49 protein-coding genes and 5 tRNA genes (1 of these 54 running past the window's edge) are annotated in these 49,536 nt (G+C 34.7%); 14 read left to right on the top strand and 40 right to left on the bottom strand.

Annotation, left to right across the window (positions count from 1 at the left end):
• Positions 1-181 precede the first annotated feature (181 nt).
• From FVB9532_RS12585 to FVB9532_RS12570, 4 genes are all read left to right on the top strand, one after another.
• The gene (locus FVB9532_RS12585; protein WP_150545526.1) at positions 182-541 is read left to right on the top strand and encodes a DoxX family protein; all 360 of its coding nucleotides are present in this window, start codon (positions 182-184) and stop codon (positions 539-541) included.
• A gap of 1 nt (position 542) precedes the next feature.
• Positions 543-1,124 (top strand): alpha-ketoglutarate-dependent dioxygenase AlkB family protein, encoded by a 582-nt coding sequence (locus FVB9532_RS12580; RefSeq protein WP_150545525.1) that lies wholly within the window; start codon positions 543-545, stop codon positions 1,122-1,124.
• Positions 1,125-1,235: 111 nt separating this feature from the next.
• The gene (locus FVB9532_RS12575; protein WP_150545524.1) at positions 1,236-1,586 is read left to right on the top strand and encodes a SpoIIAA family protein; all 351 of its coding nucleotides are present in this window, start codon (positions 1,236-1,238) and stop codon (positions 1,584-1,586) included.
• Complete coding sequence (locus FVB9532_RS12570; RefSeq protein ID WP_150545523.1) at positions 1,571-1,861, top strand: TIGR03643 family protein; 291 nt, start codon at positions 1,571-1,573, stop codon at positions 1,859-1,861. Before FVB9532_RS12575 ends, FVB9532_RS12570 begins: the two co-directional genes overlap by 16 nt.
• Here FVB9532_RS12570 and FVB9532_RS12565 read toward each other — a convergent pair.
• A complete protein-coding gene (locus FVB9532_RS12565; RefSeq protein WP_150545522.1) occupies positions 1,858-2,646 on the bottom strand; it encodes a S1/P1 nuclease in 789 nt (262 codons plus the stop codon). The two genes, FVB9532_RS12570 and FVB9532_RS12565, sit on opposite strands and share 4 nt — an antisense overlap.
• 153 nt (positions 2,647-2,799) lie before the next feature.
• Between FVB9532_RS12565 and FVB9532_RS12560 the strand changes: the two genes are divergently transcribed.
• The 4 genes from FVB9532_RS12560 to FVB9532_RS12545 all read left to right on the top strand — a co-directional run bounded on the left by FVB9532_RS12560 (position 2,800) and on the right by FVB9532_RS12545 (position 6,636).
• Positions 2,800-3,735, top strand: coding sequence for an alpha/beta hydrolase (locus FVB9532_RS12560; RefSeq protein ID WP_150545521.1), 936 nt, complete (start codon positions 2,800-2,802; stop codon positions 3,733-3,735).
• A gap of 8 nt (positions 3,736-3,743) precedes the next feature.
• A complete protein-coding gene (locus FVB9532_RS12555; protein WP_150545520.1) occupies positions 3,744-4,556 on the top strand; it encodes a Cof-type HAD-IIB family hydrolase in 813 nt (270 codons plus the stop codon).
• Between the two features lie 4 nt (positions 4,557-4,560).
• The gene (locus FVB9532_RS12550) at positions 4,561-5,826 is read left to right on the top strand and encodes a DUF819 family protein (RefSeq protein ID WP_150545519.1); all 1,266 of its coding nucleotides are present in this window, start codon (positions 4,561-4,563) and stop codon (positions 5,824-5,826) included.
• Between the two features lie 75 nt (positions 5,827-5,901).
• On the top strand, positions 5,902-6,636 hold the full coding sequence (locus FVB9532_RS12545; RefSeq protein WP_150545518.1) for a DUF4369 domain-containing protein: 735 nt from the start codon (positions 5,902-5,904) through the stop codon (positions 6,634-6,636).
• A 70-nt stretch (positions 6,637-6,706) separates the two neighbouring features.
• Here the strand turns inward: FVB9532_RS12545 and FVB9532_RS12540 are convergent, their stop codons facing one another.
• From FVB9532_RS12540 to idi, 5 genes are read right to left on the bottom strand one after another with little or no spacing between them, the layout of a single operon-like run.
• Complete coding sequence (locus FVB9532_RS12540) at positions 6,707-6,973, bottom strand: hypothetical protein (RefSeq protein WP_150545517.1); 267 nt, start codon at positions 6,971-6,973, stop codon at positions 6,707-6,709.
• Between the two features lie 37 nt (positions 6,974-7,010).
• The gene (locus FVB9532_RS12535; RefSeq protein ID WP_150545516.1) at positions 7,011-7,985 is read right to left on the bottom strand and encodes a type I phosphomannose isomerase catalytic subunit; all 975 of its coding nucleotides are present in this window, start codon (positions 7,983-7,985) and stop codon (positions 7,011-7,013) included.
• Entirely contained in the window at positions 7,978-8,439 is a 462-nt protein-coding gene (locus FVB9532_RS12530) for a peroxiredoxin (RefSeq protein WP_150545515.1), read from the bottom strand. Before FVB9532_RS12530 ends, FVB9532_RS12535 begins: the two co-directional genes overlap by 8 nt.
• 3 nt (positions 8,440-8,442) lie before the next feature.
• On the bottom strand, positions 8,443-8,853 hold the full coding sequence (locus tag FVB9532_RS12525; RefSeq protein ID WP_150545514.1) for a 6-pyruvoyl trahydropterin synthase family protein: 411 nt from the start codon (positions 8,851-8,853) through the stop codon (positions 8,443-8,445).
• Positions 8,846-9,364, bottom strand: a complete 519-nt coding sequence (idi, locus tag FVB9532_RS12520; protein WP_150545513.1) for an isopentenyl-diphosphate Delta-isomerase — start codon at positions 9,362-9,364, stop codon at positions 8,846-8,848. Before idi ends, FVB9532_RS12525 begins: the two co-directional genes overlap by 8 nt.
• Before the next feature lie 298 nt (positions 9,365-9,662).
• Between idi and FVB9532_RS12515 the strand changes: the two genes are divergently transcribed.
• Complete coding sequence (locus tag FVB9532_RS12515) at positions 9,663-11,255, top strand: peptide chain release factor 3 (protein WP_150545512.1); 1,593 nt, start codon at positions 9,663-9,665, stop codon at positions 11,253-11,255.
• Positions 11,256-11,310: 55 nt separating this feature from the next.
• Here FVB9532_RS12515 and FVB9532_RS12510 read toward each other — a convergent pair whose 3' ends face one another.
• The 30 genes from FVB9532_RS12510 to FVB9532_RS12365 all read right to left on the bottom strand — a co-directional run bounded on the left by FVB9532_RS12510 (position 11,311) and on the right by FVB9532_RS12365 (position 39,214).
• On the bottom strand, positions 11,311-11,631 hold the full coding sequence (locus tag FVB9532_RS12510) for a DUF3467 domain-containing protein (RefSeq protein ID WP_150545511.1): 321 nt from the start codon (positions 11,629-11,631) through the stop codon (positions 11,311-11,313).
• Between the two features lie 49 nt (positions 11,632-11,680).
• The gene (gene rpoC, locus FVB9532_RS12505; RefSeq protein WP_150545510.1) at positions 11,681-15,982 is read right to left on the bottom strand and encodes a DNA-directed RNA polymerase subunit beta'; all 4,302 of its coding nucleotides are present in this window, start codon (positions 15,980-15,982) and stop codon (positions 11,681-11,683) included.
• Positions 15,983-16,058: 76 nt separating this feature from the next.
• Positions 16,059-19,871, bottom strand: a complete 3,813-nt coding sequence (rpoB, locus tag FVB9532_RS12500; protein ID WP_150545509.1) for a DNA-directed RNA polymerase subunit beta — start codon at positions 19,869-19,871, stop codon at positions 16,059-16,061.
• A gap of 181 nt (positions 19,872-20,052) precedes the next feature.
• Positions 20,053-20,430, bottom strand: a complete 378-nt coding sequence (gene rplL / locus FVB9532_RS12495) for a 50S ribosomal protein L7/L12 (RefSeq protein ID WP_150545508.1) — start codon at positions 20,428-20,430, stop codon at positions 20,053-20,055.
• 60 nt (positions 20,431-20,490) lie between these two features.
• Positions 20,491-21,009 carry a 50S ribosomal protein L10 gene (rplJ, locus tag FVB9532_RS12490; RefSeq protein ID WP_150545507.1) on the bottom strand — a complete coding sequence of 173 codons (519 nt, stop codon included), beginning with the start codon at positions 21,007-21,009 and terminating at the stop codon, positions 20,491-20,493.
• An 11-nt stretch (positions 21,010-21,020) separates the two neighbouring features.
• Entirely contained in the window at positions 21,021-21,719 is a 699-nt protein-coding gene (gene rplA / locus FVB9532_RS12485) for a 50S ribosomal protein L1 (RefSeq protein WP_150545506.1), read from the bottom strand.
• Positions 21,720-21,740: 21 nt separating this feature from the next.
• Positions 21,741-22,178, bottom strand: a complete 438-nt coding sequence (rplK, locus tag FVB9532_RS12480) for a 50S ribosomal protein L11 (protein ID WP_150545505.1) — start codon at positions 22,176-22,178, stop codon at positions 21,741-21,743.
• Between the two features lie 79 nt (positions 22,179-22,257).
• Positions 22,258-22,809, bottom strand: a complete 552-nt coding sequence (gene nusG, locus FVB9532_RS12475; protein ID WP_150545504.1) for a transcription termination/antitermination protein NusG — start codon at positions 22,807-22,809, stop codon at positions 22,258-22,260.
• A gap of 11 nt (positions 22,810-22,820) precedes the next feature.
• Entirely contained in the window at positions 22,821-23,018 is a 198-nt protein-coding gene (gene secE, locus FVB9532_RS12470; RefSeq protein ID WP_150314192.1) for a preprotein translocase subunit SecE, read from the bottom strand.
• 72 nt (positions 23,019-23,090) lie between these two features.
• Positions 23,091-23,163, bottom strand: a tRNA-Trp gene (locus FVB9532_RS12465).
• A 68-nt stretch (positions 23,164-23,231) separates the two neighbouring features.
• Positions 23,232-24,419 carry an elongation factor Tu gene (gene tuf / locus FVB9532_RS12460; protein WP_150545503.1) on the bottom strand — a complete coding sequence of 396 codons (1,188 nt, stop codon included), beginning with the start codon at positions 24,417-24,419 and terminating at the stop codon, positions 23,232-23,234.
• Between the two features lie 108 nt (positions 24,420-24,527).
• A tRNA-Thr gene (locus FVB9532_RS12455) sits at positions 24,528-24,599 on the bottom strand.
• A 63-nt stretch (positions 24,600-24,662) separates the two neighbouring features.
• A tRNA-Gly gene (locus FVB9532_RS12450) sits at positions 24,663-24,735 on the bottom strand.
• A 39-nt stretch (positions 24,736-24,774) separates the two neighbouring features.
• Positions 24,775-24,857 (bottom strand) — tRNA-Tyr (locus tag FVB9532_RS12445).
• 36 nt (positions 24,858-24,893) lie between these two features.
• Positions 24,894-24,967, bottom strand: a tRNA-Thr gene (locus tag FVB9532_RS12440).
• Between the two features lie 112 nt (positions 24,968-25,079).
• Positions 25,080-25,382 (bottom strand): ribosome hibernation-promoting factor, HPF/YfiA family, encoded by a 303-nt coding sequence (hpf, locus tag FVB9532_RS12435; protein WP_150545502.1) that lies wholly within the window; start codon positions 25,380-25,382, stop codon positions 25,080-25,082.
• Between the two features lie 27 nt (positions 25,383-25,409).
• Positions 25,410-26,303 (bottom strand): tyrosine-type recombinase/integrase, encoded by an 894-nt coding sequence (locus FVB9532_RS12430; protein ID WP_150545501.1) that lies wholly within the window; start codon positions 26,301-26,303, stop codon positions 25,410-25,412.
• A 73-nt stretch (positions 26,304-26,376) separates the two neighbouring features.
• Entirely contained in the window at positions 26,377-26,574 is a 198-nt protein-coding gene (rpsU, locus tag FVB9532_RS12425) for a 30S ribosomal protein S21 (RefSeq protein WP_150545500.1), read from the bottom strand.
• Positions 26,575-26,668: 94 nt separating this feature from the next.
• A complete protein-coding gene (locus FVB9532_RS12420; protein WP_150545499.1) occupies positions 26,669-27,835 on the bottom strand; it encodes an acyl-CoA dehydrogenase family protein in 1,167 nt (388 codons plus the stop codon).
• Positions 27,836-27,919: 84 nt separating this feature from the next.
• Positions 27,920-28,804, bottom strand: coding sequence for a ComEA family DNA-binding protein (locus FVB9532_RS12415; protein ID WP_150545498.1), 885 nt, complete (start codon positions 28,802-28,804; stop codon positions 27,920-27,922).
• Positions 28,805-28,814: 10 nt separating this feature from the next.
• Positions 28,815-30,899, bottom strand: coding sequence for an amino acid carrier protein (locus FVB9532_RS12410; RefSeq protein WP_150545497.1), 2,085 nt, complete (start codon positions 30,897-30,899; stop codon positions 28,815-28,817).
• A gap of 133 nt (positions 30,900-31,032) precedes the next feature.
• Positions 31,033-32,076, bottom strand: coding sequence for a potassium channel family protein (locus FVB9532_RS12405; RefSeq protein ID WP_228482336.1), 1,044 nt, complete (start codon positions 32,074-32,076; stop codon positions 31,033-31,035).
• On the bottom strand, positions 32,066-32,296 hold the full coding sequence (locus FVB9532_RS12400; protein ID WP_150545496.1) for a PspC domain-containing protein: 231 nt from the start codon (positions 32,294-32,296) through the stop codon (positions 32,066-32,068). Before FVB9532_RS12400 ends, FVB9532_RS12405 begins: the two co-directional genes overlap by 11 nt.
• A gap of 15 nt (positions 32,297-32,311) precedes the next feature.
• On the bottom strand, positions 32,312-33,592 hold the full coding sequence (locus FVB9532_RS12395) for a DUF2851 family protein (RefSeq protein ID WP_150545495.1): 1,281 nt from the start codon (positions 33,590-33,592) through the stop codon (positions 32,312-32,314).
• The gene (locus FVB9532_RS12390) at positions 33,593-34,303 is read right to left on the bottom strand and encodes an SGNH/GDSL hydrolase family protein (RefSeq protein WP_150545494.1); all 711 of its coding nucleotides are present in this window, start codon (positions 34,301-34,303) and stop codon (positions 33,593-33,595) included.
• Positions 34,304-34,416: 113 nt separating this feature from the next.
• Positions 34,417-34,740 carry a type II toxin-antitoxin system PemK/MazF family toxin gene (locus tag FVB9532_RS12385; RefSeq protein WP_150545493.1) on the bottom strand — a complete coding sequence of 108 codons (324 nt, stop codon included), beginning with the start codon at positions 34,738-34,740 and terminating at the stop codon, positions 34,417-34,419.
• Positions 34,731-34,976: an AbrB/MazE/SpoVT family DNA-binding domain-containing protein gene (locus tag FVB9532_RS12380; RefSeq protein ID WP_150545492.1), complete on the bottom strand. Its 246-nt coding sequence runs from the start codon at positions 34,974-34,976 to the stop codon at positions 34,731-34,733. Before FVB9532_RS12380 ends, FVB9532_RS12385 begins: the two co-directional genes overlap by 10 nt.
• Before the next feature lie 892 nt (positions 34,977-35,868).
• Positions 35,869-36,639, bottom strand: coding sequence for a hypothetical protein (locus FVB9532_RS12375; protein WP_150545491.1), 771 nt, complete (start codon positions 36,637-36,639; stop codon positions 35,869-35,871).
• 223 nt (positions 36,640-36,862) lie between these two features.
• Positions 36,863-37,843: a PLP-dependent cysteine synthase family protein gene (locus tag FVB9532_RS12370; RefSeq protein WP_150545490.1), complete on the bottom strand. Its 981-nt coding sequence runs from the start codon at positions 37,841-37,843 to the stop codon at positions 36,863-36,865.
• Positions 37,844-37,975: 132 nt separating this feature from the next.
• Positions 37,976-39,214 (bottom strand): ABC transporter permease, encoded by a 1,239-nt coding sequence (locus tag FVB9532_RS12365; RefSeq protein ID WP_150545489.1) that lies wholly within the window; start codon positions 39,212-39,214, stop codon positions 37,976-37,978.
• A gap of 5 nt (positions 39,215-39,219) precedes the next feature.
• Here FVB9532_RS12365 and FVB9532_RS12360 point away from each other — a divergent pair, with 5 nt between their 5' ends.
• The 3 genes from FVB9532_RS12360 to FVB9532_RS12350 are packed head-to-tail and all read left to right on the top strand — an operon-like array spanning position 39,220 to position 41,777.
• The gene (locus FVB9532_RS12360) at positions 39,220-40,440 is read left to right on the top strand and encodes an exo-beta-N-acetylmuramidase NamZ family protein (protein ID WP_150545488.1); all 1,221 of its coding nucleotides are present in this window, start codon (positions 39,220-39,222) and stop codon (positions 40,438-40,440) included.
• Positions 40,441-40,498: 58 nt separating this feature from the next.
• On the top strand, positions 40,499-41,161 hold the full coding sequence (locus FVB9532_RS12355; RefSeq protein WP_150545487.1) for a hypothetical protein: 663 nt from the start codon (positions 40,499-40,501) through the stop codon (positions 41,159-41,161).
• Positions 41,145-41,777 carry a putative outer membrane beta-barrel protein gene (locus tag FVB9532_RS12350; RefSeq protein ID WP_150545486.1) on the top strand — a complete coding sequence of 211 codons (633 nt, stop codon included), beginning with the start codon at positions 41,145-41,147 and terminating at the stop codon, positions 41,775-41,777. The genes FVB9532_RS12355 and FVB9532_RS12350 overlap by 17 nt, the downstream gene beginning before the upstream one ends.
• 2 nt (positions 41,778-41,779) lie before the next feature.
• Here the strand turns inward: FVB9532_RS12350 and FVB9532_RS12345 are convergent, their stop codons facing one another.
• Complete coding sequence (locus tag FVB9532_RS12345; RefSeq protein WP_150545485.1) at positions 41,780-42,271, bottom strand: YkgJ family cysteine cluster protein; 492 nt, start codon at positions 42,269-42,271, stop codon at positions 41,780-41,782.
• Positions 42,272-42,299: 28 nt separating this feature from the next.
• Here FVB9532_RS12345 and FVB9532_RS12340 point away from each other — a divergent pair, with 28 nt between their 5' ends.
• On the top strand, positions 42,300-43,013 hold the full coding sequence (locus FVB9532_RS12340) for a class I SAM-dependent methyltransferase (RefSeq protein ID WP_150545484.1): 714 nt from the start codon (positions 42,300-42,302) through the stop codon (positions 43,011-43,013).
• Positions 43,014-43,064: 51 nt separating this feature from the next.
• A complete protein-coding gene (locus FVB9532_RS12335) occupies positions 43,065-43,823 on the top strand; it encodes a hypothetical protein (protein WP_150545483.1) in 759 nt (252 codons plus the stop codon).
• Positions 43,824-43,859: 36 nt separating this feature from the next.
• Here the strand turns inward: FVB9532_RS12335 and FVB9532_RS12330 are convergent, their stop codons facing one another.
• The 3 genes from FVB9532_RS12330 to FVB9532_RS12320 form a co-directional block, all read right to left on the bottom strand.
• Entirely contained in the window at positions 43,860-45,527 is a 1,668-nt protein-coding gene (locus FVB9532_RS12330; protein WP_150545482.1) for an amidohydrolase, read from the bottom strand.
• 95 nt (positions 45,528-45,622) lie between these two features.
• Positions 45,623-47,383 (bottom strand): TonB-dependent receptor, encoded by a 1,761-nt coding sequence (locus FVB9532_RS12325; protein ID WP_150545481.1) that lies wholly within the window; start codon positions 47,381-47,383, stop codon positions 45,623-45,625.
• Positions 47,384-47,393: 10 nt separating this feature from the next.
• Positions 47,394-49,536, bottom strand: the 3' portion of a protein-coding gene (locus FVB9532_RS12320) for a tetratricopeptide repeat protein (protein WP_150545480.1). The gene runs 893 nt beyond the window's last position; only the last 2,143 of its 3,036 coding nucleotides appear in the window; its start codon lies off the right edge, out of view — the gene reads right to left on this strand; the stop codon is at positions 47,394-47,396.

Raw genomic sequence — 49,536 nt, 5'->3', positions numbered from 1 at the left:
CCCTATCCCTAAAGCGGGTGCAAATATACAACCCTTTTTCCTCTAAAAACAAACTTTTCTTTAAGTTTATTTTAAGCTTTTTTAACCTTAGCGGGTAATACTCTTAAAATGAAATAAGTATAAAGAAATAAAATTTAAAAAAAAATCATCTACAGGAAATTTAATACCTTTAAAATAAAAAATGAATTATCCTTGGCATCTATATTTAATGGCTTTGCTATATATTTTAGCAGGATTCAACCATTTCCGAAAACCTAAAATTTATCTCCGGATTATGCCCCGCTATTTGCCTGCTCCTAAAACTCTCGTTTATTTGAGTGGTATTGCTGAAGTTATTTTAGGCATTGGTATATGTTTTCCTTCAACAAAGAATATTTCAATATATGGTATCATCGCAATGCTCATCATATTTTTACTAGTTCATTTTTATATGCTAAGTTCAAAAAAAGCTGGTGCAGGAATCCCTCTATGGTTATTGATTTTAAGATTACCCCTCCAATTTGTTCTTATGTATTGGGCATACTATTATTTATCTTACTAATATGAGAGAAATAGATTTAGGCTTGCCAAATTCTACGATATGCTATTATCCTACATTTTATTCCGAAGAAAGATCACTTCAACTTTTTCGCATTCTTCGTGAAAAAATAGTTTGGCGTCACGACCAAATTAAGGTTTTCGGTAAATTATATTGGCAACCAAGGCTTACTGCTTTTTACGCAAGTAATAAGAAAAGTTATTCTTATTCTTCTTTAAAAATGGAACCACTCCCCTTTTTTAATGAATTAAAAAGCATTAAAAATGATATTGAAAAATTTACCGAAACTAACTTCACCTCTTGCTTAGCAAATCTTTATAGAGATGGGAATGATAGTAATGGGTGGCATGCTGATGACGAAAAAGAATTAGGCAAAAATCCGATTATAGCTTCTTTGAGTTTTGGACAACCGAGATTTTTTAACTTCAGAAATAAAAAGAATCACCAGTTTAAAAAGAAAATATTACTGGAGCCCGGCAGCTTATTGTTAATGCAAGGAGAAACTCAGCATTACTGGCAACACGAAATTCCGAAAACAAAAAAAGTTTTAGATGAACGGATTAATCTCACTTTTAGGATATTGTAAATTCTATAATTTAAGACTTCTTAACGGAGAGTAACTTTAGTTTTAGTGATTGTTTAAGATAGAAATCAAGCTTTTACCGATAATTTTGTAGAAAGCAATAAAAAATAGCAAATGATTTCACTAGAGTCTAAAGGAAAAACAATTTACACAATTGCAGAGGGTAAATTAGATGAAGAGGATTATAAAGAACTTATTCCTTTTCTTGAACGTAAGGTTGATTTTAACAATAATATCAACTGGTACTTTGAAATGAAAAATTTTAAAGGTTGGTCCCCTAAAGCTATTTGGGAAGATTTACGATTAGATGTAGAATGTGATGGCCAACTTAATAAAATTGCAATGGTTGGTAATAAAAAATGGGAAAATTGGGTAAGTAAACTAATGAAACCTTTTAGTGATGCTAAAATTAAGTATTTTGATATAGAAGAAAAAAGGAAAGCACAACAATGGATAGAAAGCTAGCGCAAGAATTTACTACTAGAGAAATTGACCGAGTTATAGAAATGGCTTGGGAAGACCGTACTCCTTTTGAAGCTATTGAATTTCAGTTTGGGCTTAATGAAAAAGAAGTTATTACTATCATGCAACGGGAATTAAAACCTTCCAGTTTTAGGATGTGGCGAAAGCGGGTCCAAGGCAGGAAAACTAAACATCTTAAATTACGTACAAATGGAGTACATACTTTTAAATCTTCACGCCAAAAACATATTTCAGGAAATAAAATCGCAAAACGTTAAGCATAAATTTCATTTAATAGTTTCGCTAAACGGATTCCGCCTTTTTGTAATTGACTTCTAACCACACCAAACCAATCGTACATATATCTATAGTATAGCTTCTCGTCTTCTTCAGCAGAAGCATAAACTTTTGCAACTAAATTTTTAGAATCCATTGCCCAATCCAGTACATTTCCTTTCTGGATATTTTTTACTTCCTGCCTAGATAATTCTGCTTCATTTCTTGCTAAGTCCGAATAGCTCATATCAAAAAACTCAATCATTTCACTATCCCACACCCGATGTAAATTTGTGCTTTTATTAAACCATTTTACATCAATGTCATTTCCTCCTTTATCTTCAGCGTGACCAACATGTAAAGGTTGATGTAAATCTCCCACCAGATGCACTAACATTTTCAAGAAAAATTGCTGCTCTTTTTCAGGAGTATTTTCATCCTTTAATTTCGACACACATTCTTGAATAGCCCAAATTAAATTTTCACCTAATTCATCTTTTACTTCTTCATAGGTTTTTCCTGATGGTATATTCACATAATGCCAACGACTATACTTCCTATATTCCGGATCGCTTTTAATATCGTCACCGAAGGTAGAAACTAAGGCTAGTGACTTTCCTTCCAATAATTTTTTTATCTTTCGTTTCGCTCTTCCCTTTAAATATCCTTCAGCAATTTTAGCCGTTGTTCTATGTCCATTTTTGCCCCAATCGCTTTTAGTATTTCCATTGGAAAAATTAAAGGCTAATAGAAAAAATAGAAAGAAAATATATCGTGGAAATTGCATTAGGTCTAAAATTTGAATTACAAATTTAAAACAAGAATATATGATTAGAAGAAATATTCGTTAATAAAAGATTATCATTAAAAATGAAAGCTTGTGATGCTGATCTATTTTAAACCAACATTTTATTATAACTTTAGAAAAACCCAAACAGGTATGAAAAAACTGAACGCCCTACTTTTATTATTACTTTTCGGGATGACTTCTTCTATATGGTCGCAGCAAAATGATTTTGTAGCTAATGACCTTAGAATTAGTAAATATGTGGAAGGAACTTTACTTGCCCCCAGGAGTGGAAGTACTCCGTTAGCTATCATCATTAATGGCTCTGGTGCTACCGACCGCAACGGAAACCAAATGATGTTAAACAACAACAGTTCTAAAAAACTCGCGAAACGTCTAGCTGCCAAAGGAATTGCCACTTTCCGATATGATAAACGCACCTTAAAGGCCAAAAAATTAAATATTGAGGAAAAAGATATGCGTTTTGAAGATTTTATTACCGATGCGGAAGCGGTGATTAATTATTTTGCGCCTTTACCTAACTTCAGTAAAATTTATCTTATTGGCCATAGCCAAGGTGCTTTGGTAGCCATGGCTGCTGCAAATAAAGAAGTAGATGGTTTTGTAAGTATCGCAGGTGCGGGACAACCCATAGACCAAGTGATTATAGAACAAATAGGCAGGCAAATGCCAAAATTAAAAGAAGACACAAAAACGGCCTTTAAAGAATTAGAAAAAAGAGGAAAGGTAAAAGAATTTAATCCAGCATTGAGTTCTATTTTTAGAAAATCGGCCCAACCTTTTATGGCTTCTTGGATAAAATATGATCCACAAGAAGAAATTCAAAAATTAACTATTCCTATTTTACTCATTAATGGTAATAACGATTTACAGGTAAACCCGGAAGAAGCAGAAAAATTAAAAAAAGCTCAGCCCAATGCAGAATTGGTGATCATCGAAAATATGAACCATATATTTAGAATTGTAGATAAAAACGACGATATTGCCAACCAGAAATCTTATAATGAACCTCAACGCCCAATTTCAGACAAATTGGTAGAGGTTATTTCAAATTTTATTTTAAACTAATTCGAAAAATGAGCTACAAAATTGTATTTTCTGACATTGATGGAACTCTCTTAAACAAAGATCGCGAACTTTCAGAAAGAACGATAAACGCTATAAAAGCTATTAAGAACGAAATTCCCATAGTACTAATTTCAGCAAGAATGCCCGCAGCCATGCGTCACCTTCAACAACAATTAGGAATTGAAGACCAACCTATTATTTGCTACAACGGTGGTTTTGTTATTATAGATGAGCAGCCGGTAAGTTCTACAGCCATTTCTGTTCCCACTATTGAAGAGTTAGCAAAGTACAATCAAAAAAATAACGTTCATTTAAGTTTATATCACGCCGATGAATGGCATGTTCCTGAATACGATTATTGGGCAAAGCGGGAAGAAAACAACACCAAAGTAACTCCATCCATCAAACATATTCATGAGGTAATGGACGACTGGGGCAAACGTGAATTGGGAGCACATAAAATTATGTGTATGGGAGATGAAGAACATATTGAAGACCTGTTTAATTTTCTTCAGGAAAACTATAATGACCAATTACATATTTATCGTTCTAAATCTACTTACATTGAAATTGCGAATAAGCAAATTTCAAAATTAACGGCTATCGAATACTTACTTAAAAATCATTACAACCTTAGTTTAGAAGAAACAGTAGCTTTTGGCGATAATTATAATGATGTTGAAATGATAGAAGGTGTAGGCATGGGAATTGCTGTTGAAAATGGTCGAGATGAAACCAAAGCGGTTGCCAATAAAATTACCGACACCAATCTAAATGATGGCGTAGCAAAAAGTATTGAAGAATTATTTCTGAATAAATAAAATTATGGAAAAAGCACCACTGTTTACCAATGATGCTATTGTTTTTGGAATTTTAATGCTGCTTCTCGGAGCAGTTTTTTATACCTCTTCTCAAAAGTCTGGGTTTTGGAAAAAGTTTTATAAAATAGTTCCGGCACTACTCATGTGCTATTTACTTCCTGCTATTTTAAATTCTATAGGAATTATAAGTTCTGAAACTTCTGACCTTTATTTTGTTGCTAGTAGATACCTTTTACCGGCTTCGTTGGTCTTAATGACATTGAGCATAGACTTAAAAGCCATATACAATTTAGGGCCGAAGGCTTTGATTATGTTTTTTACAGGAACCATTGGGATTGTTGTGGGTGGTCCTTTAGCTATTTTAATCATTTCTTTTTTCTCTCCTGAAACTGTTGGAGGTATTGGACCCGATGCCACTTGGCGAGGGCTTGCTACTTTAGCGGGAAGCTGGATTGGTGGTGGCGCCAACCAAGCAGCAATGTTGGAGGTGTTCAAATTTAATCCTGAAAAATATGGCGGGATGGTTTTTGTAGATATTGTAGTAGCCAACTTATGGATGGCTATTATTCTATTGGGAATAGGAAGAACAAAACAAATAGACAAATTTTTTAAAGCAGATTCTTCTGCCATTAATGCTCTTAAAGAAAAAGTAGCCCATTATACGGAAAGCATAACTAGAAACCCGTCACTGGCAGATTTTATGATGATGTTGGCACTCGCCTTTGGAGCAGTAGGAATTGCCCACTTTGGTGCCGATGGGATTTCTAATTTTCTAACTTCAAATTTTGAAGTGTTTAACGACAAGAGTTCAGCTTTATCATCTTTTACCTCTACCTTTTTCTGGATGATTTCTATTTCTACACTTATCGGGATTTTACTTTCATTCACCAAAGCTAAAGAATTCGAAGGTGCGGGAGCAAGTAAAATAGGAAGTGTTTTTATTTATATACTAGTAGCTACAATTGGGATGAAAATGGATCTTACCATGATTTTTGATAATCCGGGGCTTATCGCTATTGGATTGGTGTGGATGGCCATTCACGCTGGTTTACTCATTTTTGTAGCGAAACTTATTAAAGCTCCCTATTTTTTCTTGGCTGTAGGAAGCCAAGCCAACGTTGGCGGTGCCGCTTCTGCTCCGGTTGTTGCTGCAGCTTTCCATCCTTCATTAGCAACTGTTGGAGTGCTTTTAGCAGTGCTAGGTTATGTAGTAGGAACTTGGGCTGCCTACCTTTGTGCAATTTTAATGCAAATAGCTGCAGGCAGTTAGTTTTTGAGGAAAAAAATATGATATTTGCAGGCTTAATCAAGATTTGATCTTACCCGTAGAAACAAGAAATAAAACATGAAAAAGTTAGTTGTTTTTAGTTTAATTGCAGTTTTATTAACTGCTTGTTCAAGTAAAGAAGTCAACTTTACCTTAACCGGAAATATTAAAGGTTTAAAAAAGGGAAAACTTTATTTGCAAAAAATTGAAGATACTTTAATAGTAAATGTAGATTCCGTTGAAATTAATGGCGATTCTGATTACCTCTTGGAAACTCATTTAAAAGAACCAGAAATCCTTTTTCTTTATTTAGATAAAGTGGATGGTGATAAAAATGATGATATTATCGAATTTTTTGCTGAAGAAGGAGAAATGACGATAAATACATCTTTAAAAAACTTCACTTATGATGCTGAAGTAAAAGGCTCTGCTAATCAACAAAAATTAGAAGAATTTAAAGGAATCGTAAAACGATTCAATAATCAGCATTTAGATCTAATTAAAGAAAATTTCGAGGCACAGCAAAAGGAAGATGAAGAAGGATTAATTGCCGTTAATAATAAATATGAAAATCTTCTTCGAAGAAAATACTTATATACGGTAAACTTTGCTATGAACCACAAAAACTTGGAAGTTTCACCCTACGTTATGTTAACAGAAGCTTTTGATGCCAATACTAAGTACTTAGATACAGTATACAATTCTTTAGAGAAAAATATTAGAAAATCTAAATATGGTAAGGAGCTAAAAACCCTTATTAAACAACGTGAGAAAACAGAAAAGCTAGAAGAAAAAGTGGAGAAAGAAAATTAAATATTTTCTCTTTATAAAATACTAAAATGATAAAAAAAAGCGGAACCTAACGATTCCGTTTTTTTTTATTTTACAACTCGTTAACTCGAGTTATCAATTCCTTAGCTTTCACTTCAATATCTTTATTTACTTTTTGTAAATGCGCTCCTCTGTTTTCCATAGGTCTTTTATTTATTTCAACTATAAACCCGTTAAATGAAGTAACTGCATCTTCTACAATCTGATCTGATTTTGCAGGATCTTCTTTTGGATTTGCAATTTGATGAATGTAAGCGGCTTCAATAATATCACCCATTACATAATTCAAATCTCTTTTTAAGTGTTTTACGCTTGCCATAATTTTAAAAATTTAATGGCGCAAAAGTAATCTAAAATCAGATAGTAACTTCTAATAAAGTTGAATTATTTGAAGTTATTTTCACTTCATCAATACAGGCAGGAATTAACAAGGTTTCGCCAGCTTTTAATACCTCATCTCCCCTTTCTGTACTCACCTTTGTATCTCCTTCAATATTCATATAGATGACAAAACTATCGGTAGAAGAATAGTCCAAGGTTAATTCTTGAGATAATTTTATCTGCTTTGTTTTAAAATATTGGTTCTCTACCAGTGAAGTTTTATTATTCTCTTTAGAAGTATAATCGATCTTATATTCATCATTGGCTTCAAAATCTATGGCTTCTTTAGCTTCTTCGGTATGAAGCTGTCGACTATTTCCCTCATCATCGGTTCGGTTATAATCGTAAACACGATAAGTAATATCTGAAGTTTGCTGAATTTCAGCTAAAACCACTCCTTTTCCAATCGCATGAATTAAACCGGGTTTTATAAAAAATGTATCACCGGGATTTACTTCTTCAAAATTAAGCAAGTCTTCAATTGAATTATTCTTTAAAGAATTTTCATAATCTTCAACACTTACCCCATCTTTAAAACCTACGATAATTCCGCAGCCTTCATCGGCTTGCATAATGTACCACATTTCGGTTTTACCAAATGAATTGTGACGCTTTTTAGCCAATACATCATCGGGATGTAATTGCACAGAAAGGTTTTCTTTGGCATCTATAAATTTTATAAGTAAAGGAAATTTATTCTGGAAATGCTCATAAATCGATTTCCCCACTAATTCTGATTGGTATTGTTCAATAAGGGAACGAAGTGTTTTGCCTTGCAGGTCACCTTTGGCCACGATAGAAAAATCTCCTTCTACATCACTAATTTCCCAACTTTCGCCCACTTGATTACTATCACTATCTTTATGGAGAAATGTATTTAGTTTTGAACCACCCCAAATTTTTTCCTTTAAAATGGGTTTAAATTTTAAAGGATATAAATCTTTACTCATCTGTTATTTTTTTTACAGTTTCTAAGGCTTTTTCCATATGGTGGGTAGCGCTCAAACTATTAAATTTAAACCTAACTTTTCCCTGTTTATCAACCACAAAAGTTTCCCTTCCTGGTATTAATCTAAAAAGATGTCCTTTTACTCCAAATTCTTGACGAATATCTTCCGTAGGATCTGATAGCAAAATATAGGGCAAATCATATTTTTGAGTAAATTTTTGATGAGATTCTACCGAATCTGAACTAATACCGATTACCTCTGCCCCTAGCTCTTTAAATTGTTTATAATTATCCCGAAAACTACAGGCTTCCTTGGTACAACCGGGCGTAAAGTTTTTTGGATAAAAATAGATAACCAATACTTTTTTGCCTACAATTTGCTGAGAACTAAATAAATTTCCTTCGCGATCGGTAAGGGTAAACGAAGGTATTTTATCGCCGACTTCTAATTTCATAATTTAATCACCATAGGTTACAAAATTGCGAGGTGTTTCATATAAAGTTATTTTTAAGCCTAGGTTTGAAGTTATCTCTTTTCTGAGTTTATTCCAAATTACAATGGCAATATTTTCTGCCGTTGGGTTTAAGTTCTTAAATTCTTCTACTTCAAGGTTTAAATTTTTATGATCAAATTCTTGTTCTACCTTATCATAAATAAGTTGCTTTAACCGTTTCATATCGTACACAAAACCTGTTTCTTGATCTACAGGACCAGTAACAGAAACGATGAGCTCGTAGTTATGTCCATGAAAATTGGGATTGCTACACTTGCCAAAAACCTCCTGATTCTTTTTGTCACTCCAATCTTTTCTAAAAAGTCGGTGGGCAGCATTAAAATGAGCTTTTCTATTAACGGTAAGCTTATTCATTTTTAATATGATTGGAATATTTATCAAAAATAATTTTAAACCAAGCGGTGTATATTTCCGGATTTTCTTTAAGATCTTTTTGAATGTCCTCTAAGCTCATCCACTTCCACGCAGCGACCTCATCTGGATTTAGATTGGGTTGGTCATTATATTTTCCTATTAAAATATAATCGTACTCATGCTCGCTTAATCCGTTATCAAATGGAGCTTTGTAAATAAAAGAAATACTTTCCTCTAAATCTGTAGTGAACCCCATTTCTTCCATGAGCCTACGTTTTCCGGCATCTACATTGCTTTCACCTTCTCGTTGGTGGCTACAGCAAGTATTGGTCCACAATCCCGGAGAATGGTATTTTGATAATGCTCTTTGTTGAAGCATTACTTCTCCTTTATCATTATATACAAATACTGAAAATGCTCGGTGAAGCAAGGCTTTTTCATGGGCTTCTATTTTTTCCATTAGCCCAATTTGTTCATCGTTCTCGTTTACAAGAATTACTTTTTCTTCCATAGAAATCAAAAGTACAAAAACAGACTAGAAATAAAATTTTTAAAACGACCTTTTATCTCCTTTTAGTTTAACAACAAATGCACCACCTAAACCTTTTGCCAATACTTTGCTTCTATAGACTTCTGCCTATAACCTTTTAGGAAATTTGCCTAGTATAAACTCATACAACCATCATTCACCTAATTGTGGTATAATACCTCATTAGATTTATGGAAAATAAGCAAAAAACACATTTTTCTGTAATAAGATAAAAGTTATAAATCTTGTAATAGGTTTATAAAAGAATATCTTTGCAACTATGAATTTTTTAGACGAAATTAATAGACGACGAACATTCGGTATTGTATCTCACCCAGATGCAGGTAAAACAACTTTAACCGAAAAACTACTCCTTTTTGGTGGAGCTATTCAAGAAGCGGGAGCAGTTAAAAACAATAAAATTAAAAAAGGTGCTACTAGTGATTTTATGGAAATTGAACGGCAACGTGGAATTTCTGTAGCAACATCGGTACTGGCTTTTGAATATAAGAATAACAAAATCAACATCCTTGATACACCAGGACATAAAGATTTTGCAGAAGATACTTTTAGAACACTAACTGCGGTAGATAGTGTAATTGTTGTGATTGACGTAGCGAAAGGGGTCGAAGAACAAACCGAAAAGTTAGTAGAGGTTTGCCGTATGCGTAATATTCCAATGATTGTATTTATCAATAAATTGGACCGAGAAGGTAAAGACGCTTTTGATCTTTTAGATGAAATTGAACAAAAATTAAATTTAACCGTCACTCCGCTCAGTTACCCCATAGGAATGGGATATGACTTCAAAGGAATCTATAATATTTGGGAAAAAAACATCAACTTATTTACCGGTGATCCCCGAAAAGATATTGAAGATACTATTGAAATATCTGATTTAAATTCTTCGGAATTGGATGATTTGATTGGTGAAAAGCCTGCCAATACGTTGAGGGAAGAACTTGAATTGGCTCAAGGAGTTTATCCTGAATTTGACGAGAAAGCTTATCAGGCAGGAACACTGCAACCGGTGTTTTTTGGTTCTGCATTAAATAATTTTGGAGTTCGTGAATTACTGGACTGTTTTATAAAAATTGCTCCTTCTCCCCGACCCAAAGAGAGCGATACGAGAGAAGTTGATCCAAAGGAAAAAAACTTCACCGGATTTGTGTTTAAGATTCACGCAAATATGGATCCCAAACACCGAGACCGGTTAGCTTTTATTAAAATTGTCTCGGGTAAATTTGAAAGAAATACTCCTTATTTACACGTTAGGAATAAAAAGAAATTAAAGTTTAGTAGTCCAAATGCTTTTTTTGCTGAAAAGAAAGAAATTGTAGACACTTCTTACCCTGGGGATATTGTAGGGCTTCACGATACAGGAAATTTCAAGATTGGCGATACACTTACAGAAGGTGAAGAATTGAATTACCGCGGAATACCAAGTTTCTCCCCGGAACATTTCCGCTATATCAATAACGCCGATCCCATGAAGTCGAAACAATTGGAAAAAGGAATTGACCAGTTAATGGATGAAGGGGTTGCTCAGTTATTTCGGCTAGAGTTAAATAACAGAAAAGTTATCGGTACGGTGGGAGCTCTTCAGTATGAAGTTATCCAGTATCGTTTAGAACACGAATATGGAGCAAAATGTACCTATGAACCACTGAATGTACATAAAGCTTGTTGGGTAGAACCTGAAGATGAAAAAAATGAAGAGTTTCAGGATTTTAAACGAGTGAAAGCTAAATTTCTGGCGAAAGATAAACGTGGGCAATTAGTGTTTTTTGCAGATTCTTCTTTCTCTCTACAGATGACACAGCAAAAATACCCAAGTATTACCTTTCATTTTACTTCTGAATTCCAAAAGTAAAAGACATCATCAAATATAAAAAAACTCCGAATTTTCATTCGGAGTTTTTTATTTTTTAAGCCTGTCCTGTTGGTCCAAAATTTAATGGAATGGGTGGCTTATCATAATCTTTTATTTCACCGTGAGCTTTTTCAAATCTATGAATATTATCTCCTAATGCTTTCAACAAACGCTTAGCATGTTGAGGAGTTAAAATTATTCTAGACTTCACTTTACTTTTTGGTGCTCCAGGCATAATGTTTACAAAATCTACCACAAACTCTGAAGCTGAATGATTGATAATTGCCAAGTTACTATATGTACCTTGAGCAGTAGCTTCATCTAACTCAATGTTAAGTTGCTTTTGGTTTGATTTTTTATCTTTTTCTTCACTCATAATCTTTGGTAAAAGTAAAAACCCGGCTTAAAAAACCGGGTTTTTATAATTAGTTATAATTAACTTCTTGCTTTTCTTCCATCATTTCTTCAAACTCTTCTTTAGAACCTACGATAATGTTATCGTATTCTCTAAGTCCTGTACCTGCAGGAATCTTATGACCTACAATTACATTTTCTTTAAGTCCTTCTAAAGTATCTACTTTACCGCTTACAGCTGCTTCGTTAAGAACTTTAGTAGTTTCTTGGAAGGAAGCTGCAGAGATAAATGATTTAGTTTGAAGTGAGGCTCTGGTAATACCTTGTAAAATGGGTGTTGCCGTAGCAGGTTCAACGTCTCTTGCTGTAGCAAGTGCTTTATCTTCTCTACGTAATAGCGAGTTTTCGTCTCTTAACTCACGGGCAGTTACAATTTGACCAGGCTTTAAGTTTACACTATCACCAGCATCTTCTACTACTTTCTTACCAAAAATATCATCGTTCTCTTCAATAAAGTCAGATTTATGAACTAATTGGTTTTCTAAGAAAATAGTATCTCCCGGATCTTGAATTCTAACTTTCTGCATCATTTGACGTACTACTACCTCAAAGTGCTTATCGTTAATTTTCACCCCTTGTAATCGGTATACTTCCTGAACTTCATTTACTAAGTACTGTTGTACAGCACTTGGCCCTTTAATATTCAAGATATCTTCCGGAGTAATTGATCCGTCTGATAATGGCATTCCGGCACGAACATAATCGTTCTCCTGTACTAAGATCTGGTTAGAAAGTTTTACTAAGTACTTCTTCACTTCTCCTAGTTTAGACTCAACGATAATTTCTCGGTTACCACGCTTAATTTTACCGAAAGAAACCACACCATCAATCTCACTAACCACTGCAGGGTTAGAAGGATTACGTGCTTCAAACAATTCGGTTACACGTGGAAGACCTCCGGTAATATCCCCAGTCTTTGCAGACTTACGAGGTATTTTCACCAAAATCTTACCTACTTTAATATTTTCTTCATCATCTACCATTAAGTGGGCACCAACCGGAAGGTTATAAGAACGAATGACTTCGTCTTTTTTACCCATAATTAATAAAGTAGGAATCTTTTTCTTATTTCTAGATTCTGAAATTACTTTCTCTTGGAAACCGGTTTGTTCATCGGTTTCAACCTGATAAGTAACTCCTTGTTCTATATTCTGGAATTTAATTGTACCAGCAAACTCAGAAATAATTACACCGTTATAAGGATCCCATTCACAAGCTACATCACCTTTCTTAATCTTATCTCCAGGTTTAATGAATATTTGTGAACCGTAAGGGATTACATTATTACTTAACGTAATTCCAGTTTTAGGATCAACAATTTTTAATTCTGAAGTACGTGAAATTACGATTTCTGCTTGGCTACCATCGGGAGCTTCACCTTTTACGGTTTTTAAATCTTCAATTTCGGCAGTACCATCAAATTTAGCTACTACTTTGTTTTCTTCTGAAATGTTTCCTGCAATACCTCCCACGTGGAATGTACGTAAGGTTAACTGTGTACCTGGCTCTCCAATTGACTGAGCAGCAACTACACCTACAGCTTCACCTTTTTGTACTGTTTTACCAGTAGCAAGGTTTCTACCATAACATTTCACACAAATTCCTTTTTTAGCTTCACAGGTTAAAGCAGATCTTACTTCTACGCTATCTAGCGCAGACTTATCAATCTTATCAACAATTGCTTCATTTATCTCTTCACCAGCTTCAGCAATCACTTCTTGTGTTAATGGATCTACCACATCATTTAAGGCTGTTCTACCTAAAATACGCTCACCAAGAGATTCTACAATCTCTTCGTTTTTCTTAAGCGCTTTCATTTCGATACCTCTTAATGTACCACAATCTTCTTCACCTACAATTACATCTTGGGACACATCTACTAAACGACGGGTTAAGTAACCTGCATCTGCCGTTTTTAATGCGGTATCTGCAAGACCTTTACGTGCACCGTGCGTAGAGATAAAGTATTCAAGAATCGAAAGACCTTCTTTAAAGTTAGAAAGAATTGGGTTTTCAATAATCTCACCTCCACCGGAATTCGATTTTTTAGGTTTTGCCATCAGACCACGCATACCGGTTAACTGACGAATTTGCTCTTTAGAACCACGCGCTCCAGAATCTAACATCATAAATACAGAGTTAAATCCTTGGTTATCTTCACGAATTCGCTTCATCGCTAATTCAGTAAGATTGGCATTGGTTGCTGTCCAAATATCAATTACCTGATTGTAACGCTCGTTGTTGGTAATAAGTCCCATATTATAGTTCCCCATAATACCTTCAACTTGCTGATTGGCTTCATCGATCATCTCGTGTTTTTCTTCAGGAATAATAATATCCCCTAATGAGAATGAAAGTCCACCTCTAAATGCGAAACCGTAACCTAAACTCTTAATTTTATCTAAGAATTCTCCAGTTTCTGGTACGCTGGTTACTTTTAAAATTCCACCAATAATATCCCTTAAAGACTTTTTGGTAAGTACTTCGTTAATGAAACCGGCTTTCTCTGGCACTTCTTCGTTGAAAAGTACTCGACCAACCGTAGTTTCTATAATTTGATAAACTAATTCGCCATCTTCATTAAAGTCTTTTGCACGAACTTTAATAGGCGCATTTAGTTCAACTTTCTTCTCGTTATAAGCGATAATTACTTCTTCTGCAGAATAGAAAGTAAGCCCTTCTCCTTTCACTTTACGTTCTGGAGTAGATTTTCTAAGCTTGGTCATATAATACAGACCCAATACCATATCCTGAGAAGGTACAGTAATTGGAGAACCATTCGCCGGATTTAAGATATTATGAGAAGCCAACATTAACAATTGTGCTTCTAAAATAGCTTCAGGTCCTAATGGTAAATGAACCGCCATCTGGTCACCATCAAAATCGGCATTAAATGCCGTACATACTAATGGGTGTAGTTGAATTGCCTTCCCTTCAATTAATTTTGGTTGGAAAGCTTGGATACCTAAACGGTGAAGTGTAGGAGCACGGTTAAGTAATACCGGATGTCCTTTTAACACGTTCTCTAAGATATCCCAAACAACTGGTTCTTTTTTATCGATTATTTTCTTAGCAGATTTTACCGTTTTTACAATTCCTCTTTCTATTAATTTTCTAATAATAAAAGGCTTGTAAAGCTCAGCAGCCATATTTTTAGGTAAACCACACTCGTACAATTTCATCTCTGGTCCTACAACAATTACAGAACGAGCTGAATAATCTACACGCTTACCTAATAAGTTTTGACGGAAACGACCTTGTTTTCCTTTTAAGGAATCTGAAAGTGATTTTAAAGGACGGTTGGAATCCGTTTTTACTGCTGAAGATTTTCTGGTATTATCAAATAAGGAATCTACCGACTCTTGAAGCATACGCTTTTCATTACGTAAGATTACTTCAGGAGCTTTGATTTCCATTAATCTTTTCAGACGGTTATTTCTAATAATTACCCTTCTATAAAGATCGTTTAAATCTGAAGTTGCAAAACGACCTCCATCAAGTGGTACTAAAGGTCTCAATTCTGGTGGAATTACCGGAATTGCCTTCATAATCATCCACTCAGGCTTATTTTCTCTATTAGCATTCGCATCACGGAAAGCTTCCACAACTTGTAAACGCTTTAAGGCTTCTGTTTTACGTTGCTTTGAAGTTTCGTTATTTGCTTTGTGTCTTAATTCATAAGATAGTTCATCTAAATCAAGACGCTGTAAAATTTCGATTAGACATTCAGCTCCCATTTTAGCGATAAACTTGTTAGGGTCTGAATCTTCTAAGTACATATTTTCCTGTGGAAGACTATCTAAAATATTCAAATATTCTTCTTCTGTAAGGAAATCCATCTTTTTAAGAGGCTCACCATCTTCATCTTTAGCAATACCCGCTTGAATTACTACGTAACGTTCGTAGTAAATAATCATATCGAGTTTTTTAGATGGAATTCCTAATAAGTATCCTATTTTGTTAGGTAAAGAACGGAAATACCAAATATGTGCTACTGGTACTACCAAGTTGATGTGACCTACTCTATCTCTACGTACTTTCTTTTCTGTAACTTCTACTCCACAACGGTCACAAACGATTCCTTTATATCGAATTCTTTTATATTTTCCGCAGGCACATTCATAGTCCTTTACCGGGCCAAAAATACGCTCACAGAATAAACCGTCACGCTCTGGTTTGTGCGTACGGTAGTTAATAGTTTCCGGTTTAAGTACTTCTCCTCTCGATTCAGCCAAAATCGCTTCTGGAGAAGCTAAACCTATAGAGATTTTATTAAATCTCTTTTGTGTATTCTTATCATTATTTCTTGCCATAATATATGGTGCTAAAGAATTATTTCTAAACATTAATGATAACTATTGCCTTCAGCCTCAACTGAAGGCAACGCTATTACTCTTCTAATTTTATATCTAAACCAAGACCTTTTAACTCGTGCATCAATACGTTAAAGGATTCTGGTAAGCCAGGTTCTGGCATTGGTTCTCCTTTTACGATAGATTCATAAGTTTTAGCTCTTCCGATTACATCATCAGACTTCACGGTTAAGATTTCACGTAAGGTGCTTGATGCTCCATAAGCTTCAAGTGCCCATACCTCCATCTCACCAAAACGCTGACCACCAAATTGTGCTTTACCACCTAATGGCTGTTGTGTAATTAATGAGTAAGGACCTATAGAACGTGCGTGCATCTTATCTTCAATCATATGACCTAATTTCAGCATATAGATTACACCAACGGTTGCTGCTTGGTCAAAACGATCTCCGGTACCACCATCATACAAATAGGTATGTCCAAATCTTGGGATTCCAGCTTTATCGGTAAGTTCATTAATTTGATCTAAAGTAGCCCCATCAAAAATTGGAGTTGCATACTTCTGACCAAGTTTTTGACCTGCCCAACCTAACACGGTTTCATAAATCTGACCAATGTTCATACGAGAAGGTACCCCTAATGGGTTTAACACGATATCTACCGGTGTTCCATCATCTAGGAAAGGCATATCTTCTTGACGAACAATTCTAGCAACAATACCTTTGTTACCGTGACGCCCTGCCATCTTATCTCCTACTTTTAGTTTACGTTTTTTTGCAATGTAAACTTTGGCTAGTTTTAAGATCCCTGAAGGAAGCTCATCTCCTACAGAAATGGTAAACTTCTCTCTTCTTAAGTTACCTTGAAGGTCGTTTTCTTTAATTTTATAATTGTGAAGAAGATCGGCCACTAATGTATTTAAGTCTTCATCTGTAGTCCAAACACCTTGTGTTAAATGGGTATAATCATCTACAGAGTTTAACATTTTAAGGGTGTACTTCTTACCTTTTGGCAATACGTCTTCTCCTAAATCGTTCTTCACTCCTTGTGCTGTTTTCCCTCCGATAATAGCGAATAATTTTTCAATTAATTCATCTTTAAGGGCTTCAAACTTCACGGTATATTTAGCTTCTAAACGAGCGATATCTTCTTTATCCTGAGCTCGTTTACGCTTATCTTTTATAGCTCTAGCGAATAATTTTTTATTGATCACCACACCTTCCAATGATGGAGAAGCTTTTAAAGAAGCATCTTTTACATCTCCGGCTTTGTCACCAAATATCGCACGAAGTAATTTTTCTTCCGGTGTTGGATCTGATTCTCCTTTTGGAGTAATTTTACCAATTAAAATATCACCAGGCTTTACTTCGGCACCAATACGAATCATACCATGCTCATCCAAATCTCTGGTAGCATCTTCTGATACGTTAGGAATATCATTCGTTAATTCTTCATTACCTAATTTAGTATCTCTAACTTCTAATGAATACTCATCGATATGAATAGAAGTAAAGATATCTTCTCTTACTACTTTTTCTGAAATTACGATCGCATCCTCAAAGTTATATCCTTTCCAAGGCATAAAGGCAACTTTCATATTTCTACCTAAAGCCAACTCTCCTTCTTCAGTTGCATAACCTTGACAAAGTACTTGTCCTTTTTCTACTCGATCACCAACTCTTACAATCGGCTTCAAGTTAACAGAAGTACCTTGGTTGGTTTTTCTAAATTTAATAAGATCGTAAGTTTTAGAATCTGACTCGAAACTAACCATACGTTCTTCTTCAGTACGATCATACTTAATAGTAACTTGTCTAGCATCTACATATTCTACGGTACCTGCTCTTTCAGCATTAATTAATACACGAGAATCTGAAGCTACTTGACGCTCAAGACCTGTACCTACAATTGGAGAATCCACTCTTAATAAAGGTACTGCTTGACGCATCATATTTGATCCCATTAATGCACGGTTCGCATCATCGTGCTCTAAGAATGGAATCAAAGATGCTGAAATAGATGAGATTTGGTTAGGTGCGACATCGGTAAAATGAACCTCACTAGGATCTACTACCGGGAAGTCACCTTCCATACGTGCAATAACCTTATCTGCATCAATTTGACCATCATCTTTTAATGGTATGTTTGCTTGTGCAATTAGTTTTCCTTCTTCTTCTTCCGCAGAGAAATAAACTGGTTCATTCTCGATATCCAATTTACCATTTTCTACTTTTCGGTAAGGAGTTTCAATGAATCCCATTCCGTTTACTTTCGCATAAACAGAAAGTGAAGAAATCAAACCAATGTTTGGACCTTCAGGAGTTTCAATAGGACAAAGACGACCATAATGTGTATAGTGAACGTCACGTACCTCGAAACCTGCTCTTTCTCTAGAAAGACCTCCTGGCCCTAATGCCGAAAGACGACGTTTGTGAGTAATCTCTGCTAATGGATTGGTTTGATCCATAAATTGAGATAACTGGTTGGTACCAAAGAACGAATTGATTACAGACGAAAGAGTTTTCGCATTAATCAAATCGATTGGTGTAAACACCTCGTTATCACGAACGTTCATACGCTCACGAATCGTACGTGCCATACGAGCAAGACCTACTCCAAACTGCTGAGATAACTGTTCTCCTACTGTTCTAACACGACGGTTAGAAAGGTGATCGATATCATCAATCTCTGCTTTTGAGTTAATTAACTCAATTAAATATTTTATGATGGTAATAATATCTTCTTTGGTAAGTACTTGCTTATCCATTTCGATATTAAGACCTAATTTTTTATTCATTCGGTAACGGCCAACCTCACCAAGGTTATAACGTTGATCTGAGAAGAATAATTTATCGATAATTCCTCTTGCAGTCTCCTCATCTGGCGGTTCTGCGTTACGTAATTGTCTATAGATGTGCTCTACCGCTTCTTTCTCTGAGTTGGTAGGGTCTTTTTGTAAGGTGTTATGAATAATGGCATAATCACCTGTAGAGTTATCTTCTTTGTGAAGTAAAATTGTTTTAGTTCCCGTCTCTAAAATCTCTTCGATGTGATCTTTTTCTAAAACTGTATCACGATCTAATACAATCTCGTTTCTTTCAATAGAAACAACTTCTCCTGTATCTTCATCTACAAAATCTTCATACCAAGTGTTAAGTACACGTGCCGCTAATTTGCGTCCCAATACTTTTTTAAGTCCAGATTTAGAAACTTTTACTTCTTCTGCAAGGTCAAAAATCTCTAAGATGTCTTTATCTCTTTCAAAGCCGATAGCACGGAAAAGTGTGGTTACCGGTAATTTTTTCTTTCTATCGATATAGGCGTACATAACGCTGTTGATATCGGTAGCAAATTCAATCCAAGAACCTTTAAAAGGAATTACCCTAGCTGAATAAAGTTTAGTTCCGTTAGCGTGAAAAGATTGACCAAAGAAAACCCCTGGCGAACGGTGCAATTGAGATACTACTACACGTTCTGCTCCATTAATGCAGAAAGTTCCGCTAGGCGTCATGTAAGGTATTGTACCTAAATACACATCTTGAACGATAGTTTCAAAATCTTCGTGTTCTGGGTCGGTACAATAAAGTTTCAATCTTGCTTTAAGAGGCACACTATAAGTAAGCCCTCTTTCTATACACTCTTGAATGGAGTAACGAGGTGGATCTACAAAGTAATCTAAAAATTCTAGTACGAATTGATTACGAGTATCCGTAATTGGAAAGTTTTCCATGAAGGTATTGTATAAACCTTCATTCCCTCTTTCTTCTGATTTGGTTTCTAATTGAAAGAAATCTTGAAATGATTTTATCTGGATATCTAAGAAATCCGGATAATCTGGTCTGTTTTTAACAGAAGAGAAATTAATTCTTTCAGTTTGCTTTTCTAACATCTATGGACGGAATTTGAGGTTTTCAACTTTCATAATTCATTTAAGAATAAAAAGTTGAAAGCACGTAATTAACTAAAAAAATTTGTGCAAAAAATCGCACTAACGTATAAATACGCAAAAGGGTTTAGACCTTCAGGAGTACATCCTGAGGCCTAAACCTAAATAATATAGCTTGTTAAGCTTACTTAAGCTCAACCTCAGCTCCTGCTTCTTCTAATTGAGATTTTAAAGCTTCAGCTTCGTCTTTAGATACTCCTTCTTTAACTGCTTTTGGAGCACCATCTACTAATTCTTTAGCATCTTTAAGACCTAATCCAGTAAGTTCTTTTACTAACTTAACTACTGCTAATTTAGATCCTCCTGGAGCTTTAAGAATTACGTCGAATTCTGTTTGCTCTTCAGCAGCGTCATCACCACCTCCAGCAGCTCCACCAGCTACAGCTACAGCAGCAGCAGCAGGCTCGATACCATATTCTTCTTTTAATATATCAGCTAACTCGTTTACTTCTTTTACTGTTAAGTTAACCAATTGTTCTGCGAAATCTTTTAAATCTGCCATTTTCTATCGTTTTAAAATGTGTATTTATAATTATTAAAAAGTGCGTACTTAGTTTGAAATTTATTCTTTTTCAGAAAGCGTTTTAAGTATTCCTGCAATTTTACCTCCACCAGACTTAAGTGCTGAAACAACATTTTTAGCAGGTGATTGTAATAATCCAATAATATCTCCAACAACCTCTTCTTTAGACTTGATATTAGAAAGAGCTTCTAAGTTTTCATCTCCAACATAGATAGCTTCATCTATATAAGCTCCTTTAAGAAGTGGTTTTTCACTTTTCTTTCTGAATTCTTTGATCACTTTCGCTGGTGCATTACCAGTTTCAGCCATCATAATTGACGTATTGCCTTTTAAAGTTGATGGTAACTCACCGAAATCTTTTTCAGCAGCCTCCATAGCTTTAGCCAACAATGTATTCTTAACTACCGATAATTTCACGTTAGCTTTGAAACAAGCTCTTCTTAAGTTAGAAGTAGTTCCTGCATCTAAGCCAGAAATATCTGCTAAATAAATAGTTGAAGTTTCAGCTAACTGGGCAGTTAAATCTTTTATTACTTGTGATTTTTCTTCTCTTGTCATAATAAACTTTATTATTGCTCAGTAAACCTTTTTGTATCTATTTCTACACTCGGGCTCATGGTGCTTGACATATGAATACTCTTTATGTACACACCTTTTGCTGCCTGAGGTTTCAACTTTACAAGCGTAGTTAATAATTCTCTTGCGTTTCCTGCAATTTTATCTGCATCGAAAGATGCTTTTCCAACTGCTGCGTGAACGATTCCGGTTTTATCTACTTTAAAGTCGATTTTACCAGCTTTCACGTCTGATACTGCTTTTGCAACATCCATTGTTACTGTACCTGTTTTTGGGTTAGGCATTAAACCTCTTGGTCCTAAAACTCTACCTAGAGGACCTAATTTACCCATTACACTCGGCATAGTTACAATTACATCTACATCTGTCCAACCACCTTTGATTTTATCAAGGTACTCGTCTAAACCAACGTAATCTGCACCAGCATCTTTAGCCTCTTGTTCTTTATCTGGAGTTACTAAAGCTAAAACTTTTACATCTTTACCGGTACCGTGAGGTAATGTTACTACCCCTCTAACCATCTGGTTAGCTTTACGAGGATCTACATTTAGACGCACTGCAAGATCTACTGAAGGATCAAAGTTTACGTTTGTTATCTCTTTTACTAAAGCAGAAGCTTCGGCAACAGTATACAGCTTAGATTTATCAAGCTTTGCCTGAACTTCCTTTTGCTTTTTTGTTATTTTTGCCATTTCTATTCTTGTCTTTTTAGGTTAAAACGGTGCATCACCTTTTACAGTTATTCCCATAGAACGTGCCGTACCGGCAACCATCTTCATAGCAGACTCAACAGTAAATGCATTTAAATCCTGCATTTTATCTTCTGCGATAGTCTTAACCTGATCCCAAGAAACACTTGCTACTTTCTTACGATTAGGTTCTCCTGAACCTTTTTTAGTTTTAGCTGCTTCCATCAATTGTACGGCTGCTGGTGGGGTTTTCACAACAAAGTCAAAAGACTTGTCTGAATAAACCGTAATAACCACTGGCAACACCTTACCTTGTTTATCTTGAGTTCTACCATTGAATTGCTTACAGAATTCCATGATATTTACTCCGGCAGCACCTAAAGCAGGTCCAACTGGGGGAGACGGGTTAGCCGCACCTCCGCGCACTTGTAATTTTACAACCTTACTTACTTCTTTTGCCATTTTAAATAAAATTTAATTTTGAATTATCAGTTATAAAAGTGGAAGCATTTAAAAATAATAATTCGATATAACGTAACATTTATACTTTCTCTACTTGCATATAGCTCAACTCTAATGGTGTTTTTCTACCGAAAATTTTCACCATAACTTCAAGCTTACGTTTTTCTTCATTTACCTTTTCAATAGTTCCATTAAAACCATTAAAAGGCCCATCGATAACTTTTATCGTCTCTCCAATAGTATAAGGAATCACAACATTATCCTCTTTAACAGATAATTCATCAACCTTACCTAACATTCTATTTACTTCAGACTTTCTTAGCGGCACAGGATCTCCACCTTTCACTTCTCCTAAAAATCCTATCACCCCATTAATTCCTTTAATAACGTGAGGAACTTCACCTTCTAAAGCAGCCTGAACCATTATATAACCCGGAAAATAAACTCTTTCTTTATTGATTTTTTTTCCGTTTCTAATTTGAATAACTTTTTCGGTAGGAACCAGTATCTGATCTACATAATCCTCAAGACCTTGATGAGCGATCTCTTTCTCAATATAGTCTTTCACTTTATTTTCTTGACCACTTACAGATCTTACCACATACCATTTTTTTGTCTTACTCTCCGCCATAGATCAATTACTTACGATTTAACCCAGTTAAAATACTGCTCGATTGCAGAACTAAAAACTGTATCTACCCCCCATACCAATAACGCAAAGATTACTGAAAAAACGAGCACGATTACCGTTAGTCTTTGAGCTTCCGCATAAGAAGGCCACGTCACATGGTTTTTTAATTCGTTGTAAGATTCTGATATATAATTTGCGATTCCTGCCATTTTATATAGATATTAAAAAACTTTAATCCAAAAATTAAAGTTTATTAAATTAGAAATACCATATTCCTAAAGCACGGGTTGAGAGGCTCGAACTCCCGACACCTGGTTTTGGAGACCAGTGCTCTACCAACTGAGCTAAACCCGTAAATACAAGTCAAGGTATTTCGCATAAACGAAACACCTCAACTTTTATATAATTCCAACTAACTTATATTAGTCTAAAATTTCAGTTACCTGACCAGCTCCTACAGTTCTACCTCCTTCACGGATAGCGAAACGTAAACCAACGTTCATCGCAATAGTCTGAATAAGCTCAACAGTAATAGTTAAGTTATCACCAGGCATCACCATCTCTACACCATCAGGCAAACTAATAGTACCTGTTACATCTGTTGTTCTAACATAGAACTGAGGACGATAGTTATTATGGAATGGAGTATGACGACCACCTTCTTCTTTTTTCAAGATATAAACCTCTGCCTTAAATTTAGCGTGAGGAGTTACAGAACCTGGTTTAGTAATTACCATACCTCTAGAGATTTGAGTTTTCTCAATACCTCTTAATAAGATACCAGCGTTATCACCAGCCTCACCTCTTGCTAAGATTTGACGGAACATTTCAATACCAGTAATAGTAGAAGTTAATTTCTCAGCTCCCATACCAATAATCTCTACAGGATCACCAGTATTAGCAACACCAGTCTCAATACGTCCTGTTGCAACAGTACCACGACCAGTAATAGAGAATACATCTTCGATAGGCATTAAGAAAGGCTTATCAACATCACGCTCAGGCAACTCAATCCAAGTATCAACTGCTTCCATTAATTCTAAAACAGTCTGAACCCATTTATCTTCACCTTCTAAAGCTCCTAATGCAGAACCAGAAACTACAGGCCCATTATCACCATCATACTCATAGAAAGAAAGTAAATCTCTAACTTCCATTTCTACTAATTCTAGCAATTCTTCATCATCAACTAAGTCAACTTTATTCAAAAACACAACGATTCTTGGAATACCTACCTGACGTCCTAAAAGGATGTGCTCACGAGTTTGTGGCATAGGACCATCTGTTGCAGCAACAACCAAAATAGCACCATCCATCTGAGCAGCACCAGTAACCATGTTCTTCACATAATCGGCGTGACCTGGACAGTCAACGTGCGCATAGTGACGGTTAGCAGTTGCATATTCTACGTGAGAAGAGTTAATTGTAATACCTCTTTCTTTTTCTTCTGGAGCATTATCAATCTGATCGAAAGCACTAGCCTCAGAATACCCAGCGTCTGCTAACACTTTAGTAATCGCTGCAGTTAAAGTTGTTTTTCCGTGATCTACGTGTCCAATTGTACCTATATTTAAGTGCGGTTTGGAACGATCATAAGTTTCCTTTGCCATAATTAATACTTATTTAATCTTAGTTATATATTAGTGTTCAATTTATATACACACAAAACTTAACAACAAATATGATGCTGTTAAGTGAAAGTTGAAAATTCAACTTAGAGCCAACGACGAGAATTGAACTCGTGACCTCTTCCTTACCAAGGAAGCGCTCTACCCCTGAGCTACGTCGGCCTAAAACCAACCTGTACCAACAGATTAAGCTCTATTTAGCCTTGAAAACTTCCAAGGAAATAGAGCGGGAGACCGGGTTCGAACCGGCGACATTCAGCTTGGAAGGCTGACGCTCTACCAACTGAGCTACTCCCGCATTCCAAAAATTAATTTATTTTAAACTAAATTTCAGTTGTGGGGAGAGCAGGATTCGAACCTGCGAAGTTAAAAAACAACAGATTTACAGTCTGTCCTCGTTGGCCGCTTGAGTATCTCCCCAATGGTTTTAAAAACCTTCAAAATTTCATAGAACAGAGCCGATGGAGGGACTCGAACCCACGACCTGCTGATTACAAATCAGCTGCTCTAGCCAGCTGAGCTACATCGGCATTATGTCCTGCTTTTTACATTAAAAAAGCCCGCTATTTCTAACGGACTGCAAATATAGAGGTGTTTATCTTTTCTACAAAATTTTTTTGCTATTTTTTTTATATTTTTTTTCTAAGCATAAGTCAACAGTTTTTCTTTACGCTTTTTTAAGCATCTTCGCACAGCGTTAACTCCCTCATCTACACCTTCTTCAAATTTCTTATTCATCTTTTTCACCATAATATCATCCCCAGGGACATGTAATAAAATTTCTGTGATTTTATTTTCTGGAGAGCGTGTATTTTGAACTTTTAAGAAAACATCGACATTTGTTATCTTATCAAAATACTTTTCTAGTTTGCTTAATCTACTTTCTATAAATAGAATGAGTTTCTGGTCGGCATTAAAATTTACGGATTGAACGTTAATCTTCATCTTTTCAGTTTTTAGCTAGTTAGACTTCTATTTATTTTTATTCCTCGGGTGGGCATTCAGGTATACCTTGCTTAGCTCACGTATACTATTATGCGTGTAAACCTGTGTGGAAGCCAAACTTGAATGCCCCAAAAGTTCTTTTACAGAATTTAAGTCTGCACCTTCGTTAAGAAGATGGGTGGCAAATGTGTGACGAATAATATGTGGACTTTTTTTCACCTTCGTGGACACTCTACTAAAATAATTATTTACTACCCGATAAACAAGTGCATCGTAAAGTTTATTTCCCTTTTCAGTTACCAATAAATATTTTTCATCATTAATTATTGCTAACTCACTTCTTTCTAACAAGTAATTTTGAAAAGTTTTTAAAACCGTAGGTAATAAAGGAATTATTCGTTCTTTATTTCGCTTCCCTAAAACTTTTAATTGTTTACCAGAAACATCTACACTATCCAATTTTAAATTAATTAGTTCTGCTCTACGCATTCCTGTGGAATACAATAATTCGATAATGAGCTGATCTCGAAATTCTGAAAAACCTTCAGGCTGAAAACTTTCAATCACTTCTGAAACTTCTTTAGAAGAAAAAGGAACCTGCACCTTTTTATCGACCTTTAAAGATTTGTGCTTAACCAACGGAGAAGTTTCAATCTCTTTTATTTTCAATAAGAATTTATAAAATGTCTTTAAGGAAGAAATTTTCCTATTGATGCTTCTATTGGAAATTCCATTATCTACCAGACTAATAATCCAAGAACGAATCATAGAATAGTTCACTTCCCTTAATTCCTCTTCTTCAAATTGATTTTGAATAAAAACCGCAAAGGTTTCCAAGTCTTTTTGATAAGCTAACACAGTATGAGAGGAGTATTTTTTCTCATATAAAAGATAGTCTAGAAACTGTTGAATGGAAGCCATAAAAAAACTGCTGATAAACAAAGTTACTAAACTTTACTTATCAGCAGTGGTATGATTTATTCAGAATTTAAAATTAGATCATTTCTTCTTGATCTCTTAAATGCTGAATGTATTGCGCTTTCTGAATTTTACTTCTATTTTTTACAGATGGCTTGATGAAGTTTTGACGAGAACGCAGCTCACGCATAGTTTTAGTTCTGTCAAACTTTCTTTTAAAACGCTTTAACGCTCTTTCTATGTTCTCTCCGTCTTTTACTGGTATTACTAACACGTTGATATCACCTCCTTTCACTTAAAATTTCGAGCGGCAAAATTAATACTTATTTTTAATTTTCAAAATATTTAAAATATTTTCAATCAAATAATTATGTAGCCGGCTTGTACTCTTTTTTATCTATAATCATCTTTGCCAAGATCTCTCTTAAAATCTCACTGGTTCCACCACCAATTGGCCCTAATCTGCTATCACGTAGCATTCTTGCCAATGGGTAATCTTCCATATAACCATAACCGCCTAAAAACTGTAAACATTCGTTAATCGCGTTATCGGCCATTTTGGTGGAAAGTAATTTAGACATCGTAGCTTCCTTAACCACATACTCTCCATTACCTAATCGCTGTGCAGTTAAATAATTAAATTGTTTACACATTTCTGCTTCACTGGCAATATCTGCAATGCGATGGCGCAATGCTTGAAATTTATCGATAGATCTACCAAAAGCGGTACGATCGCTCATGTATTGTAATGTATATTCAATAGCACTTTCTGCCCTTGCATGAGCGTTAATCCCCATTATTAAACGTTCTAAAGCAAAATGCTGCATAATATAAGGAAAACCTTTCCCCTCTTCTCCCATTAAATTTTCAACAGGAATCTTTACATCTGTAAATGAAATTTCCCCCGTATCTGAAGCTCTCCATCCTAATTTATCTAGTTTGGTAGAAGCAATTCCCGGTGTATCGCGATCAATCACGAATATACTCATTCCTTTATTTCCTTCCTCCGGACTGGTTTTAGCGGCAATCACTAAGTAATCTGAATACACTCCGTTGGTGATAAAGGTTTTTGAACCATTTAAAATATAATGATCTCCGTTTTTTACTGCGGTAGATTTCATTCCGGCAACGTCAGACCCTCCAAAAGGTTCAGTGATACAAAGACAACCTATTTTTTCTCCTGTAATACTTGGTGCTAAGTATTTTTCTTTTATCTCGTGACTGCCTTCTTTATTTAAATGCGTCATCGCTAAATAAGCGTGTGCCCACATTGCTGCTGCAAAACCACCGGAATTAATTTTCTGAAGTTCTTCCAAAAAAATAACCGTATAGAAAATATCTAAGTCTAAACCGCCATATTTTTCAGGATAATTGATTCCAAAGAACCCCATTTCCCCAAATTTCTCCCAGATAAAACGTTCGATGGTTCCGGTTTTTTCCCACTTATCAATATGCGGAACTACCTCTTTTTGTAAAAAATCACTAAGGCTTTTTCTGAATAAATTATGTTCTTCTGTAAAGTATGTATTGTTCATTAGTTTTTATCAATTAAAATTTGGTAAAATCACCTCAAATAAAAAGTAAAATTACGTAAAAAACAACCTAAATTTTACGAATTTCTAATTTAATGTAAGATATAATTTAATTCTGTCTATTTTATAAGCAGGAAAGGATTCTATTTTTGCCAATTCTTCAAAAGAACTGATTTTCTCGTGAAGTTTTCGATATTCTACAATTTCCCGCGCGAGTTCATAATCAAAATAGATCATTTCAGAAAGCTCAATAACGGAAGCTTCGTTAATGGAGATCTTTTTTACCGGTTTAGGGTTGATTACAGAAAACTCATTGAGGATGTTCTGCTCAGTTTCATCAGGCAATCCATAAATATCTTTCAACTGAATGTTATCTACAAAACCTCCTATTTTTAATCGGTAGTTAATAATTCGTTGACTCAACTTGTCTCCTATTCCGTAAATTTCTTCTAAATCTTCTTTGGTAGCCGTATTTAAATCTTTCTTTTTTGTAGAAGAGGTATAAGTAGCTATAGAGGTCCTCTTTTTCTTTTTAACTGAATTTCTCTTTTGAACCCATTCCGGAAACTTGAATGATGGTGAAATTTTATTTAGTAATGAATCGGAAACTTTTGTGACTTCTTGAAACTCTTTTATGGAATTCACCCATTTTCCATCTGCACGAAAATCTTTTAAGCGTTTAATTTCTTCTAAATTCATCCCTAATCGGTAACCTTTAAAATCGTTGATGTAATTAGGATTGAAAGGATAAATGGTATCCTTCTTCGGTTTTTGTTTTTCTAATTTTACGGAATCCAAAAATTTTTCCACTCGAATTAATTCTTGCTTTTGCGCTTCTGAAAATTCTTCTTCCTCTGGAAAATGGTGTACGTAATACATTCCCAGCATTGCCAAAAGTATCAAAATCACCAATAAAAAAATCCCATTTTGTTGTTTTGGAGTAAACACAAAATGGGATTTTTGCAATTTCATATAATCAAATTTATGCGGTTTTTCCTTTTATATACAAGTCACCTGATTTTACTTTTTTGAAGTATTCCTTTAAATCTTCCCTTACTTCACCAGACATAATGTAAAGTCCTATAATATTCGGGAACGACATGGCAAGAATCATCATATCTGAGAATACCAACACAGCACCTAAACTAATAGAAGCTCCCACTACTACAAATATCAGGAATAAGAACTTGTAAATCATTTCAGATTTTTTACTTCTTCCAAATAAATATGTCCACGCTCTCATTCCGTAGTAAGACCAAGAAATCATTGTAGAAAAAGCAAATAAGAATACTGCTGCTGCCAACACGTACGGGAACCAAGAAATCACACTTGCAAATGCATCTGAAGTTAACTCAACACCACCAATACCTTCTACTTCGTGCATTCCTGTAAAAACCAATACCAATGCGGTAAGTGTACAAACGACTACGGTATCAATGAAAGGCTCCAATAATGCTACAAAACCTTCTGATGGTGGATGGTTTGTTTTTGCGGCACTATGCGCGATCGCTGCAGAACCTACACCTGCTTCGTTAGAAAATGCAGCTCTTTGGAAACCAACTATTAATACTCCTAAAACACCACCTTTTAAAGCACTTGGTGAAAAAGCTCCATCAATAATTGCATTAAATGCCGGACCTATGTTATTTATATTTACAACAATAACCGTTAATGCACCCAAGACATAAACTACTGCCATAAATGGAACAATTTTACCGGTTACTTTAGCGATACTATTAATACCCCCAATGATAACAACCCCTACTAAAACAGCTACGACAATACCAAACCAGAATCCGTTACCATCTAGCGCAGGAAATTGTCCTGAAAGAATTTCAAAAGACTGATTGGCCTGGAACATGTTACCCCCTCCAAAAGAAGCACCGATACCTAAAATAGCAAAGAATCCTGCTAAAAATTTACCTAAGCCTTTTAAGTTACGTTTTTCTAAACCATAACGTAAATAGTTCATTGGTCCTCCAAAAATACGACCGTCTTCGGTGATATTTCTATATTTTACACCAAGTGTACATTCTACAAATTTGGAAGACATCCCTAATAAACCGGCAATAATCATCCAGAACGTAGCTCCTGCTCCACCTAAAGAGACAGCTACTGCCACTCCGGCAATATTCCCTAAACCTACGGTGGCTGAAACTGCGGTAGCTAAAGCTTGAAAGTGTGTAATATTACCCGGTGCGTTAGGATCGTCATATTTTCCTTTTGCTAAATCCAATGAATGTTTGAAGCCTCGAATGTTGATAAACTTCATTCTTATGGTAAAAAATATAGCTCCTAATACCAACCAAATTACAATAAATGGAATACTGTTTTTTTGAAGATCTCCATTGGGATGGGTTAATGGTATAGGATCGTCATATTTAATTTCAGCTAAATAATGAGCTCCTTGCTCTATTAAATCTTCAGTACTATTTGGGTCGAAAATATCGTTTCCTTCTTTTACTAAGTATTTTAATTTTCCGTTAGCTGAGGCAGTAATTGTTTCTTCTTGCTTTCCGTGTTGCACGATGGCAATCTTCTCACCTTTCTTTACTTTTGCTCCTTCTGGTTTTAACCACTTTTCAAGCTTGTAGACTTGTTTTGTTTGTGCTGTCCAACTTGGAGCAGCAACTAGTTTTACATCTGAGTAAACAACAGGATCGTAAATCCCAAGGGCTGCAAATGGGTCCCAAAATAAAATAGCCGACATACTATCTACTATCGGCTGAAAAAATCCATTAAAATGCTCGGTAATCGACTCTGCTTTAATACGATAAGATTTAGTAACAGAACTTCCTTTTGCATCGGTAATTATCACATCGTAAGGAATCCCTTCTACTAAACCTGTAGCTTTATTAGATTTTAGAGAAGTACCTTGGTTGGTCCATTTATAAGTATATGGAGGAGTCCCGCCGAGAACCTTTAACTCGATGGCACCATCATTAATTAAAGTGGATGGATTTGTTACTTCGGCTTTTACATCAAAATCCTCATTGCTGTCGGATTGTGCATTTATTAAACCTATTGATAAACATACAAATAATGCTGAAAGCAAATACTTTCTCATAAAATATCGTCGTTTTGTTAATGGAATTAAAATATTTAAAATTTATAAAGCCCCCAATATCATAAAAAAAATCTCTATTTCAAAAGCTTAGGAGTTAAAATGTAAAGTAAATGTTAAAGAAAAGCAACTTCTTTTAATCTTTATAGGTTTGTTTTAGCTTTTCAATTTGTTCGGGTTTACCAATAAAAATAAGCTTCGAGTTTTTTCTTATTATCATATCCGGATCTGGGTTTACACTGTAATTTCCATCTGGAGCACGATAACCAATCACAGTACATCCCGTTTTTTTACGAAGGTCTAATTCTTTTATGGCATGTTCTTGACCATCGGTACAGATATGATCAAAATCCATTTCTTCAATATTAATACTTCCCTCTTGACGGGAAACAGAAAGATGCCCTAAAAATTCAACTAAATCTGGAGTCACCACTAAACTCGCCATGTGATCCCCTCCAATTTTATCGGGCATAATTACGTTATCGGCTCCGGCCAGTTTTAATTTGTAGGTAGTACTTTCTTTTGTCGCCCTACTTATAATTTTTAGTTTTTCATTAAGTTGTTTCGCAGAAAGTACGATAAAAACATTATCGGCATCACCGGGTAAAGTACACATTAAGGTAGAAGCGCGTTCAATTCCTGCTTCTTTCAACACTTCATCTTCGGTGGCATTTCCATTAATATAAAGCATCCCTGAATCATATAATGGCTCTAATACTTTCTCATCGTGATCTATCACCACAAAATTCTTATTGTAGGCCAATAGTTTACTTACAGCTTGATTACCATTTCTTCCGTAGCCACAAACAATAATGTGGTCTTTTAATGCATCTATTTTAGATTTCACTTTTTTTGCTCTTAAATTTCCTATATTGTTTTTACTTAACATATATTCTGTAATCACCGAAATTGCATACCCCACGAAAAAGATACTACAAATGATGTAAACTGAAGTAAGTAATTTTTCTTGCGGACTTAATTGCTGTACTTCTCCAAAACCAATGGTGGTAATGGTAATAACAGTCATGTAAATAGCATCGGTCCACGTATATCCCGAAAATAATTTATACCCCAAAATACCAACTAAAAACACTCCTCCCAACAAGATTAGCGCAACGGTAACCCTAGAACCTAAGTATTTTTTAAGGGAAATTTTCTTTAAAGGATCTCTATAAATCAAAGACAGACGTACGTTTAGTATAAATTAAATCTTTCAGTTTTAACCAAAAAGCCAAGGTAAGGTAAATGGCAAAACCGATACCGAAAGTAGCAAAGGAAACATAGATAAAAAACAATCGTACACTTTTAACACGCATCCCCAATCTATCTGCCACGCGGGAACTTACGTAAAAACCGTTACGCTCAAAATAATAGCGGATATTTGAAATAAAATTTATCATCTCTACAAATTTAGGTCACGAAGCCTTTCTTTGCAACAAACTTAAGCCTAATTCGCATTGCAGGCATTTATTTAAATCACAATAATTTGATTTTAACTGTAAAAGTGCTTGTGATTCTAAGGCATTACTAGCGGTTTTATCCCTGAGTTGATTGAATTTTTTAATGCTTGAATTGCTTTCTGCTTCAATCGATTCTAAAATATGAAACAGATTTTCTACTTCTACTTTCCCTTGAGATTTTTGGTAAGCGAATTTAATAGGAACAATAGAATTGATAATTAATAAATCTATAAATTTCTTGCTTAGCTTTTTGGTGGTGACTTTACTTTCTTTTCCAAAGGAATAATGGTTTTTCCAATAGGAAGAAGTTTCTATTTCAAAAAGTTGATAGATTTCTTCCAACGTTTGTATAGCTTTTATTTTGCTGAATAAATTTTTCTGATGAATATACAACTGTGCCAATTGCGATAAGCGAATTGTTGGGAAATTAGGAGGTCGTAACCTAAAAAACTGAACCTCTTGCTGATTGGCTTGCAACTGAAATTTATGTTTTAAATACTCATATTCTTTTTGAAGCTGAATAAAATAAGAATCATCTGTTTCTTGCGATAATAAATTGGCCTGACCAAAGTACAAAGCTTCCAGAATTTCTACCTCTTCTATTTTTCTAACTACTGAAAATGGAATTGATTTTGCCATCGCTAAGAAAGCTTTTCCATTTTTATTTAAACCGAAATTTTTAGCGAGTAACTGAAAAAGTACTGCTTCCCAATTATTTTCAGTTTCTTTTAAAAGTTTTTTAATGAGTATAGACTTTTGTTCTAAGCGTTCCACATACAAACGCTCCAACCAATTCTTGAGTTGAAAATCTGTAAATTGATGAAAATCGCTTTCACAATTGATCCATTTTTGGGGAGCTTCTAATAAATTTTTATAATTGGACAGCATTTCTGGTAAAGTCCAGTCCTTCAACTGAAGGGTCGGGATTTGGGTTTTATCTTTTCTGAAAACAGCCACATCGTCTTCCCAAACAACATGTAGAATCACATTGTCATAATGAGCATCCCGTTCGTGATGATGTGCATACCAATCACTCGATTTTAAATGAATTTCTACATTACCAGCCCAAAGTTGATTGCCAATTTCAATTTTTGCATTAAAAAAATCAGGGCCGGGATTTTGAACATTATGAAGTCCTGAATTTAAAATTTTTATATTTTCTCCAGCAGTTGTCTCTGCTTTTAGAAAATTAAACTTTTTAAATTTCCACAGGTAATGTAAAAAATCTTCCTTCATTTACTTGTTTAATAACTCTCTTACTTCAGAATAAATTTTCTCTACCCATCTGCGGTACATTTCACCACTTGGATGTAATCCATCACCGGCTATCAATCCAGAATTAAATTCGGCTTCCTTAGAAATATCGGTAATGTAAACGTATTTTACACCAACATTAGCACTAATGTTTTTACAAACCTCATTATATATTGCAATTTCGTTTGAAATTTCTTTGGTATTACTATGTTGAGCAAAAGGGGTTACGCCATAGTCGGGAATACTCACAACAAAAACACCTTTTTTTCCTGTTTTACATTGCGCTATTGCTTTTTGTAAAATCACTTTAAATTCTTGTTGAAACTGCTCAATATCCCTATTTTGATATTGATTGTTAACCCCTATTAGCACCGAAACTAAATCGTATTTTTTAGTTCCCAATTCTTCATTCATCGCTTCTAATAGCTCATCTGTGCGCCAACCTGTTCTAGCTATAATTTTTGGGTTTTCTATGCTAAAACCATCGTTGCGGAACTTATCTGCTAATTGTACCGGCCAACGTTCACTCTCAGCAACGCTTTCTCCGATGGTATAAGAATCACCCAATGCCAGGTAAGAAATGGTATTTGAATTTGGAGAAATATTAGCTACTTCGTGATCCGACATTTCTGAAGTGGAACCACAAGAACTAAATATAAATAAGAATAAATATAACGCTGATAAATACCTCATTTCTTAAAACTTATATTCTAAGGTAAGGATTTTCTAATTATTTTTTCAGGATTTGTTGAAGAAGATTTTGAGATTAAAGATTAAGGGAGTTGAATGTTAATTGATTACTTCTTTTAATCAACAAATGTTTCCTTTAGTACTGCTTTACATTTCCTAATCTCGCTTTCAGTAAGGGAATTGAATATTTTTACAATTTGTTGTTTATCAATCGTTCGAATTTGATCAATTGCTATCATTCCTTTTTTATCGTTTGCTTTAATGGAAACACGAGTTGGATACTTTTTAAGATTTGTTGTCATTGGCGCGACAACTACAGTTCTTAAATATTTATTCATCTCGTTAGGCGAGATAATCACACAAGGCCGGGTCTTCTTTATTTCACTTCCAACAGTAGGATTAAGATTTACAAGAACAATTAAATATTGACTTAATTCCATTCATCAAAATTTTCATCTCCAAACACATCATTCACAAGCAATTCATCATCATTATTTTCTGCCATTTTTTTAAATTTATCTTCCCAGTTTTTCCTAGGAGAATGTATTGGGCGTAAAATAATTTGTCCTTTCTCTAAAATTAGCTCTACTTTATCTTTAATATGATATTTTTCAAGGATTGTTTTACTTAATCTCAATCCTTTTGAGTTTCCTATTTTAATAATTGAAGCTTCCATTACCTTTATTTTGTAAATACAAAGTTATTACTTTTTATTGATTTTAAAAATCTTGTATGCTTAAAGAAAATTCTCGCTAAATTTTTCTTATTTCTTTATAGACATTCATATTAAAAATAAATTCCAATCAGTTTTTCTTTTCAATCTGATAACAGATAGTTCTATATTCTTTATCCACATGATTAAATGTCGTTTCTTCTACTAAATGTCCATGTTGATTATAATTATATTTTATTAAACAGTTATGAATACTAAACAATTTGTTTTTTCTAATTCGACTTTTATTACTTTTTAAAATCTTCTCAATTAAATCTCTATGAGATCGTTATAATCAAAATACTCATTAAAGTATTTATCATCGTTATTTCTTTTTATTTGAATTAAATTATCTTTTGAATTATAAAATTTATTTTGCGATATTTTTAAAGTATCTAAGCCCATTATAGAATCATTTGTTACAGATGAACCGATCAAATTTTTATTATTGTCATATAGCATATCCTTCTAAGAACCAATGCTACAATTATTAAATTTGCAATTATGGGTTTTTATTAGTTTATTTTTTTGTTATAAAAGCATTTAACTCTATATCGGTTCCCTATTTTTTCTCATTGATTTCTACATACTTTTAATAAGGTAATCATATTGAACCTCTTCATTTACAAATTTAACATTTTCAGGATTAAGCACTAAACTTCTCTGTCTATCATTGCAGTTCAATCAAAAAAACTATGAGTAGGGAAAACATTATTTTCAAGATTTTCATTTTTCGATAGGAAATCTTAAAAATAAAAAAGACTTCTCAATTTATTATGAGAAGCCTTTTTTATTTTTATTAAAACTCAGTTCAAAAATTCACTGAGCAATTCAAAAAAAGTGAATCTTAAAAAGTTTATTCTACATACTCATAAACTGCAGTATAAGTACTTTGCTCTGAATCTTGAACAGCAACAGCGGTTACTGTGACCGAAGTTGGATAGTTCTCATTATCATAAACATAGTTAGCGTTAATGGTATAGATAATTTCGCCTGCTTCATTTTTATAAACAAGCTGAGAAGGATTATTCATAGGGAAAAGTAAACGTGCTTGTACGATTTCTGGAGCTTGCGGATTCATACTAAAATTTAACTGTACATCATCCAATACGTCTATAATTCCTCCTGCTTTTAAAGTATAAAAGTATGGATTGTGCGCATCATCATAAGTAACTTCTGCTGTATATGTTTTCATTACATAATCCTCAACGTCATAGTCATATTCTTCCTCGTAAAACTCAATGGTTTGCGGGTTTCCATTATCATCATACACAAGAACTTCGCCCGTTTCAAATGCATCATAAGGAGATTCATATAACTCTTCAATCGTTAAATTATCACCTCCGCCGGTAATATTAGAAAGGTTATCATCATTATCATAAACAAAAATACTATTTTCAACACCATCTGTAATGGTATTCAAAAGACCGTCTGAAGTATACGTCAAATTTATATTTTTATTTTCTTGCGGGTCTTGAGCGGAAGTAACAGCTATAGATTTAATTAATTTAACCTCAACATTACCATTAACATTGTCAAATTCATCTGAAACAGAATCATCGCTACTACAACTTAATGTTGATAAGGATAGGCAAAGAAATGCCAAGGAGTAGATTGTTTTTTTCATTTTATTTAGTTATGAATTGTTTATTTAAACAGCTCGAAAGCCATATCTGTTTGGGGTATAAAAGTAATCCAATATTTTATTTCTCTAAATATTTTCGAATTATTTTTATTAAAAAATTACCCGAACCAACTGATTTGTAAGTTGATTCGGGTAAATATGCTAGTCAGAAATTATTATTAACCGCTTGAGGTTTAAAATCTCTATAGAGTTTTCAAGCAGGACACTACTCCATAAATCCCTGTTCTTTCATCCACTCGTCGTTGTAAATTTTACCAATGTAACGGCTTCCGTGATCGTGAAAAAGAACCACGACGACATCGTCTTCTTTAAATTCATCTTTTAGCTGAAGTAATCCTTTGATTGCCGCACCGGCAGAATTCCCTAAAAACATACCTTCTTCTTGCGCTAACCTTCTAGTATAAACCGCTGCATCTTTATCGGTTACTTTGGTGAAACCATCGATGATATCAAAATTCACATTTTTTGGCAAAATGTCTTCTCCGATACCTTCGGTTACATAGGGGTAGATTTCATTTTCATCGAACTCTCCTGTTTCATGATATTTTTTAAAAACCGAACCATAGGTATCCACTCCCCAAATTTTCACATTTGGATTTTGTTCTTTTAGGTATTTTCCAACTCCGGAAATGGTCCCACCAGTTCCTACTCCTACTACAAAATGAGTGACTTTCCCATCGGTCTGCTCCCAAATCTCTGGTCCTGTACTTTCGTAATGCGCTTGGGTATTGGCCAAATTATCGTATTGATTAACGTACCAAGAGTTAGGACGTTCGGCAGCAATTCTTTTGGCGGTTGAATAATAAGAGTCAGGATGTTCCGGTCCTACATTTGTAGGGCAAACAATCACCTCGCATCCTACCGCGCGTAGAATATCTATTTTCTCTTTACTTTGCTTATCGGCTAAGGTACAAACCATTTTGTATCCTTTTATAATGGCGGCCAAGGCTAAGCCCATTCCGGTGTTTCCTGAAGTTCCTTCCACGATAGTCCCGCCAGGTAGAATAAGCCCTTGCTCTTCGGCAGCTTCTATCATTTTTATAGCCATCCTATCTTTTACGGAATTACCGGGATTAAAGGTTTCGTATTTTGCTAAAACCAATGCCGGAATATCTGCTACCAGTTTATTTATTTTCACCAATGGTGTATTCCCGATGGTTTCTAATATATTGTTTTTGTAATCCATTTCTTTTTCAATTTTTGGACTGCAAATATAGGAATTAGATGTTGAAATTGAAGTTGAAATCGAAATTGAAAAATGAAGTTAGCGGCTCTATGAAATGTACTGAATACCGTTTACTAAAAACTACTTACTAGCTTACTCAAACCTAATAGACTTAGAGGGTGTGATTCTGGTTATAATATAAGATGGAATTAGTAGCATTACCATACATAATAATAAAGTACCTATATTTACTAATAGTATATAATCCCAATTAAAATAAATAGGAGCCTCGGTTACATAATAGGTTTCTGGATTTAACGGAATCAACTTAAAATATTTCTGCGCAAGCAAAATACCAATACCAATAATGTTTCCATAGAGAAGACCTTTGATGATGAGGTAAGCCGCGTTGTACAAAAATATTTTTCGAATGCTCCAATCGGTACTGCCCATGGCTTTCAACATTCCTATCATTTGAGTTCTTTCTAAAATCAATACTAATAATGCGGTAATCATATTGATCCCGGAAACGATAATCATAATTCCAATGATTAAAGCTATGTTGAAATCGAAAAGGGAAACCCATTCAAATATCGAAGGAAAAGCTTGACGAATGGTTTTGGCATCTAAAAACGAACCGATGTTTTCATAAACCTCACCTCCTTTTACGTCTACCTCATCAAAATCATCAATAAATACCTCAAAATTCCCTACTTCATCCTCATTCCATTTATTTAAACGGCGCAACTGATTGATATCTGCAATTAAATAAGTTTCATCAAATTCCTGAAACCCGGAATTAAAAATTCCGCTTACCTGAAAAGCCACCAATCGTGGACGGTCACGGTTTTCTTCATTCATAAAGTAAACAATTACCTTATCGCCTACCTTAAAACCTAAACGTTTAGAGAGGTATTCAGAAATTAAAATTTCAGTACTATAGCCATCTTTTTTATAGACGGGAAGCTTTCCTTCTACTAAGTATTCCTTTAAATAATCCCAACGGTAATCGGTACCAACGCCTTTTACGATAATTCCTTCAAAATCGGTTTCGGTTCTTATTATTCCGTATTTGGTAGCTACGCCTTGAATGTGATCAATTCCTTCAACAGAATTAAACTCCGGATAAAAATCTTGATGGGTAGAAATAGGTTTCTGCGTTTCCTGGGAGTTATTGTTATTAAGGTTATTAATAATAATATGTCCGTTAAAAGCGGCAATTTTATCCCTAATTTTCTGCTTTAACCCTACTCCGGTAGCCACAGCAATAAGCATCATAATCACGCCCACAGCAATTGCGGAAACTGCAATTTTAATTATTGGCGCTGAAATACTACTTTTATAATCTTTTGCGCTTATTAAGCGTTTAGAGATAAAATATTCAAAATTCAAAAGAGATGCTTTTTAACCGATTGCTCAAAAATACATTTTTTATTCTAGCTTTAGGATTGATTTCTTGTGAAGCTCAAACAAAAAAACAAAATACTTCTATTGTAAAGGCTTCAACTGAAAATTCTATAGTAGTGGGTGCCAATCTCACAAAGAAGTATCTTCCACTATTGAAGGAAAAAAAAATTGGGATTGTTGGCAATCAAACTTCTGTGATTTTTAAGGAAGATGGAAGCTACGTTCATTTAGTAGACTCTTTACTTTCTTCAACTATAAAAATTGAAAAAGTTTTTTCTCCAGAACACGGGTTTCGAGGAAAAGCTGATGCGGGTGAAAAAGTAAAAGATGACATCGATACCCAAACCGGTTTACCTTTAGTTTCGCTCTACGGAAGCCATAAAAAACCAACTGATGAACAGTTAAAAGGTATTGAAATGATGGTATTTGATATTCAAGATGTGGGCGTTCGGTTTTACACTTACATTTCTACGTTGCATTATGTCATGGAAGCTTGTGCTGAAAATAACATTCCGCTATTGATTCTCGATCGTCCTAATCCTAATGGGGATTATGTTGACGGACCTATATTGGAAGCATCACAAAAGAGTTTTGTGGGAATGCATCCCGTCCCAATTGTACACGGAATGACGATTGGAGAATATGCACAAATGATTAATGGAGAAAATTGGTTGGAGCACCAAGCAAAATGTGAATTGCTCGTGATAAAAATGGAAAATTACAACCATCAACGAGCGTATCATTTACCTATTAAACCTTCCCCAAATTTACCTAACGACCAAGCGATTAACTTATACCCAAGCTTATGTTTTTTTGAAGGAACTAATGTGAATGCCGGAAGAGGAACTGATTATCAATTTCAAGTATTTGGTTCTCCTGATTTAGATTCGAAAATCTTTGAGTATTCCTACACGCCAACCCCTAATGAAGGAGCCCAACATCCTAAAAACGAAGGGAAAGTTTGTTATGGAATGAAGTTAACTTCTGCAGAAAAACTTTCAGAAATAAATTTAGAATGGTTGCTAGATGCTTACCGGAACACAAAAAACAAAAATGAGTTCTTCAATAATTTTTTCCCGAAGTTGGCAGGAACTCAAAAACTTCAGCAACAAATAGAAAGTGAAATGAGCGAAGAAGCGATTAAAGCAACTTGGAAGAAGGGCTTAGAAGATTATCTAATGATGCGAAAAAAATATCTTCTATATAAATAACAGTAACTTAACGCAACCTTTGTTAATTTAGCCCATCTATTATATAAACTAATTAAATATGTCTAAATTATTTTTACTCGCTTCGGTTATTTCTCTTCTCATGGCTGATTGTGAACCGGATATTGAAAATAACAAACGAGTAATTATTAAAGGTGAAATTACTACACCACAAGGAAATCCTATTCAAGATATTGAAGTTACCAGCAGTGTAGAAGAATATGTTCTAGGAAAAACACTAAGCAAAGCCAATGGTAGTTTTAAAATGGTTTCTGCAGAATCTTTTGATGAAAGCTATATTATTAATGTAAATAAAAAGACTGAAAATAATTACACTTCAGCAAAAATTCTTAGAGATGAAGATGAAATTGGTAGACCAGAAATTTATGATTTAGGCTCTATATTCTTACTTCCTACCTCAAATTTCACACTTACCGTTACAAAAACTTCCAATACAGATAAACAGCTCTATACCCATATAAACTATTTAGACACTTCTTGTGTTTATTATTTTAATGATGGTTTAAATGAAAACCCTTCTCGATGTTATGAAGAATTTAGCAGCTCGAAAAAGACCAATGAATTAAATTCCAATTTAGACTTCAATTTTCAAGTGATTCGGGATACTCCCATACAAATCACATATCAATTAGGTGATGATCCAGCGGTAACTATAGAAGTAACTCCTAACCAACCAAATTTTGACTATGAAATTACTTACTAAGCAAATTCTCTTGCTATTGGCCTGTATTACTTTTGGAATTAGTGGTGCGCAGAATGAAAGTAACTCCTCAGAAAATGAATATCATTTTCCTCAAGATGACCATTATTTAAATATTAAAATTGGAGGAGATTATGTCCTGCCCATTGGAAGTACATTTACCGGAGATAACTTGGAAAGCTCAGGAGGTTTCAATTTAGAAATTTCATTCAACCTTTTTGAAACCTCGGTATTGTTAGGTGCTCGTTATTCCAACTCTTCCCATGACGTAATAGACAAAAGTCTTGTTGGCAATTACTCAGGAACTTTTAATAGCTTTATTGGTGGTTTTGCAGGATATCAGTTTTTTAGTCGGCAAAAAATAAGACTTACTCCCAGTATTGGTGTTGGACATGTAACTTACAGACAATCGATTAACTCAAATTCATTTAGAGATTCAGGCACTACTTTATGGATAAATGGAGAAGTGAGTTACAATTTCTCTAAATGGTTTGCTTTATACGGACAAGTAACATCACAAAATGATTATCTGCATATGGATGTTCCTACTGAATTAGAAGAATATTTTAAATCCGGTCATTTTCTAAGATTTGGCTTGGGAGTAAAGTTTGTAATTTAAATTTATTTAATACGCTTTTTCATCTCTTCTACAATATTGTAAGCTGCAGGACAAATCGCTACATTTTTTAAAGTGAGATTTGATATCTGCTGAAACTTCCTACGGTCGGTATGCGGAAATTCAGCACAGGCTTTGGGTCTAACCTCATAAATCATGCATTTATTATCATAGCCTAAAAATGTACACGGAACTTGCTGAAGCACATAATCGTTCTCCTCATCAATTCGTAAATATTCATCTATAAACTGTTGCGGTTTCATTTTTAAAAATTTTGAAATCCGCTCAATGTCTTTATTGGTAAATAAAGGTCCGGTAGTTTTGCAGCAATTGGCACAATCTAGGCAATCGGTTCGTTCAAATTCTTCGTCATGCAATTCTTGCATTAGAAGGTCTAAATGTTTCGGCGGCTTTTTTTTAAGCTTCGCAAAAAACTTTTTGTTCTCCTTATGCTTATCTTTGGCCTGCTTTGGTAGATTTTTTAATATTTCTTCCATAGCGCAAAGGTAACTATAAGCAATTCATATTTTGAAAAATCCAGATATTTTTGGTCAAGCCGTTCTTGACTTTTACCACCAAAATCAACCAGAGGATATCATTGTTCACGCAGATGATTTTGATGATGATGAAATCCCAGTGGAATACCTCTTCCGCAATTATCAAGAAATGCCTCCATTAGAGCAAAAAACACTTCAGTTAGCCCATGGAAAAATTTTAGATGTAGGTTGTTGTGCCGGGAGTCATTCGCTATACCTTCAACAACAAAAAAAAGAGGTGAAAGCAATTGATATTTCTGAAGGAGCAATAGAAGTTTCAAAGTTACGCGGGGTAAAAAATGCCGAAGTACAAGATTTTTTCAAGCTTGAAAATGAAAGATTCGATAGTATTTTGATGCTGATGAATGGTAGTGGAATTATAGGTAAACTCCACCACTTAACTCATTTTTTCAGTCACGCGAAAAAACTATTAAATCCCAACGGAAAAATTTTAATTGATTCTTCTGATTTACGATATCTTTTTGAAGAAGATGAAGATGGTGGAATTTGGGTGAATCCTCACCAATATTACGGAGAACTGAATTATGCTATTAGTTATAAAAATAAAACTTCAGCAAAATTCGATTGGTTGTATATTGATTTTAATTCCCTACAGCTTGCAGCAGAAAGTAATGGATTTTCTTGTGAATTAGTTCAAGAAGGAGAACATTTTGATTATCTAGCAGTCTTAAAAATTTCTTAACTTTAAACCTTTCAAGACTTCTTTACGTTAGTCTAAGAAGAAATTACGCCTATGAAAAATTTAAAATACTTCTTTTTCGCCAGTCTTTTGGTGTTAAACATTGCTTGTAGTAGCGATGATGATAATTCTACTACTTCTATTCCCGGAAACAATCTTAGTTTAGGTAAATCTGCCCACGATTTGTTGGCCAATGATATTTTTACCGAAATGGAAATTGAAATAGTTTATCCTGAAGGTTTTGCTCCAGAAGCGAATAGCCTTATTCAATTAAAAACATTTTTAGAGCTTCATACGTACAAAACAAATATCACTTTTATTGAAAGACAGATTGCCACTCCTAGCGGAGCTCCTTACACCATCGATGAAATAAGAACAATTGAAGCGGATAACCGAACTTCCTTTAACACTGAAAACACGATTAGTGTTTTTATATTTTTTGCGAATGGAGACCGGGAAGGTATGGAAGAAGGTAAAATCACCTTGGGAACCGCCTATCAAAATACTTCTATGGTTATTTTTGAAAAGACCATTCAAAACAATACCCAAGGATTTGGAGCTCCAGATAAATCTAGTATAGAAATTACTACCCTAACTCACGAATTTGGTCACTTATTTGGATTGGTAGATATTGGCTCTGAAATGCAAAACAATCACTTAGATCCTGATTCAGGTGGGCATTGCAATGTGGAAGGTTGTTTAATGCGGGCTCAGGTTGAATTCTCAAGTGGAATCACAGGAATGCTGGGTAATGGTATCCCAGATTTAGGTCCGGAATGTATTGCCGATTTGCAAGCCAATGGAGGAAGGTAATTTCTTGAAATATAAAATCCTGAAGTCTGTTTTCTGTTAATGATGAACTTCTTCTGCTCTAATTTTAGAAGGATTATCGGTATACACCTCTTCCCCATTAATAAAAGTAGCTTTTACTTTTGCTTTGAGGATATCTTTTTCAGGTATTTGTAAAATATCACGATCCAACACGGTAAAATCAGCAAATTTTCCGGTTTCGATACTTCCTTTTTCATCTTCTTCAAAATTAGCATAAGCCGCCCAAATGGTCATTCCGCGTAAGGCTTCTTTTCTGCTTAAAGCATTTTCTGGCTGAAATCCTTTTTTAGGATAACCACTCGCATCTTTTCGGGCTATGGCTGCATAAAATGTTAATAACGGATTTACTTTTTCTATAGGAAAATCGGTTCCTAATGCGACTAAACCTGCTTTGTCCAATAACTTTTTATAGGCATATGCATGATGAAGCCTTTCTTTTCCAATCCTATCTTCTGCCCAATACATATCGCTCGTCGCGTGTGTAGGTTGTACTGATGGAATAATATTTCGTTTTCCTTTAAAAAAGTTGAAATCATTTTCACTCAAAATCTGAGCGTGCTCTACCCGCCAACGCTTATCTTTTTCATATTTTAATACCGAATCATAAACTTTTAAGACTGTATAATTTGCTGAATCACCAATGGCATGGGTATTCATTTGATAATCGGTTTGACTAATCGTCATGGCGAGCTCTTTCAACTCTTCCCTTCCAATCAGCATCGCTCCATAATGCTCTGGCTGATCGCTATATTCTTTTTTCAAAGCCGCTCCTCGTGAGCCCAAGGCTCCATCTGCATATACTTTTACAGACCTAACATTCAATCGGCCTGTTTTTAAAATGCCTTTATTTAAAAAATAATCTAAATCTTCTTGCTGATTTTGCACCATGGCATACAAACGAACTTTCAAATCTTTTGTTTGTTGCAAACTATCCATCAACATGATAATTTCTTTGCTCAAACCGGCATCATCAATCGTCGTCAATCCATATTTAAAGACCGTATCCTGAGCAGAAAGCAATGCTTTTATATTCTCTTCTTTAGTGGGTTGAGGGATAATTTCGAAGATTTTTGTCATCGCATTATCAATGAGAATTCCGGTTAGTTTTCCATTCACTACTTTTACTTCTCCCCCTTTCACTTTCGTGAATTTATTGATGCCTGCTAAATCTAAAGCTTTTTGATTTACCAACATTGCGTGACCGTCTATTCTGGTAATGGCTACTGGTGTATGAGGAAATAATTTATCTAAGGTGTCTTTTGTTGGGAATTTTTTGATTTTCCAATCGTTTTGATCCCAACCCCGTCCGGTGATAAATCCTGTTTGATGTTTCTTTTGAAATCGAACAATTTTTTCAATCACCTCATCAAAGCTTTTGGTATCGGTCACATCTACTTTTTGCAGCTGTAATCCCAAGCCATAAAAATGAGCATGGGCATCGATTAAACCAGGCACAATAGTTTTCCCTAAGGCATCATAAGTTCTCTTCGGTTCATATTTTAAAACTAACTTTTCACCTTCACCTATTTCCACTATTTTTCCGTCGTTGACCACAAAACCTTTTGCTAGATCAAAATCTTTATTGACCGTATAAATTTTACCACCCATCACTAACAAATCTACAGGTTGTTTATGCTCACAAGCGATAAAGAGAAAAATGATGATTAATAAGACGATATTTTTCATGAATACTATTTTATACAAAAATAAAAAGCGTTTACCAATGATAAACGCTTTTTAGGAGCTATAAATTCTATTTAACTATTTCTTAATTATGATACCTACCAATCAAATTGGTAACTGGCACCTCCCATTACTTGTAAACTTTGTACAGAATAGCCCATCCAGCGTTGGTAGTTACCTTCAGCTAAATTGTTTCCTCTTACAAAAAATGAAAGTTGGTCGTTTAACTTATATCCTACTCTTAAATTGGCGTCTAAAAAAGCACCTAATTCTTCTACACGTTGGGTAGCTACGCCACCTATTGAAGTTAAATCGTAATTGTAATAATCTTTACGTTGTCCTACAAAATATAGACTGGCACCGGCAAACCATTTTTCTGAGATTTGGTAGTCTGCCATCAAAGTTCCTTGTATTTGAGGCAAGTTCCAAGCTTCTTCTTCAAACTCATTATCATAAGTAGCAAAACTTGCATTTACTCTTAAACTGAAATCTTCATTCACCGCAAATTGCAATTCTCCAAATAATTTAACGGTGTTCACATTATCATAAACTAATCCAAAAGAATTAAAATATTCATAATCTTCTTTAGGAGTTACCGGATAATAGGCTTGATGTTGAAATAAGGCTTTATTATGTTCCGATTGATAGCTACCTCTAATATCATAGCTCAAACTTTCGGTAAACTTCCCTTTTCCTCCAATGTAAATATTGTATTGATTATCGGTAGGCGCAATTAGTAAGGTGGGTGATACAAAAGGATTCTCTTGAGCAAAACCATAATAGGTATTTTGCTGTAAACCTCCATCAGCTCCGGCATATACAGAAAAATACTCTCCGGCTACTTGATAACTCGCATGAATTTTCGGGTACACAAAAAACTTGTTTTCATCATGTTCTCCATCCATAGAATAAACTACTTCCGCTCCGGCATCTAAAGCCAAATCGCCTTGGGTTAAGGTAATACTTGGATGTGCCCCTAAATTAAAGAAGCTGTATTTAATTTCAGCATCAGGATTCATATACATTTGGTCGAAAGTACCTCCTACATAATCTGCCGAGAAATCTAAATTCACAAATTGATCGGCTACCGGAAATTCAAATTCAGGCTTGATCACTACGTGGTTTTCTCCACTGCTATAATTATCCCCAAATCTTCTGTATTTGATACTTGCTTTATCAAAAACGCCTTGGGCTACATCAATATTTCCTCCGGCTGTAATGGCTACATACGAATGTTGCGGATCGATAGCGGCATATTCTTCATCGGTAAGGGGTAAAAAGTCTGGGGCGCCGTACCAATTAAATACTTGATGTTGAAATCCAGCTTCTGCTCCCCAAGTAAAATTTCGGGTTTCCCCGGTATAATCCAAATTAAGTCCGGTATCGTAATATTTATCGTCTAAGGTAGCATTATCTATTCCACCTTGTGAAGAATTGTGAGTTAGAGAAATTCCCAATTCTTGGTCTCTGTTGACTTGCAATCCGCCATAAAACTCAGCCATGACATTCGAGTAATTCCCAAAACCTAAAGCTGCATAGTTATTGTATAACCGCGGCTGTGCTTTAGAGGCTACTCCTGCCGCCCTTCCTTTAGCGGGCGTAAAAGTGGAAGCTACCGGAAATGAAAAAATATCGTAGGTAACTTCTTTCTTCTTTTGGTCTGTAGAATCGTTGATTTTTGGCGTTTGTTTCACCTTAAAAGCGTCACTCACCGTGGGCGAATAAGGTTTTACAATAATTAATCGTTCAGTATCAATATCACCTTCTTCTTTTTCATCATCTTTCTGACTGAAAGCAAGCGTTGAAAATAATAATGCTGAAATATATAAAAGTCCTTTACTTAATGAAATGCGTTGCATATAAGAAAGATTAGTTGTTATTGTTAGTTTGTTCTGCCTCTACAGAAGAATTGGTTTCGGCTTCTTTACTTTTGATTCTGTTTAATTCGGTTTGTGCCTCTTGGGTTACTTCAGGATAATCTCCAAAGTTTTCAATTAAGGCATCTAACACATACGTAGCTTGGTAAGCATCTCCTAAATCATAAAAGTTTTTCCCCATAAGCAGTAAACCTTTAGCGCCCCACTTCTTATAACCGGAATAATCACGTGCTAAAATCTGCGCGGCTTCATTAGAACCTGTGAAATCACCATCCTCTCTTTTGAAATAAGCATCATAATATTGTGCTTCTGCTGCTAAACTTCCGGTAGCGATTTTTCTTACTTCTTGATAAGCTTTTTTCGCTTTTTCCTCATCGCCGGTTTGAATGGCTGAACGAGCGATAAATACTTGCGCATCACTTTTTACGCTATTCTCTATTTTTGAATTCTGAAGCACTTTTTCAGCATACTTCACCGTGTTGGCATAATTCTTTAACTGATAATATGACTTCATCAAGTTAGATTGCGCAAAGGTGATGTTCTGCGGAAAATCGGCTTCTTGTTCTAATCTCTCTAAAATAGGAATGGCCGCTTGATAATTTTTGTTTTCCAAATATATCTGTGATAAACGTGCTAAAGCTTGCTCGGTAAATTCGTTTCTAGGTTGTTCTACCACATATTTGTAATGAGGAAGGGCTTCGTTTTTCTCTTCATCACGATAGTGCAACTGCCCTAAATAAAAATGTGCCGATAAAGCATGTAGTCCATTAGAGAACTCATTTAAGTATTTCTGAAATCCTTTTTTAGCAGCTTCAGTATTGTTTTCAATAAACTGATTTTCTGCCGCTTCGTAAGTGGCATTATCAATATCTGAATCTGAAACCTCTACAAAATCTAAGGTCTTTACCCAAGCTGCGTACTCATCGGTTCTTCCTAAATCTACATAAATTACACGTGCTGTTTTTACGGCTTGATTAGCTTCTTCTGTTCCCGGATATTCTTTTACCACTCGTTTAAATTTATCTAAGGCTTCTTGTGATTGGTCATCATTGTAATAAATGAGTCCTTGTTTCAGCAAGGTTTTAGAAGCAAAAGAACTATGGGGTGCTTCATTTAATAATCGGTTATACGTCTGAATTCCTTTTTGGGTATTATTTTCCGCTACATAGGTATTTCCTAATTCATATAAAGCATCGTCCCGGTAAATAGATTTGTTGTACTTATTTAAGAAAGCTTCTAAATCTTCAATTTTTCGGTCGTTTTTATCTACAAATCCATAACTAATTGCTTTTTGAAAATAAGCATAATCACTATCAATTCCTTTCATTCCAATGGCTTCATTGTATGCTTCCATTGCCGACCAGTAATCGCTCGTCACAAAATAACTATCACCCAATCTTAAGTAAGCATCGTTTACTTGTGTTAATGGTTTTTGATGGGTGTCTGTATAGGCTTTAAAAAATTTAATTGCGTTGGCATAATCTTTCTGCTTAAAATAGGTGTAAGCAATATTATAGTCAATATCCTCCATTTCTGGAGTATTTTTCGCAGCGGTCATTCCTTTAAATTCCTTGTAACCGATTAAGGCATCATGGTAATTTTCTAAGTTATAATCACTTTCGGCTTTCCAATAGGTAGCTTTTGCCGTAAAGTTTTGATCGTTACGCTCTGCTAAAGATTTATTGAACATCACCAAAGCCCCACTATAATTTCCTTCTTTGTAAAGTTCTATCCCACGGTAATAAGCTACTTTTTGATAGACTTGTTTGTCTTTATAATCGTTACTGCTTTCTAATAAACTCAAGGCTTTTTCGTAATTCTTAGAAGTAATGTAAGAATCGACCAATAAAGCTTCTATTTCTTCACGTTCTCTAGACTCCGAATAAGTTTCCAAAAATTCGGTGAGTACTTCAGGAATACTTTTATAGTTATTTCCTATTTCATAACTGAGTTTAGCGTAATTTAAAGCGGCATCTTCCTGAATTTTTTTATCAAAATTCATTTCCGAGGCATTTTTAAACGCATTTAAAGCTTCCTGTTTTTTGCCTAATTCAATATAAGATTCGGCTAAATGGTAATAGGCATTTTGAGCTACGTGATTTTGACCGTCTATAATTTTATTGAATTCTGAAACG

It is taken from the genome of Mesonia oceanica (assembly GCF_902499555.1).
GTDB classification, from domain to species: Bacteria; Bacteroidota; Bacteroidia; order Flavobacteriales; family Flavobacteriaceae; genus Mesonia; species Mesonia oceanica.
The sequence above is the reverse complement of the archived record's forward strand: the minus strand, read 5'-3'. Positions and strand labels throughout refer to the sequence as shown.

Bases quoted from the DNA above. Each gene is read 5' to 3' on its own strand.
- FVB9532_RS12585 (WP_150545526.1), top strand. From the start codon at position 182: ATGAATTATCCTTGGCATCTATATTTAATGGCTTTGCTATATATTTTA.
- FVB9532_RS12580 (WP_150545525.1), top strand. From the start codon at position 543: ATGAGAGAAATAGATTTAGGCTTGCCAAATTCTACGATATGCTATTAT.
- FVB9532_RS12575 (WP_150545524.1), top strand. From the start codon at position 1,236: ATGATTTCACTAGAGTCTAAAGGAAAAACAATTTACACAATTGCAGAG.
- FVB9532_RS12570 (WP_150545523.1), top strand. From the start codon at position 1,571: ATGGATAGAAAGCTAGCGCAAGAATTTACTACTAGAGAAATTGACCGA.
- FVB9532_RS12565 (WP_150545522.1), bottom strand. From the start codon at position 2,646: ATGCAATTTCCACGATATATTTTCTTTCTATTTTTTCTATTAGCCTTT.
- FVB9532_RS12560 (WP_150545521.1), top strand. From the start codon at position 2,800: ATGAAAAAACTGAACGCCCTACTTTTATTATTACTTTTCGGGATGACT.
- FVB9532_RS12555 (WP_150545520.1), top strand. From the start codon at position 3,744: ATGAGCTACAAAATTGTATTTTCTGACATTGATGGAACTCTCTTAAAC.
- FVB9532_RS12550 (WP_150545519.1), top strand. From the start codon at position 4,561: ATGGAAAAAGCACCACTGTTTACCAATGATGCTATTGTTTTTGGAATT.
- FVB9532_RS12545 (WP_150545518.1), top strand. From the start codon at position 5,902: ATGAAAAAGTTAGTTGTTTTTAGTTTAATTGCAGTTTTATTAACTGCT.
- FVB9532_RS12540 (WP_150545517.1), bottom strand. From the start codon at position 6,973: ATGGCAAGCGTAAAACACTTAAAAAGAGATTTGAATTATGTAATGGGT.
- FVB9532_RS12535 (WP_150545516.1), bottom strand. From the start codon at position 7,985: ATGAGTAAAGATTTATATCCTTTAAAATTTAAACCCATTTTAAAGGAA.
- FVB9532_RS12530 (WP_150545515.1), bottom strand. From the start codon at position 8,439: ATGAAATTAGAAGTCGGCGATAAAATACCTTCGTTTACCCTTACCGAT.
- FVB9532_RS12525 (WP_150545514.1), bottom strand. From the start codon at position 8,853: ATGAATAAGCTTACCGTTAATAGAAAAGCTCATTTTAATGCTGCCCAC.
- idi (WP_150545513.1), bottom strand. From the start codon at position 9,364: ATGGAAGAAAAAGTAATTCTTGTAAACGAGAACGATGAACAAATTGGG.
- FVB9532_RS12515 (WP_150545512.1), top strand. From the start codon at position 9,663: ATGAATTTTTTAGACGAAATTAATAGACGACGAACATTCGGTATTGTA.
- FVB9532_RS12510 (WP_150545511.1), bottom strand. From the start codon at position 11,631: ATGAGTGAAGAAAAAGATAAAAAATCAAACCAAAAGCAACTTAACATT.
- rpoC (WP_150545510.1), bottom strand. From the start codon at position 15,982: ATGGCAAGAAATAATGATAAGAATACACAAAAGAGATTTAATAAAATC.
- rpoB (WP_150545509.1), bottom strand. From the start codon at position 19,871: ATGTTAGAAAAGCAAACTGAAAGAATTAATTTCTCTTCTGTTAAAAAC.
- rplL (WP_150545508.1), bottom strand. From the start codon at position 20,430: ATGGCAGATTTAAAAGATTTCGCAGAACAATTGGTTAACTTAACAGTA.
- rplJ (WP_150545507.1), bottom strand. From the start codon at position 21,009: ATGACAAGAGAAGAAAAATCACAAGTAATAAAAGATTTAACTGCCCAG.
- rplA (WP_150545506.1), bottom strand. From the start codon at position 21,719: ATGGCAAAAATAACAAAAAAGCAAAAGGAAGTTCAGGCAAAGCTTGAT.
- rplK (WP_150545505.1), bottom strand. From the start codon at position 22,178: ATGGCAAAAGAAGTAAGTAAGGTTGTAAAATTACAAGTGCGCGGAGGT.
- nusG (WP_150545504.1), bottom strand. From the start codon at position 22,809: ATGGCGGAGAGTAAGACAAAAAAATGGTATGTGGTAAGATCTGTAAGT.
- secE (WP_150314192.1), bottom strand. From the start codon at position 23,018: ATGGCAGGAATCGCAAATTATATATCAGAATCTTACAACGAATTAAAA.
- tuf (WP_150545503.1), bottom strand. From the start codon at position 24,419: ATGGCAAAGGAAACTTATGATCGTTCCAAACCGCACTTAAATATAGGT.
- hpf (WP_150545502.1), bottom strand. From the start codon at position 25,382: ATGAAGATTAACGTTCAATCCGTAAATTTTAATGCCGACCAGAAACTC.
- FVB9532_RS12430 (WP_150545501.1), bottom strand. From the start codon at position 26,303: ATGGCTTCCATTCAACAGTTTCTAGACTATCTTTTATATGAGAAAAAA.
- FVB9532_RS12420 (WP_150545499.1), bottom strand. From the start codon at position 27,835: ATGAACAATACATACTTTACAGAAGAACATAATTTATTCAGAAAAAGC.
- FVB9532_RS12415 (WP_150545498.1), bottom strand. From the start codon at position 28,804: ATGAAATTGCAAAAATCCCATTTTGTGTTTACTCCAAAACAACAAAAT.
- FVB9532_RS12410 (WP_150545497.1), bottom strand. From the start codon at position 30,899: ATGAGAAAGTATTTGCTTTCAGCATTATTTGTATGTTTATCAATAGGT.
- FVB9532_RS12400 (WP_150545496.1), bottom strand. From the start codon at position 32,296: ATGATAAATTTTATTTCAAATATCCGCTATTATTTTGAGCGTAACGGT.
- FVB9532_RS12395 (WP_150545495.1), bottom strand. From the start codon at position 33,592: ATGAAGGAAGATTTTTTACATTACCTGTGGAAATTTAAAAAGTTTAAT.
- FVB9532_RS12390 (WP_150545494.1), bottom strand. From the start codon at position 34,303: ATGAGGTATTTATCAGCGTTATATTTATTCTTATTTATATTTAGTTCT.
- FVB9532_RS12385 (WP_150545493.1), bottom strand. From the start codon at position 34,740: ATGGAATTAAGTCAATATTTAATTGTTCTTGTAAATCTTAATCCTACT.
- FVB9532_RS12380 (WP_150545492.1), bottom strand. From the start codon at position 34,976: ATGGAAGCTTCAATTATTAAAATAGGAAACTCAAAAGGATTGAGATTA.
- FVB9532_RS12375 (WP_150545491.1), bottom strand. From the start codon at position 36,639: ATGAAAAAAACAATCTACTCCTTGGCATTTCTTTGCCTATCCTTATCA.
- FVB9532_RS12370 (WP_150545490.1), bottom strand. From the start codon at position 37,843: ATGGATTACAAAAACAATATATTAGAAACCATCGGGAATACACCATTG.
- FVB9532_RS12360 (WP_150545488.1), top strand. From the start codon at position 39,220: ATGCTTTTTAACCGATTGCTCAAAAATACATTTTTTATTCTAGCTTTA.
- FVB9532_RS12355 (WP_150545487.1), top strand. From the start codon at position 40,499: ATGTCTAAATTATTTTTACTCGCTTCGGTTATTTCTCTTCTCATGGCT.
- FVB9532_RS12350 (WP_150545486.1), top strand. From the start codon at position 41,145: ATGAAATTACTTACTAAGCAAATTCTCTTGCTATTGGCCTGTATTACT.
- FVB9532_RS12345 (WP_150545485.1), bottom strand. From the start codon at position 42,271: ATGGAAGAAATATTAAAAAATCTACCAAAGCAGGCCAAAGATAAGCAT.
- FVB9532_RS12335 (WP_150545483.1), top strand. From the start codon at position 43,065: ATGAAAAATTTAAAATACTTCTTTTTCGCCAGTCTTTTGGTGTTAAAC.
- FVB9532_RS12330 (WP_150545482.1), bottom strand. From the start codon at position 45,527: ATGAAAAATATCGTCTTATTAATCATCATTTTTCTCTTTATCGCTTGT.
- FVB9532_RS12325 (WP_150545481.1), bottom strand. From the start codon at position 47,383: ATGCAACGCATTTCATTAAGTAAAGGACTTTTATATATTTCAGCATTA.